At 72.6% G+C, this 56,548-nt stretch carries 55 protein-coding genes (2 of these 55 cut by a window edge); 16 read left to right on the forward strand and 39 right to left on the reverse strand.

Annotated features, from left to right (window positions below; translation table 11 throughout):
* The 6 genes from rimM to ACQEVC_RS00405 form a co-directional block, all read right to left on the reverse strand.
* Positions 1-346 carry the 5' portion of a ribosome maturation factor RimM gene (gene rimM / locus ACQEVC_RS00380; RefSeq protein WP_432872213.1) on the reverse strand. It extends 227 nt beyond the left edge of the window, so only the first 346 of its 573 coding nucleotides appear in the window; it begins with the start codon at positions 344-346; its stop codon lies beyond the left edge, outside the window.
* Between the two features lie 13 nt (positions 347-359).
* Positions 360-620 (reverse strand): RNA-binding protein, encoded by a 261-nt coding sequence (locus tag ACQEVC_RS00385; protein ID WP_199853371.1) that lies wholly within the window; start codon positions 618-620, stop codon positions 360-362.
* The gene (gene rpsP / locus ACQEVC_RS00390; protein WP_432872216.1) at positions 595-1,074 is read right to left on the reverse strand and encodes a 30S ribosomal protein S16; all 480 of its coding nucleotides are present in this window, start codon (positions 1,072-1,074) and stop codon (positions 595-597) included. The genes ACQEVC_RS00385 and rpsP overlap by 26 nt, the downstream gene beginning before the upstream one ends.
* A 342-nt stretch (positions 1,075-1,416) precedes the next feature.
* The gene (locus ACQEVC_RS00395) at positions 1,417-2,283 is read right to left on the reverse strand and encodes a carbohydrate ABC transporter permease (RefSeq protein ID WP_432890914.1); all 867 of its coding nucleotides are present in this window, start codon (positions 2,281-2,283) and stop codon (positions 1,417-1,419) included.
* Positions 2,280-3,188 carry a carbohydrate ABC transporter permease gene (locus ACQEVC_RS00400; protein ID WP_318395384.1) on the reverse strand — a complete coding sequence of 303 codons (909 nt, stop codon included), beginning with the start codon at positions 3,186-3,188 and terminating at the stop codon, positions 2,280-2,282. Before ACQEVC_RS00400 ends, ACQEVC_RS00395 begins: the two co-directional genes overlap by 4 nt.
* A gap of 89 nt (positions 3,189-3,277) precedes the next feature.
* Complete coding sequence (locus tag ACQEVC_RS00405; RefSeq protein ID WP_432872218.1) at positions 3,278-4,585, reverse strand: extracellular solute-binding protein; 1,308 nt, start codon at positions 4,583-4,585, stop codon at positions 3,278-3,280.
* A gap of 139 nt (positions 4,586-4,724) precedes the next feature.
* Here ACQEVC_RS00405 and ACQEVC_RS00410 point away from each other — a divergent pair, with 139 nt between their 5' ends.
* A complete protein-coding gene (locus tag ACQEVC_RS00410) occupies positions 4,725-5,783 on the forward strand; it encodes a LacI family DNA-binding transcriptional regulator (protein ID WP_318395386.1) in 1,059 nt (352 codons plus the stop codon).
* A 167-nt stretch (positions 5,784-5,950) separates the two neighbouring features.
* Here ACQEVC_RS00410 and ACQEVC_RS00415 read toward each other — a convergent pair whose 3' ends face one another.
* From ACQEVC_RS00415 to ffh, 5 genes are all read right to left on the reverse strand, one after another.
* A complete protein-coding gene (locus ACQEVC_RS00415) occupies positions 5,951-6,598 on the reverse strand; it encodes a DUF402 domain-containing protein (RefSeq protein ID WP_432872220.1) in 648 nt (215 codons plus the stop codon).
* 19 nt (positions 6,599-6,617) lie between these two features.
* Entirely contained in the window at positions 6,618-8,024 is a 1,407-nt protein-coding gene (gene proS / locus ACQEVC_RS00420) for a proline--tRNA ligase (protein ID WP_432872222.1), read from the reverse strand.
* A gap of 171 nt (positions 8,025-8,195) precedes the next feature.
* Positions 8,196-9,275 carry an amidohydrolase family protein gene (locus tag ACQEVC_RS00425; RefSeq protein WP_432872224.1) on the reverse strand — a complete coding sequence of 360 codons (1,080 nt, stop codon included), beginning with the start codon at positions 9,273-9,275 and terminating at the stop codon, positions 8,196-8,198.
* Positions 9,276-9,382: 107 nt separating this feature from the next.
* A complete protein-coding gene (locus tag ACQEVC_RS00430; protein ID WP_432872226.1) occupies positions 9,383-9,961 on the reverse strand; it encodes a Uma2 family endonuclease in 579 nt (192 codons plus the stop codon).
* An 87-nt stretch (positions 9,962-10,048) separates the two neighbouring features.
* The gene (gene ffh / locus ACQEVC_RS00435; protein WP_432872228.1) at positions 10,049-11,593 is read right to left on the reverse strand and encodes a signal recognition particle protein; all 1,545 of its coding nucleotides are present in this window, start codon (positions 11,591-11,593) and stop codon (positions 10,049-10,051) included.
* Between the two features lie 133 nt (positions 11,594-11,726).
* Here ffh and ACQEVC_RS00440 point away from each other — a divergent pair, with 133 nt between their 5' ends.
* The gene (locus ACQEVC_RS00440; protein ID WP_432872230.1) at positions 11,727-12,038 is read left to right on the forward strand and encodes a hypothetical protein; all 312 of its coding nucleotides are present in this window, start codon (positions 11,727-11,729) and stop codon (positions 12,036-12,038) included.
* Here ACQEVC_RS00440 and ACQEVC_RS00445 read toward each other — a convergent pair.
* From ACQEVC_RS00445 to ftsY, 9 genes are all read right to left on the reverse strand, one after another.
* Positions 12,011-12,709, reverse strand: a complete 699-nt coding sequence (locus tag ACQEVC_RS00445) for a response regulator transcription factor (RefSeq protein ID WP_432872232.1) — start codon at positions 12,707-12,709, stop codon at positions 12,011-12,013. The two genes, ACQEVC_RS00440 and ACQEVC_RS00445, sit on opposite strands and share 28 nt — an antisense overlap.
* Complete coding sequence (locus tag ACQEVC_RS00450; RefSeq protein ID WP_432872234.1) at positions 12,706-13,908, reverse strand: sensor histidine kinase; 1,203 nt, start codon at positions 13,906-13,908, stop codon at positions 12,706-12,708. Before ACQEVC_RS00450 ends, ACQEVC_RS00445 begins: the two co-directional genes overlap by 4 nt.
* Positions 13,909-13,945: 37 nt before the next feature.
* Complete coding sequence (locus tag ACQEVC_RS00455; RefSeq protein WP_318395394.1) at positions 13,946-14,767, reverse strand: ABC transporter permease; 822 nt, start codon at positions 14,765-14,767, stop codon at positions 13,946-13,948.
* Positions 14,757-15,689, reverse strand: coding sequence for an ABC transporter ATP-binding protein (locus tag ACQEVC_RS00460; protein WP_432872236.1), 933 nt, complete (start codon positions 15,687-15,689; stop codon positions 14,757-14,759). Before ACQEVC_RS00460 ends, ACQEVC_RS00455 begins: the two co-directional genes overlap by 11 nt.
* A 115-nt stretch (positions 15,690-15,804) precedes the next feature.
* On the reverse strand, positions 15,805-18,210 hold the full coding sequence (locus tag ACQEVC_RS00465; RefSeq protein ID WP_432872238.1) for a [protein-PII] uridylyltransferase: 2,406 nt from the start codon (positions 18,208-18,210) through the stop codon (positions 15,805-15,807).
* Positions 18,211-18,225: 15 nt separating this feature from the next.
* Positions 18,226-18,564: a P-II family nitrogen regulator gene (locus ACQEVC_RS00470; protein ID WP_196205300.1), complete on the reverse strand. Its 339-nt coding sequence runs from the start codon at positions 18,562-18,564 to the stop codon at positions 18,226-18,228.
* Positions 18,565-18,588: 24 nt separating this feature from the next.
* Positions 18,589-19,983 carry an ammonium transporter gene (locus tag ACQEVC_RS00475; protein WP_432872240.1) on the reverse strand — a complete coding sequence of 465 codons (1,395 nt, stop codon included), beginning with the start codon at positions 19,981-19,983 and terminating at the stop codon, positions 18,589-18,591.
* A gap of 252 nt (positions 19,984-20,235) precedes the next feature.
* Entirely contained in the window at positions 20,236-21,024 is a 789-nt protein-coding gene (locus ACQEVC_RS00480) for a phosphotransferase (protein ID WP_203858403.1), read from the reverse strand.
* Positions 21,025-21,114: 90 nt separating this feature from the next.
* Positions 21,115-22,314 carry a signal recognition particle-docking protein FtsY gene (ftsY, locus tag ACQEVC_RS00485; protein WP_346256276.1) on the reverse strand — a complete coding sequence of 400 codons (1,200 nt, stop codon included), beginning with the start codon at positions 22,312-22,314 and terminating at the stop codon, positions 21,115-21,117.
* Between the two features lie 160 nt (positions 22,315-22,474).
* Between ftsY and ACQEVC_RS00490 the strand changes: the two genes are divergently transcribed.
* A complete protein-coding gene (locus ACQEVC_RS00490) occupies positions 22,475-24,238 on the forward strand; it encodes an alkaline phosphatase D family protein (protein ID WP_432872243.1) in 1,764 nt (587 codons plus the stop codon).
* Between the two features lie 209 nt (positions 24,239-24,447).
* Here ACQEVC_RS00490 and ACQEVC_RS00495 read toward each other — a convergent pair.
* A protein-coding gene (locus ACQEVC_RS00495; protein ID WP_432872245.1) for an IS3 family transposase occupies positions 24,448-25,652 on the reverse strand; the annotation gives its coding sequence in 2 pieces (ribosomal slippage) (positions 24,448-25,361 and positions 25,361-25,652; 1,206 coding nt in all).
* 137 nt (positions 25,653-25,789) lie between these two features.
* Here ACQEVC_RS00495 and ACQEVC_RS00500 point away from each other — a divergent pair.
* Positions 25,790-26,308, forward strand: a complete 519-nt coding sequence (locus ACQEVC_RS00500; protein WP_432872247.1) for a DinB family protein — start codon at positions 25,790-25,792, stop codon at positions 26,306-26,308.
* A gap of 69 nt (positions 26,309-26,377) precedes the next feature.
* On the opposite strand, the gene ACQEVC_RS00505 is transcribed toward ACQEVC_RS00500, so the two are convergent.
* The 3 genes from ACQEVC_RS00505 to ACQEVC_RS00515 all read right to left on the reverse strand — a co-directional run bounded on the left by ACQEVC_RS00505 (position 26,378) and on the right by ACQEVC_RS00515 (position 31,242).
* Complete coding sequence (locus tag ACQEVC_RS00505) at positions 26,378-27,001, reverse strand: HAD family hydrolase (RefSeq protein ID WP_432872249.1); 624 nt, start codon at positions 26,999-27,001, stop codon at positions 26,378-26,380.
* Positions 27,002-30,580, reverse strand: a complete 3,579-nt coding sequence (gene smc, locus ACQEVC_RS00510; protein ID WP_432872251.1) for a chromosome segregation protein SMC — start codon at positions 30,578-30,580, stop codon at positions 27,002-27,004.
* Between the two features lie 467 nt (positions 30,581-31,047).
* Positions 31,048-31,242: a hypothetical protein gene (locus tag ACQEVC_RS00515; RefSeq protein ID WP_101370286.1), complete on the reverse strand. Its 195-nt coding sequence runs from the start codon at positions 31,240-31,242 to the stop codon at positions 31,048-31,050.
* A 415-nt stretch (positions 31,243-31,657) separates the two neighbouring features.
* Here ACQEVC_RS00515 and ACQEVC_RS00520 point away from each other — a divergent pair, with 415 nt between their 5' ends.
* Together ACQEVC_RS00520 and ACQEVC_RS00525 are read left to right on the forward strand one after the other, a co-directional pair.
* A complete protein-coding gene (locus tag ACQEVC_RS00520) occupies positions 31,658-32,899 on the forward strand; it encodes a CAP domain-containing protein (RefSeq protein WP_432872253.1) in 1,242 nt (413 codons plus the stop codon).
* 319 nt (positions 32,900-33,218) lie between these two features.
* Positions 33,219-34,043, forward strand: coding sequence for an endo alpha-1,4 polygalactosaminidase (locus ACQEVC_RS00525; protein ID WP_432872255.1), 825 nt, complete (start codon positions 33,219-33,221; stop codon positions 34,041-34,043).
* A gap of 5 nt (positions 34,044-34,048) precedes the next feature.
* Here the strand turns inward: ACQEVC_RS00525 and mutM are convergent, their stop codons facing one another.
* From mutM to rsmD, 9 genes are all read right to left on the reverse strand, one after another.
* A complete protein-coding gene (gene mutM / locus ACQEVC_RS00530) occupies positions 34,049-34,912 on the reverse strand; it encodes a bifunctional DNA-formamidopyrimidine glycosylase/DNA-(apurinic or apyrimidinic site) lyase (RefSeq protein ID WP_432872257.1) in 864 nt (287 codons plus the stop codon).
* Positions 34,913-34,948: 36 nt separating this feature from the next.
* Positions 34,949-35,860, reverse strand: coding sequence for a ribonuclease III (gene rnc / locus ACQEVC_RS00535; protein ID WP_432872259.1), 912 nt, complete (start codon positions 35,858-35,860; stop codon positions 34,949-34,951).
* On the reverse strand, positions 35,857-36,006 hold the full coding sequence (locus ACQEVC_RS00540; protein WP_432872261.1) for a hypothetical protein: 150 nt from the start codon (positions 36,004-36,006) through the stop codon (positions 35,857-35,859). Before ACQEVC_RS00540 ends, rnc begins: the two co-directional genes overlap by 4 nt.
* A gap of 69 nt (positions 36,007-36,075) precedes the next feature.
* Positions 36,076-37,053: a phosphate acyltransferase PlsX gene (locus ACQEVC_RS00545; protein WP_432872263.1), complete on the reverse strand. Its 978-nt coding sequence runs from the start codon at positions 37,051-37,053 to the stop codon at positions 36,076-36,078.
* 117 nt (positions 37,054-37,170) lie between these two features.
* Positions 37,171-37,344 carry a 50S ribosomal protein L32 gene (rpmF, locus tag ACQEVC_RS00550; protein ID WP_089254967.1) on the reverse strand — a complete coding sequence of 58 codons (174 nt, stop codon included), beginning with the start codon at positions 37,342-37,344 and terminating at the stop codon, positions 37,171-37,173.
* Between the two features lie 8 nt (positions 37,345-37,352).
* Positions 37,353-37,916, reverse strand: coding sequence for a YceD family protein (locus tag ACQEVC_RS00555; RefSeq protein WP_318395407.1), 564 nt, complete (start codon positions 37,914-37,916; stop codon positions 37,353-37,355).
* A 181-nt stretch (positions 37,917-38,097) separates the two neighbouring features.
* Positions 38,098-38,595, reverse strand: coding sequence for a hypothetical protein (locus tag ACQEVC_RS00560; protein WP_107258419.1), 498 nt, complete (start codon positions 38,593-38,595; stop codon positions 38,098-38,100).
* A 246-nt stretch (positions 38,596-38,841) separates the two neighbouring features.
* Positions 38,842-39,327, reverse strand: a complete 486-nt coding sequence (gene coaD, locus ACQEVC_RS00565; RefSeq protein WP_318395408.1) for a pantetheine-phosphate adenylyltransferase — start codon at positions 39,325-39,327, stop codon at positions 38,842-38,844.
* Positions 39,324-39,905: a 16S rRNA (guanine(966)-N(2))-methyltransferase RsmD gene (gene rsmD / locus ACQEVC_RS00570; RefSeq protein WP_432872266.1), complete on the reverse strand. Its 582-nt coding sequence runs from the start codon at positions 39,903-39,905 to the stop codon at positions 39,324-39,326. Before rsmD ends, coaD begins: the two co-directional genes overlap by 4 nt.
* Before the next feature lie 406 nt (positions 39,906-40,311).
* Between rsmD and ACQEVC_RS00575 the strand changes: the two genes are divergently transcribed.
* Positions 40,312-41,256 carry a cell wall anchor protein gene (locus ACQEVC_RS00575; protein ID WP_432872268.1) on the forward strand — a complete coding sequence of 315 codons (945 nt, stop codon included), beginning with the start codon at positions 40,312-40,314 and terminating at the stop codon, positions 41,254-41,256.
* A 316-nt stretch (positions 41,257-41,572) separates the two neighbouring features.
* Here the strand turns inward: ACQEVC_RS00575 and recG are convergent, their stop codons facing one another.
* Together recG and ACQEVC_RS00585 are read right to left on the reverse strand one after the other, a co-directional pair.
* Positions 41,573-43,840 (reverse strand): ATP-dependent DNA helicase RecG, encoded by a 2,268-nt coding sequence (gene recG, locus ACQEVC_RS00580; RefSeq protein ID WP_432872270.1) that lies wholly within the window; start codon positions 43,838-43,840, stop codon positions 41,573-41,575.
* 109 nt (positions 43,841-43,949) lie between these two features.
* Positions 43,950-45,584, reverse strand: coding sequence for a DAK2 domain-containing protein (locus tag ACQEVC_RS00585; protein ID WP_432872271.1), 1,635 nt, complete (start codon positions 45,582-45,584; stop codon positions 43,950-43,952).
* A 223-nt stretch (positions 45,585-45,807) separates the two neighbouring features.
* On the opposite strand from ACQEVC_RS00585, the gene rpmB reads away from it, so the two are divergent.
* Entirely contained in the window at positions 45,808-45,999 is a 192-nt protein-coding gene (rpmB, locus tag ACQEVC_RS00590; RefSeq protein WP_101370273.1) for a 50S ribosomal protein L28, read from the forward strand.
* A gap of 236 nt (positions 46,000-46,235) precedes the next feature.
* Here the strand turns inward: rpmB and ACQEVC_RS00595 are convergent, their stop codons facing one another.
* Together ACQEVC_RS00595 and ACQEVC_RS00600 are read right to left on the reverse strand one after the other, a co-directional pair.
* On the reverse strand, positions 46,236-46,703 hold the full coding sequence (locus tag ACQEVC_RS00595) for a GNAT family N-acetyltransferase (protein WP_432872273.1): 468 nt from the start codon (positions 46,701-46,703) through the stop codon (positions 46,236-46,238).
* Between the two features lie 100 nt (positions 46,704-46,803).
* Positions 46,804-47,742 carry a thiamine-phosphate kinase gene (locus ACQEVC_RS00600; protein WP_432872275.1) on the reverse strand — a complete coding sequence of 313 codons (939 nt, stop codon included), beginning with the start codon at positions 47,740-47,742 and terminating at the stop codon, positions 46,804-46,806.
* 215 nt (positions 47,743-47,957) lie between these two features.
* Here ACQEVC_RS00600 and ACQEVC_RS00605 point away from each other — a divergent pair, with 215 nt between their 5' ends.
* Positions 47,958-48,191: an Lrp/AsnC ligand binding domain-containing protein gene (locus ACQEVC_RS00605; RefSeq protein ID WP_101370271.1), complete on the forward strand. Its 234-nt coding sequence runs from the start codon at positions 47,958-47,960 to the stop codon at positions 48,189-48,191.
* A gap of 3 nt (positions 48,192-48,194) precedes the next feature.
* Complete coding sequence (locus tag ACQEVC_RS00610) at positions 48,195-48,980, forward strand: DUF3515 family protein (RefSeq protein ID WP_432872277.1); 786 nt, start codon at positions 48,195-48,197, stop codon at positions 48,978-48,980.
* A gap of 73 nt (positions 48,981-49,053) precedes the next feature.
* Here the strand turns inward: ACQEVC_RS00610 and ACQEVC_RS00615 are convergent, their stop codons facing one another.
* A complete protein-coding gene (locus tag ACQEVC_RS00615) occupies positions 49,054-50,148 on the reverse strand; it encodes a D-alanine--D-alanine ligase family protein (protein WP_432872279.1) in 1,095 nt (364 codons plus the stop codon).
* Positions 50,149-50,527: 379 nt separating this feature from the next.
* Between ACQEVC_RS00615 and ACQEVC_RS00620 the strand changes: the two genes are divergently transcribed.
* Both ACQEVC_RS00620 and ACQEVC_RS00625 read left to right on the forward strand, forming a co-directional pair.
* Positions 50,528-51,922, forward strand: coding sequence for an ATP-binding protein (locus ACQEVC_RS00620; RefSeq protein WP_432872281.1), 1,395 nt, complete (start codon positions 50,528-50,530; stop codon positions 51,920-51,922).
* The gene (locus ACQEVC_RS00625; protein WP_432872283.1) at positions 51,922-53,100 is read left to right on the forward strand and encodes a tetratricopeptide repeat protein; all 1,179 of its coding nucleotides are present in this window, start codon (positions 51,922-51,924) and stop codon (positions 53,098-53,100) included. The genes ACQEVC_RS00620 and ACQEVC_RS00625 overlap by 1 nt, the downstream gene beginning before the upstream one ends.
* An 85-nt stretch (positions 53,101-53,185) precedes the next feature.
* Here the strand turns inward: ACQEVC_RS00625 and ACQEVC_RS00630 are convergent, their stop codons facing one another.
* Positions 53,186-53,407, reverse strand: coding sequence for a hypothetical protein (locus ACQEVC_RS00630; RefSeq protein ID WP_346256255.1), 222 nt, complete (start codon positions 53,405-53,407; stop codon positions 53,186-53,188).
* Positions 53,408-53,876: 469 nt separating this feature from the next.
* Between ACQEVC_RS00630 and ACQEVC_RS00635 the strand changes: the two genes are divergently transcribed.
* From ACQEVC_RS00635 to ACQEVC_RS00650, 4 genes are all read left to right on the forward strand, one after another.
* Positions 53,877-54,722, forward strand: a complete 846-nt coding sequence (locus ACQEVC_RS00635) for a helix-turn-helix domain-containing protein (protein WP_432872285.1) — start codon at positions 53,877-53,879, stop codon at positions 54,720-54,722.
* A 1-nt stretch (position 54,723) separates the two neighbouring features.
* Complete coding sequence (locus ACQEVC_RS00640) at positions 54,724-54,948, forward strand: DUF397 domain-containing protein (RefSeq protein WP_346256254.1); 225 nt, start codon at positions 54,724-54,726, stop codon at positions 54,946-54,948.
* 139 nt (positions 54,949-55,087) lie between these two features.
* Entirely contained in the window at positions 55,088-55,678 is a 591-nt protein-coding gene (locus ACQEVC_RS00645) for an HD domain-containing protein (RefSeq protein ID WP_432872287.1), read from the forward strand.
* A gap of 48 nt (positions 55,679-55,726) precedes the next feature.
* On the forward strand, positions 55,727-56,548 hold the 5' portion of the coding sequence (locus ACQEVC_RS00650) for a hypothetical protein (RefSeq protein WP_432872289.1). The gene runs 324 nt beyond the window's last position; 822 of the gene's 1,146 nt are visible here — the first part of the coding sequence; it begins with the start codon at positions 55,727-55,729; its stop codon lies off the right edge, out of view.

Genomic DNA, 56,548 nt, shown 5'->3' on the forward strand with positions numbered 1-56,548 from the left:
CGTCGGGGTCGGCCGGCGGCGGCAGGTCCGCGCTGTCCGCCCAGAGCAGGGTGCCGCGGAGCGCCTCGGCGACGTCGCGGTCGTAGACGCCGTCGAAGGTGACCAGCAGCTTGCCCTGGTGCCACCGAGCGGCCTCGATGGTGAGCCGTTCGGGCACCCGGACCAGCTCGCCGTGCCCGGTGACCGGGGGCGGCGCCGCCGGGCCGGTGCCGGATGCCGCCGCCGGGTCGGTGCGCAACACCGCCCCGACGGCGAACCGTGCCTCGGGATCGTCGGTCCGCACCTCCACGGTCACCTCACCGCGGATGCCGTGCGGACGGCCGATCCGGCCGACGATCAGGAGCATCGGGATCCGCGGATCAGTACGAGTCGACGATGTCGACGCGTACGCCACGGCCGCCGATCGACCCGATCACCTGGCGCAGCGCCTTCGCGGTACGGCCGGAGCGACCGATCACCGTACCCAGGTCCTCGGGGTGCACCCGCACCTCCAGGCGCTTGCCGCGCCGGGAGTCGACCATCCGGACCCGTACGTCGTCCGGGTGGTCGACGATGCCCTTGACCAGGTGTTCGAGCGCCGGCCGGAGCGCCACGTCAGGCCTGCTCGCCGGAGTCCGCACCGGCCTGCTCCTCGGTCTTGGGGGCCTCGGCGGGCGCTTCGGCCGGGGCCTCGGCGGGCGCCGCCTTGGCCGCCTTGGCCGCCTTCTTCGCCGGCTTGGCCGACTCGGTCAGCCCGGCCGCGGCCTTCGCCTCGGCCTCGTAGGCCGCCGTGCGGTCGGCCCGCTCCGGCGCCACCAGCAGCGGCGGCGGGGCCGGCAGGCCCTTGAACTTCTGCCAGTCGCCGGTCTTCTCCAGCAGGCGCTGGACGGCCTCGCTCGGCTGGGCGCCGACAGAGAGCCAGTACTGCACCCGCTCCGACTTGACCTCGATCACCGAAGGGTGTTCCTTCGGCTGGTAGATCCCGACGAACTCGATCGCCCGACCGTCGCGCTTGGTGCGCGAGTCGGCGACGACAATGCGGTACTGCGGGTTGCGGATCTTACCCATCCGCAGGAGCCGGATCTTTACGGCCACAGTGTGTTCGCTCCTGTTGCGATTCTCACCGTCCCGGACACGGGCGGTGCGCGGGTGAGAGCCGACCGGCACAGTGGGGTTTGAGCCGGGGACTGCTCGATGGACTGGCGACACGCCCGGGTTAGAGGGCGCCGGACGTGTGCCGGATACCAGCGACCCATTGTGCCAGACCCGGCCCGGGAACCTCACACCGGTCGGCGAACTCGCCGGCGGGGCGCGCTCCGGGCGATCATGGCTGGTGGCCGCTCCGCTCGCCCGGGGCGTGCCCCGCCGTCCCGACCGCCCCCGTCCGGACCTCGATCAGGCCGCGCCTCCCCCTTCCCGCGCCCGTACCGCTGCGGCTCAGCCCTTGACCGCGCCCTGTAGGCCACCGACGATCTGCTTTTCGGCGAATGTGAAGAAAAGCAGTGCCGGCAGCATCGCCAGCGAGGTGAAGGCGAGAATTCCCGCCGTGTCGGAGGTGTACTGGCTCGAGAAGTTCTGCACGCCCAGTGGCAGGGTGTGCAGATTGACGTCGCCGAGGACGAGTAGCGGCAGGAGGAACGCGTTCCAGCTCGCCACGAACGCGAGGATCCCGACCGTGACGAGCGCGGGCCGCGACAGCGGCAGCACGATCAGCCAGAGGAAACCGAGCCGGCCGGTGCCGTCGATCGCGGCGGCGTCCTCCAACTCGCGCGGGATGGCGGCGAGGAAGGGGCGCAAGATCACGATCGTGAGCGGCAACGCGAAGGCGACCTGCGGGAGGATCACCGCGTAGTACGAGTTGATCAGGTTGAGGTCGCGCAGCATGAGGTAGAGCGGCAGGATCGCCGCCCCGGCCGGGAAGAGCAGGCCGAGCGTGAAGAAGGTGTAGAGCGCCTCGCGGCCCCGGAAGGTGTACCGGGCGAGCACGTACGCGGCGCAGACACCGAGCACCACGACACCGAGCGTCGTACCCAGGGCGATCACCGCGCTGTTGAACGCCTGACCCCAGAAGTCACTCTGGGTCAGTACCCGGACGTAGTTGTCGAAGACCCACGGGTCGGGCAGCCCCGCCGGGTCCGCCACGATCTGCGGGGTGGTGCGGAAACCGCCGACGATCACGTAGACGACCGGGGCGATCGACACGGCCGCGACCGCGAGCGCCAGCGCGTAGGTGAGCGGGTTGCCCCAGGACACCGGGCGGCGCTTGGACGGTGGGGGCAGGACAGCGTTCGCGGCCACGGTCAGTTCGCCCTTCTGGTGATGGCACCCTGGATGTCGCGGCGGAGGAAGAAGCGCTGGAACAGCAGCGCCGCGACGAAGGAGATGACGAAGAGGATCACGGCCACCGCGTTGCCGTAACCCCACAGCCGGGCGAAGAAGCCGTTGTCCACCATGTACGTCGCCATGGTGGCCGACGCGCCGAGCGAGCGCACCGAGGGCACCGAGGTCACCCAGATCACGTCGAAGACCTGCAACGAACCGATCATCGACAGGAACATCCAGATCCGGATCGTCGGGCCGAGCAGCGGAAGCGTGATGTGGCGCTGGATCTGCCACCAGCTCGCGCCGTCGATCGAGGCGGCCTCGGTCAGCTCGTGCGGCACGTTCGACAGGCCGGCGAGCAGAAGGATGATGGCGAAGCCGACGTACTTCCAGGTGAGGACGGCCAGCAGCGTCCAGATGACGACGTCGAGGTCGGCCAGCCACGCCTGGACCAGGCTGCCCAGTCCCAGCGACCGCAGCAGCGCGTCGGCCGTCCCGCCGTCGGTCAGGATCAGCTTCCACATGATGCCGACGGTGACCTCGGCGAGCACGTAGGGCACGAAGACCAGCAGGCGGAACACGGTGCGTCCACGGAAGCGCCGGTTGAGCAGCAGCGCCACGGCGAGCGCGATGGGGCCCTGGATCACCAGCGACCCGACCACGATGATGGCGTTGTTGCGCAGCGCGTCGAGGAAGATCGGGTCCTGGAAGGCGAGGACGTAGTTGTCGAAGCCGACGAACTCGGTGGGCGGCCCGACCCCGCGCCAGCGGAAGAGGCTGTAGTAGACCGCGAAGCCCATCGGCACCAGCACGAACATCACGTAGACGACGACCGCCGGCGTCGTCAGCCCGATGATCTCGTACCACTTACGGCGTTTTTCGGCCACGCGGGAGGACGACCGCCTCCGGGCGGGCCGGACGCCCGCCGGCGGCGCGGACGCGCCGCCGGCGGGGTTCAGGGTTGGGTTGGTGGCGGTCACTTGCGTGCGGCCGCCTTCATGGCGTCGACGACCTGCTGCGGGCTGCCGCTGCCGGCGAAGATGGCGACGATCGCGTCGTTCATCGCGTTGCCGACGGTGCTGCCGAAGGCCGTGTCCAACCAGAGCTGCACGTAGGTCGCGCCGGACGTGGCCTCCAGGATGGACTTCAGGGCGGGGTCCGCGACACCGCTCTCCGCACCCTTGGCGACGGGCAGGCCGGTGCCGGTCTCGGCGTAGCCCTTCTGCACCTCGGGGCTCACGATGTACTTGAGGAACTCGACGCACTCCGCCGGGGCGTTCTTGGCGCAGGCGAACCCGTCACCACCGCCGAGGGCCGCCTTCGGGTCACCCGCCGACCCGGAGATCGCCGGCACGGGGAACCAGCCGAGGAACTTGGCCAGCGCCGCCTTGTCCTCCGCGACGGTCTCCAGGGTGCCCTTGTTCCAGTCACCCATCAGCTCCATCGCGGCCTTGCCGTTGGCGAGCATCCCGTTCGCGCTGGTCGGGTCGTTCTGGCCCGGGGTGGCGATGAAGTTGGGCTGGAACGGGTTGGTGCCGATGAAGGTCTTCAGGTCCTCGCCGGCCTTCACGAAACACGGGTCGTCGAAGACCGCCTCGGTGGAGGCCTTCTTCAGGGTGTCGACCGAGCAGGCACGCAGCGCGAAGTTGTACCACCAGTGCGCGGCGGGCCACTTGTCACCGGCGCCGAGGGCGATCGGGACGACGTTGATCGCCTTGAGCTTGGTGACCGCGTCGTTGAGCTCGTCGAACGTGGTCGGCACGGCGGCGATGCCCGCCCGCTCGAACATGTCCTTGTTGTACCAGATGCCCTCGATGCCCATCCGGTACGGCAGGCCGTACTGCTTGCCTTCCACCGCCCAGATCTCGGCGGCGCTGCCGATGTTGGCCACCTCCGTCTTCACCTGGTCGGTGATGTCCTTGAGGTAGTCGGCCTCCACCTGTTCGCGCATCTCGCCACCGCCCCACGCCTGGAAGATGTCCGGCGGGTCGGTGGTCAGCAGCGCGGCGGGGAGCCGGGTGCGCTGGAGCTGGTTGGTCTCGATCGCCTCGATCTGGATCGTGACGGTCGGATGCAACGCGGAGAAGTCCTTGGCGACCTTCTCCCAGTAAGTCTTACCGGGCCCGTCCTGGGAGGCGTTGTGCCACCAGGTCAGGGTCACCGGGTTCTTGTAGAGCTCTTCCTCAGCGGGCGCTTCGTCGCCGCCGCCGCTACATCCGGCAGCAAGGAGTGCGCTGGTCGTAAGCAGCGCCAGGACGGTGCCCGCGCGGCCTTTCATCGCCATCGAATGTCTCCTCGACTATCAGTCGCGGTACTCACCTGAACGGCGAGTTTTACAGCCGCGTAACTCGGTGTCAACCGTTGTCGATAACGGTTTCGACTCCCCTGTCACGGGGCGCTGGCAGCCCTCTATCATCGTCGGCGTGGCGTTTCCGCAGCGTGTCAAGATGTCGGACGTGGCCCGTACGGCCGGCGTCTCCGTCGCGACGGTATCCAAGGTGGTAAATGGCAGGTACGGAGTGGCGCAGGCGACGGTGGAACGCGTCCAGCAGGTCATCCACCAACTCGGGTACGAGGCCAGCCTAGGGGCACAGAGCCTGCGCAGTCACCGCACGAACGTGCTGGGAATCCTGGTCGCGGAGTTCGAGCCGTTCTCGACCGAGCTGCTCAAGGGGGCGTCCAGGGAGGTCGTCGGCACCGGCTACCAGCTGCTGGCCTACTCCGGCGGCGACGGTGCCAGCGCGGCCATCGGCTGGGAGCGGCGGTCACTGGCCCGGCTGTCCGGAACGCTCATCGACGGGGCCGTGATCGTCACGCCGACCGTGGTCGAGACCAACCAGGGCTTCCACGTCGTCGCCGTCGACCCGCACACCGGCCCGTCCGGCCTGCCCACCGTCGACTCCGACAACTTCGCCGGCGCCGTACTCGCGACCAACTACCTGCTGTCACTCGGCCACCGCCGCATCGGACACATCAGCGGACGCTCCGACCTCGAGTCGGCACGCCTGCGCGAGGCCGGGTTCCGCAAGGCGATGGCCGACGCCGACGTCCCGGTGGACGAGCGGCTGGTACGGGTCGGCGGGTTCCGTACCGAGAGCGCCGCCGGTACGGCCGCGGAGCTGCTCGCCCTCCCCGACCGGCCGACCGCGGTCTTCGCCGGAAACGACCTCTCCGCGATCTCCACCCTCGACGTCGCCCGGAGCATGGGTCTGCGGGTACCCGACGACCTCTCCGTGATCGGCTTCGACAACGTACCGGAGTCGGCGCTGGTCAACCCGCCGCTGACGACGATCATGCAACCGCTGCAACGGATGGGCGCCGAGGCGTTGCGCCTGCTCATCGACCTGATCGGCGGCGTCGAACGGGACACGCACATCCGGCTCCCCACCGAGCTGGTCATCCGGGCGTCCTGCCGGCCCTACGCCCCTGCCCGCGAGCCGAGCCTGCCGCTCTCCGCCCGCGCCACGCCGGCGGCTGGCTGAACTCACCGCGCCGGTCACGGCCCTCCGGTCTCCAGCGCACGGGCCTTCCGGTCTCCAGCGCACGGGCCTTCCGGTCTCCAGCGCACGGGTGGGCGGTTCAGGGCGGTTCAGCGGCACGAGTGGGCGGTTCACGCACGGATGGGCGGCTCAGCGCGCCGGTGGGCGGTTCAGCGCGCGGGTGGGCGGTCCCAGCCGGGCGGCAGGTCCAGCGCGGTCCAGGCCGGATCGGGGACGAAGTCGCACCAGGTGCCGTCGAACGGGAACTGCGCCGCCTCGGCGATCTTGATCACCCGCTCTCCCTCGGCGCGTACCGCCGCCGGGTCCGGGACCCAGTAGTGCTCCGGGACGGCGAGCCGCTCGGCGAACTCCCCCTCGTCCTTCCACTCCCAGGTGTGGTCCGGCCAGACCACCACGTCGAGATCCTGGTCCACCACGTCCACGCCGGCCAGCTCGCCGTCGTCCCAACGGACGCCGTGCTCCTCCAGGTTGACGTACCAGTTGGCAAACCGGTCCGCCGCGTCCCGGAAGAACCAGACCGAGTGGTCCGCACCGGCCGGCAGGAACTTCAGCACCGGCGGTCCGGCCCAGAGGGCGACCCGCAACCGGTAGGTCGAGGCGGCCACCCACTCGGTGAACGGCATCGTCCGCATCCCGCGACCGTCCGCAGTGACCTCGCTGGCCACCTGGGTGCCCTGGGCGACCCAGAGCAACAGGCCACGGTCGTCATCGCTGACCACCCGGGCCGGGCGGACCCAGCCGATCCGGCCCCGCCGCACGTTGCGGTGCACGACGACGCGGCCCGGTGGGAAGCGCATCCCGGTCACATCCGGCCGGTCAGTAGGAGCGGGCGAGGATGGCGGTCAGATCCGGCTCGTCCTCCGAGTCCGGCACCGAGCCGTCGGCCCGGCGCAGGCAGCGGACGGTCACACCCTGGGCGTTCGCCTCCGCCTCCCCCTCGGCACCGACGGCCGACCACGGCACCCGGGCCCAGCCGGTACCGGCCGCCTCGATCGCCTCGGCCAGCGAATCCACCGCGACGGTGTGCAACTCGCGCCGGGCCAGAGCCTCGTCGTAGAGCGCCTTCTGGTCGGCGTCGAGTGCGGCGAGCACCCCGGCGACCACGTCCGGGACCGGGACCGGGGCCTTGGCGCCGGTGGTCCGGCGGACCAGCACCGCGTTGCCGGCGGCCAGGTCGCGGGGACCGAGCTCGATGCGTACCGGATAGCCCTTGAGCTCGGCATCGACGGCCCGGCGGCCGAACGGGGTGTCGACCCGGTCGTCGAGGGCGACCCGCACCCCGGCGTCGCGCAGCGCGTCACAGAGCTTGGCGGCGGCCTCGGCGACCCCGTCGCCGGCCTTCACCACCATCACGTACGCCTGCACGGGCGCCAGCCTCGGCGGCACCCGCAGCCCGTTGTCGTCGCCGTGGCACATGATCAGCCCGCCGAGCATCCGGGTCGAGCTGCCCCAGGAGGTGGTCCAGGCGTGCTCGACGCTGCGCTCGGCAGAGGTGTAGGTGATGTCGAAGGCGCGGGCGAAGTTCTGCCCCAGCTCGTGCGAGGTGCCCATCTGGAGCGCCTTGCCGTCACCCATCATGCCTTCGAGGGTGTAGGTGCGGGTGGCACCGGCGAACCGCTCCCGGGCGGTCTTCAGCCCGGTCAGCACCGGGATGCCGAGTACCCCGACCATGAAATCCTCGTAGACCTCGTGCAGGATCTTCCGGGCGTACGCCCGCGCGTCGGCCTCGTCGGCGTGCGCGGTGTGCCCCTCCTGCCAGAGGAACTCGGTGGTCCGCAGGAAGACCCGGGGGCGCAGCTCCCAGCGCACCACGTTCGCCCACTGGTTGAGCAGCAGCGGCAGGTCGCGGTAGGAGTCGACCCACTTCGCCATGAACTCGCCGATCACCGTCTCGCTGGTCGGCCGGACCACGACCGGCTCGGCGAGCTGCTTGCCGCCCCCGTGGGTGACCACTGCCAGCTCGGGTGAGAAGCCCTCGACGTGCTGCGCCTCCCGGCGCAGGTAGCTCTCCGGGATGAAGAGCGGGAAGTACGCGTTCTCCGCACCGGCGAGCTTGATCCGGGCGTCCATCTCGGCCTGCATGCGCTCCCAGATGGCGTAGCCGGCCGGTCGGATGACCATGGTCCCCCGCACCGGGCCGTTGTCGGCGAGCTGCGCCTTGGCGATCAGGTCCTGGTACCAGCGGGGGAAATCCTCCGCACGGGGAGTGAGCACGCGTGCCATGAGGGCACATCTTAGGCGCCGACCCCCGAGCCGACGCGCCCGGCCCGCTGCCGCCGACCGTCCGCCCGTCACCTGCGCCGGTCGCCGTGAGCCGGCGCACGGTGCGTCACCTGCGCCGATCGCCGTGAGCCGGCGCACGGTGCCAGCGGACCGACCCGGCCAGCCGCGGAGTCAGCGCAGCACTCGGCCGCGCAGCACGATGCGCTCGGGTGCGCGTACCACTCGCAGGTCGGTCCGGGGGTCGGTGGGGTACACCACCAGGTCGGCGAGGCCACCCTCGACCAGGCCGGGGAAGCCGAGCCAGTCCCGGGCCCGCCAGGAGGCGGCGGCCAGCACGTCGACGGTGGACATCCCGGCCTGCTCGTGCAGCAGCAGCATCTCCTCGGCGGCCAGTCCGTGGTCGATCCCGCCGCCCGCGTCGGTGCCGACGTAGATCGGTACCCCGGCCTCGTACGCCGCGCCGACCACCGCCGGGAAGTTGTCCCGGAGCGCGAGCATGTGCTTGGCGTACCCGGGGAACTTCGCGGCGGCCCGCTCGGCGATCTCGCCGAAGGTGGCGATGTTGATCATCGTCGGCACCAGCGCGGTGCCGCGCCGGGCCATCTCGTCGACGAGGTCGAGGCTGACCCCGGTGCCGTGCTCGACCGAGTCGACCCCGGCCCGGACCATCACCTCGACCGCCGCCTCGGAGAAGGTGTGCACCGCGGCCCGGGCGCCGGCCGCGTGCGCGGCGACCACCGCGGCGGCCACCGTCTCCGGCTCCCAGGACGGCGCCAGGTCACCGACATTCCGGTCGATCCAGTCGCCGACCAGCTTGACCCAGCCGTTGCCGGCCCGGGCCTGCTCGGTCACCGCCGCCGGCACGTCGGGCGGCTCGACCTCCACCGCGATGTCCCGCAGATACCGCTTCGGCGGCGCGATGTGCCGCCCGGCGCGGGCCAGTCGCGGCAGGTCCGGCTCGTCCTCCAACTCCGGGTACGGGAACGGCGAGCCGGCGTCCCGGATCGCCAACACCCCGGCGTCCCGGTCGATCCGGGCCAGCTCGCGAGCCTGGTCGAGCGAGGTGATCGGCACCGAGCCGGGAGCGATCCCCGGATGGCAGTGCGCGTCGACCAGACCGGGCAGCACGAAGCCGCGATCGGCCACCGTCACCGCACCGGGGACCGGGGTGAAGGTGACCCGGTCGCCGACCAGCCACAGGTCGCGGACCTCGTCGTCCGGGAGCACGACCCCTCGTACGTGCAGCGCCATGCGCACATTCCTACCCGATCGGGCCGGGGCGACCCGCCGCACCCCGGCCCGCCCCGCCGCAGATCACGCCCCGGCCACCGGCGCCACGGCCCTTGCCGCGCCCGACGTCACGCCTCGGCGCGGCCGCGCAGGCCGGCCCAGCGGGTGGTCAGGGCCGGCAGGTCGACGGTCACCTTCCACGGGCGCTCGGTGCTGAAGACGTCGTCGGTGTGCGCAGCCGGCTCGTACTCCCCGGTCGCCCCGAGTACGAACTCGGTGAGCGTCATCGGCTCGTGCAGCGGGTCGACCACCCAGTAGGTCGGCACCCCGGCGTGGGCGTAGACCCGCGCCTTGTCGTACATGTCCCGGAAGGTGGAGTCGGAGGAGATCACGTCGACCGCGAGGATGGCGTCCTGCACCGGGACCGGGCTGCGGGTGACGTGCTCGGGTCGCAGCGCCACCACGTCGGGCCGGGGCTCGTTGCGCCGGTCGACCCGCATCGACAGGTCGATGCTGACTACATACTCCGGCGGGCAGTTCGCCCGCAGTGCGAGCAGGATTTCGACACAGAGGTCCTGGTGCAGGTGGGTGGGGGACGGCACGATCAACCTTCCGTTGATCAGTTCGTACGGAAGGTCCTTCGGCAGCTCGCCGAGGTCGTCAACCGTCCACTCCTGCCGCTCCGGCAGCATCGGCGCCGCGGTCATGACCACTCCTTCCCGGTGTCGCCGTCACCCTACGCGGTCAGGCTATCGCCCGCTGTCCTCGACAACGGACACCCTGTCTCTCCCGGGTCACTTCTCCTCCGGGCGTTTGCCGAGCTTGTTGAAGTCGAGTTTGGGCAGCTTGAAGCCGGGCGGCAGGCCCTGGCCGCCCTGCAGCGCGTTCGGGTCCAGCCCCGGCGGCAACTGCGGCATGCCGGCCGGGAAGCCGCCGGCCGGACCGCCGACCCGGGGCCGGCCGCCGCCCTTGGTGCCCTTGCGCTTGTTCTTCGGCGACTTGGTCGCCTTGCGCCGGCCGCCGCCGGGCAGGCCCATCATGCCGCCCATCTGCTTCATCATCTTCTGCGCCTCGGTGAAGCGGTTGAGCAACTGGTTGACGTCCATCACCGTGACACCGGAGCCGTTCGCGATCCGGGCCCGCCGCGAACCGTTGATGACCTTCGGGTTGGTCCGCTCGCCAGGGGTCATCGACCGGATGATCGCCGTGACCTTGTCGAAGTGCTTGTCGTCCACCTCGGCCAACTGGTCCTTCATCTGCCCCATCCCGGGCATCATGGCCAGGACGTTGGCGATGGGACCCATCCGGCGTACCGCGATGAGCTGGTCGAGGAAGTCCTCCAGGGTGAACTGCTCGCCGCCCATCAGCTTGGCGGTCATCTTCTCTTTCTGATCGGCGTCGAAGGCCTGCTCGGCCTGCTCGATCAGCGTGAGCACGTCACCCATGCCGAGGATCCGGCTGGCCATCCGGTCCGGGTGGAAGACGTCGAAGTCGGTCAGCTTCTCGCCGGTGGAGGCGAAGAGGATCGGCTGGCCGGTGACCTGCCGTACGGAGAGCGCGGCACCACCGCGCGCGTCACCGTCGAGCTTCGAGAGCACCACGCCGGTGATCCCGACGCCGTCCCGGAACGCCTCGGCGGTGCGTACCGCGTCCTGACCGACCATCGCGTCGATCACGAAGATGACCTCGTCCGGGTCGACCGCGTCCCGGATCGCGGCGGCCTGCGCCATCATCTCGGCGTCGATACCGAGCCGGCCGGCGGTGTCCACGATGACGATGTCCCGGGCAGCCCGCCGGGCGTGCTCGATCGACGCCTTGGCGACCTGTACCGGGTCGCCGACCCCGTTGCCCGGCTCCGGCGCGAAGACCTCGACCCCGGCCCTGCCGCCGAGCACCTGCAACTGGTTGACCGCGTTGGGCCGCTGGAGGTCGGCGGCGACCAGCAGCGGCTGGTGCCCCTGCCCCTTCAGCCAGCCGGCCAGCTTGCCGGCCAGGGTCGTCTTACCCGAGCCCTGGAGGCCGGCGAGCATGATCACCGTCGGGGGCTGCTTGGCGAACTGCAACCGGCGACCCTCGCCGCCGAGCACGGCGACGAGTTCCTCGTGGACGATCTTGATTACCTGCTGGGCCGGGTTGAGCGCCTGGGACACCTCCGCGCCCCGGGCCCGCTCCTTCACGCTGGTGATGAAGGACTTGACCACGGGCAGGGCGACGTCCGCCTCCAGCAGCGCCAGCCGGATCTCCCGGGCGGTGGCGTCGATGTCGGCGTCGGTGAGGCGACCCTTGCCACGCAGCTTGGTGAAGATCCCGGACAGGCGGTCACTCAATGTGTCAAACACGGCGCAGCATCCCGTTTGTCGTATTTACCCGAGCATGGCATGGCCGAGGCACGGGTGCCCGGCCACCGCAAGGGTAGCCGCCCACCTCCTCCGCCGCCTCCGCCCCGCCCCAGCCGGGCTAGGCCGGGCGGTGGTGGCGGCCGGTGGTGGTGGTGCCGGTGGTGGCGGTGGGGTGGCGGTGGCGGTGGCGGTGGGGTGGCGGTGGCGGTGGGGTGGCGGTGGCGGTGGGGTGGCGGTGGCGGTGGTGCCGGTGGTGCCGGTGGTGGTGGCGGTGGTGGTGCCGGTGGTGGCGGTGGTGCCGGTGGCGATGGTGGTGCCGGTGGTGCCGGTGGTTCCGGTGGTGGGCGCACAGGCGGGGCAGCTCGACAGTCTCGCGGCCAAGCTACCCCCGGCCGGCCGGGCACCAGGGTCTCGGCGTCAGGGCTCGACCAGGCCGGACTGGTAGGCGTACACCACCAACTGGGCCCGGTCCCGCGCGCCCAGCTTGACCATGGCCCGGCTGACGTGGGTACGCGCCGTCGCCGGGCTGACCAGCAGCCGGCTGCCGATCTCGTCGTTGCTCAGCCCCTCGCCGACCAGCCCGACCACCTGCCGCTCCCGGTCGGTGAGGGTGTCCAGCCGGGGATGCGGCCGGAGCACCCGGGACGGCCGGGTGGCGAACTCCCGCACCACCCGCCGGGTCACCGACGGGGAGAGCAGCGCCTCGCCGCTGGCGACCAGCCGGATCGCCCGGAGCAACTCGACCGGCTTGGTGTCCTTGGTCAGGAAGCCGCTGGCGCCGTGCCGGAGCGCCTCGAAGACGTACGCGTCGAGCTCGAAGGTGGTCAGCACCACCACCCGGGTACCGGCCAGCTCCGGGTCGGCGACGATCCGCCGGGTCGCCTCGATGCCGTCGATCCCGGGCATCCGGACGTCCATCAGCACCACGTCGGGGCGCTCCCGCCGGGCCACCGCCAGCGCGCCCAGCCCGTCGGCCGCCTCTCCGACCACCCGCAGGTCGGCCTCGCTCTCCACCAGGGCGCGCAATCCCAGCCGAACCAGGTCCTGGTCGTCCGCGATCAACACCCCGATCGGGGTGCTCCGCCCGGTCACCATCCCGTTCTCCTCACCGGTCATCTCTCCTCCCCCGTGATCCGGCGTGCCTGCGCGGGCAGCCCTGCGAAGACCCGGAATCCGCCCCCGGGGCGCGGCCCGACCTCCAGGACGCCGCCGAGCGCCTCGATCCGCTCCCGCATCCCGGTCAGCCCGTGGCCGTCCCCCGACCCCGCCACCGCCGACCCGCCGCGTCCGGTGTCGACCACCTCGACCGTCACCTCCGCCGGCAGGTACCCGATCCGGACGGTCGCGGCGGCGGTGCCGGCGTGCCGCAGCACGTTGGTCAACGACTCCTGCACCACCCGGTACGCGGCCAGGTCGACCGCCACCGGCAACGGCCGGCGCTCCCCGGTGACCTCCAGGGTGACCGTCAGCCCGGTCTGGCGCAGCCGGGCGGTCAGCGCCGCCACCTGGTCCAGCCCGGGCACCGGAGCGCGGTCGACGGCGGCGTCCCGGCGGACGACCGAGAGGGTGACCCGCAACTCGTCCAGCGCCTCCCGGCTGGTCCGGCTGATCGCGGTCAGCGCCGTCTCGGCCTGCTCCGGGCGCTTCGCCAGCAGGTGCAGGGCGATCTCGGCCTGCATGTTGATCGCGGCGAGCCCGTGCCCGACCACGTCGTGCACCTCCTGGGCGATCCGCAGCCGCTCGTCGTCGGCCAGCCGGCGGGCCTGCGCGATCCGGTCCCGGGCGGCGGCCTCCCGGTTGTTCCGCACCGTCACCCCGACCGCGAACGGTACGACGACCCACGCCGAACCGGGCAGCAGGCCGGGCAGTCCCACCGGTTCGCGCAGGGACACGAAGACGTGCACCAGCAGCACAGCCAGGGCAGGGGCGCAACCGAGCACCGCCCGCCGGATCGGCAGGTGCCGGGCGACCGTGTAGACCGCGATGAAGAACGAGATCAGGATCGGCCCGTACGGATACCCGGCCACCAGGTACGCCGTGCTGGCCACGGTGCAGAGCGCCAACGTGACCAGCGGCCAGCGCCGGCGTACGACCAGCGCCAGCGCCGCCGTCACCACCAGTGCGTACGCCGCATTGTCGACCGGCGCGGCGTCCGGGAAGTTCTGCGCCGCGCCGGTCGTGCCGAAGTAGCCGACGACCAGCAGCACGAGCGCGAGCGCGGCGTCGGCCAGCAGGCTGCCCCACCGCCTGTCGGCCGGTCGCACCCCGCCGTCCGCTTCCCGCCCCTGCATCGCCATCTGCGCCGAGGATGTCATGCCGGCTCCCCTCCCAGCAGGCCCCGCCGGTACGGCTTCAGAGGATGTCCCGGCGGTGCAGGTACGCCCCGGCCAGCAGGACGAAACCGAGCAGGTACCCGGCGAGGACGACCGCCGCCTGGCCACCGCCGACGACCGCACCGACACCCGGGGCGTCGGCCGAGGCGCCGAGCGCGGCCGCCAACGCCCCGGCATTCGGCCCGGGCAGCCCCTTCTGGAGTTCCGCCACCCAGTCCAGGATCGGCGCGGCGACGGCGGCCAGCAGGTTCTGCACGGCGAGCAGCCAGACCAGGCCGAGCCCGATCGGCAGCGCCACCCCGCGCAACAGCACCGCCAGCAGTACGCCGAACCCGGCCCAGACCATGCTGATCAGCCAGCCGCCGCCGATCCCGACCGCCAGGTCGCCGACGGCCGGCCAGTGCACCGGCTGCGACTCCGCCACCGCGATCAGCAGGCTGGTCAGCGCGCCGACCCCGAAGAGGGTCAGCACCAGCGCCAGGGTGGCGGCGGCCAGCACCAGCAGCTTGCCCAGATAGACCGACAGCCGGGAGGGCCCCTGGGTGAGCAGGGTCTTCCAGGTGCCCCAGGCGTATTCGGCGCCGACGGTGAGTACCGCCAGGATCAGGCAGATCGCGCCGACGAAGACCGGCAGTCCGCCGATCGAGTTGCCGACCAGCCGCGCCGGCAGCAGCGCGTCGAGCGCCCGGTCGCTGAGCACCCCGGCGGAACCGTCGGCGTAGGCGGCGTACGGGACGAAGTAGGTGAAGACCAGGCTGAGTACGGCCGCGACGGCGAGCAGCAGCCACGTGCCCGGTCGACGGACCATCTTGATCGCTTCCGCTCGGCAGCTAGCCCACATGGTCGGCCCCTCCGGTCAGTTCGAAGAACACCTGCTCCAGGTCGCGTTCCAGCGGCCGCAGTTCGCGTACCGCCACTCCGGCGCCGACCAGCTCGGAGTTGAGCCAGGCCGCCCGGTCCGGGTCGACGGACAGGTCCAACCCGCCGTCGACCACCCGTACCCGGTCGGGGCCGAGCAGTGCCCGTACCCGCTCCTCGGCGCCGCCCAGCGGCTCGGCCAGTACCCGCAGCCCGGCCGCGCCGCGCAGCTCCGCGACGGTGCTCTCGGCGACCAGCCGGCCCCGGGAGACCACCCCGACCCGGTCGCAGACCTGCTGCACCTCGCCGAGCAGGTGGCTGGAGAGCAGTACGGTGCAGCCCGCCTCCGCCAGCCGGCGGACCAGGGCCCGCATGTCGGCCATCCCGGCCGGGTCGAGCCCGTTGGTCGGCTCGTCCAGGATCAGCAGCCGGGGATCCTTCAGCAGGGCGGCGGCGACGCCGAGCCGCTGCTTCATCCCGAGCGAGTAGCCGGCGTACCGGTCGCCGGCCCGGTCGGCGAGGTCGACCAGCTCCAGCACGGTCCGGATCCGGATCGGCGGGATGCCGGTGAGCCGGGCCAGCACCCGCAGGTTGTCCCAGCCGGAGAGGTAGGGATAGCAGGCCGGCCCCTCGATCAGCGCGCCGACCCGGTCCAGTTGGCCGGGGGCGCCGGGCGGCCGGCCGAAGAGCCGGACGGTCCCGGCGGTGGGCCGGACGAGGCCGAGCAGCATCCGCAGGGTACTGGTCTTGCCTGCGCCGTTCGGGCCGAGGAACCCGTACACCTCGCCGCTGCGTACGGTGAGGTCGAGCGAGTCGACGGCGACGAGGTCGCCGTACCGCTTGGTCAGGCCGCGGGTCTGCACCGGGTGCGGCGGCCCGGCCGGGCTGGGTGGCATTTCCGTCATGCCCTCGACGATCCCGCCCGGCGGGCCCGGCGGCGTCGCCCGGCGGGCGACCTCCGGGCTACGCCCGCTGACGTAGTCGGACCCATCCGACCGTGTCGCCGGCCGGCGCGACGGTTCAGCCGGCGGCGGCCAGCACGGCGGCCTCGACCCGGTCCCGCTCGGCCTCGTCGGGCCAGCTTCCGACCAGGTAGAAGGCGTCGACCACGTCGCCGCCGAGGGTGGAGATCCGGGCCGCCCGCACCTGGGCGCCGGCCTCGTCCAGCGCGCTGGTGACCCGGTAGAGCAGCCCGCCGGCGTCGGCGGCCCGCAGCTCCAGCACCACGGCGTCGGTGGCGGCGGCCCGGTGCCAGACCACCCGGGGTGGCGAGCCGCCGCCCCGGGCCGCCAGGGCACGGCCGCGCAGCCGCTGGGTCACCGAGACGTCGCCGGTGACCGCCCGGCGCAGGTCGGCGGCGAGCGCGACCGGGTCCGGCGGGGTGCCGTAGCGGGGCTGGACCAGGAACTCGACCAGGGCGGTCTCCTCGACCATGCTGGCGTCGGCGGCGAGCACCTCCAGCCGGTGCAGGGCCAGACATCCGGCGACCGCGGCGAGCAGGCCCCGCCGGTCCGCCGCGGCCACCGCCACCCGGTCCCCCTCCAGGTGTACGGCCGGCAGCGGCCCCGCCACCAGCGCCGGATCCGGGGTCGGCGGCTCGGGGAGTCGGCCGGTGTCGAGCCGGGTGTGCACCCGGCGGACCAGTTCGGCGATCAGCCGGGCCTTCCAGTCCGACCAGGCGGCCGGTCCGGTCGCCAAGGCATCGGCCCGGGCCAGCGCGTGCAGCAGGTTCAGGGTGCCGGTGTCCTGCACCGCCTCGGCCACCCCGGCGATGGTGACCGGGTCGGCGAGGTCCCGCCGGGTCGCCACCTCGGGCAGCAGCAGGTGCAGCCGGACCAGCTTCCCGATCAGGTCGACCTCGGCCGGCGGCAGCCCGATCCGGGCGGCGATCCGGGCCGCGATCGGCGCCCCGACCGAGCTGTGATCCCCACCCAACCCCTTCCCGACGTCGTGCAGGAAGGCGGCGAGCAGCAGCAGGTCGGGCCGATCCACCTCGCGGGCGTACCCGGTCGCCTCGGCGGCGGCCTGCACCAGGTGCCGGTCGAGCGTGTAGCGGTGCACCGGATTGTGCTGCGGCAGGCTGCGCATCCGGGGCCACTCCGGCAGCCAGCCGTCGACCAGGCCGTACCGGTCACAGGTCTCCCAGGTGGCGACCAGCCCGGGACCGGCACCGAGCAGGGTGATCAGCGCGGCCCGGGCGGCCGGCGGCCAGGGCGTCGGCAGCGGCGGGCAGTACGCGGCCAGCCACTCGCAGGTGGCCCGGGCGATCGGCAGCCGGACGCTGGCCGCGGCGGCGGCGACCCGCAGCGACAGGCTCGGGTCCGGGCGGGCCCCGATCGCCGTCCGGGCGAGCACCAGCTCGCCGTCCTGCTCCACCACGTCCCGGGCGACCGGGCGGCGCAGCGGTCGGCCGTCGGCGCCCCGTCGCCGGCCCGAGCGGAGCCGGTCGGCGGCCCGCCAGGCGTCGTCCAGGGCATGGCTGATGGTCCGGGCATCCCCGGCGACCTGGCGCAGCAGTACGTCGCCCAGCTCGGCGACGCCGTCGGCCGGACCGTTGCCGTCGAGCGGAACCGGACCCCCGCCGTCGGGTGGAAGCTGTCGGGGGGCGGGGTCGAGGGTGCCGCGCCGGAGCTGACGCAGCCCGAGCAGGCCGGCCACCGCGGCCCGCTCCTGGGCGAGCAGCCGGTCGACGCGGCGGCCGACCGAGGTGTGCAGGGCGTCCCGGGTGTCCAGCATCCGCAGGTGCGCGGCCCGGACCGCCGGGCGCAGCGTGTCGCTGATCCCGGCGAAGGCGATGGCCCGGAGCAGCGCGACGTCCCGCAGGCCGCCGGCCGCCTCCTTCAGGTCGCCTTCCAGCAGGAACGCCAGCTCGCCGTGGGCCTGCCAGCGGGTCGCGGTGACCTCGCGCAGCGCCGGCAGCGCGCGTACGGCGGTCCGCCGCCACTGGTCGGCGGCGGCGCCGACCAGCCGGGCGGAGAGTTCCCGGTCTCCCGCGACGTGCCGGGCGTCCAGCAGGCCGAGCGCGACCTTGACGTCGTCGTGTGCGACGGAGAGCGCCTCGGGGATGGTCCGCACCGAGTGGTCCAGGCCGAGCCGGGCGTCCCAGATCGGATACCAGAGCGCGGCGGCCAGCTCGTCCATGCCGGGCATCCCGGAGTGCAGCAGCACCAGGTCCAGGTCCCCGCAGGGCGCGCACTGCCTGCGGCCGAGCCCGCCGACCGCGACCAGGGCGACCCCGTCGGCCAAGGTCGGGTCGGCCGCGTCCCGCTGGCCGGTGGTCTCCCGCAGCCCCGCCGCGAGCAGCCCGGCCAGCCACGCGTCGAACGCCGCCGCACGCTGTTCGCGTGCGGCGGCGCCGACGCCGGGGATGACCAGGGGCCTCGGGTCGACCTGACCGGCGGTCAGCGGCGCGGGTCCCGTGGTCATCGTGGCGATCTCCTCCTAGAGCGCGTCGAGGCCGCGCTCGCCGGTACGGACCCGGATGACGTCCTCGACGCCGGTCACCCAGACCTTTCCGTCACCGATCTTGCCGGTACGGGCGGCGGTGACCACCGCGTCGACCACCTTGTCGACGTCGATCTCGTCGGTCAGTACCTCGACCCTGATCTTCGGCAGGAACTCGACGGTGTACTCGGCACCCCGGTACACCTCGGTGTGGCCCTTCTGCCGTCCGTACCCCTGGACCTCGCTGACGGTCAGGCCGGCCACGCCCAGGGCGTGCAGCGCCTCCTTGACCGCGTCCAGCTGGTACGGCTTGATGACCGCAGTCACCAGCTTCATATCCAACCCCTCCATCGGAGAAACTTAACCGGCGACCTTCTCGCTGACCGGAGCGGCGGGCTCCTCCGCCGCCGTGCTGCTGTTCGGGGTGCCGATTCCGGCCATGGCGAACGCGCCGCCGCTGCCGGAAGCCGTGGAGAGGTCGTACCCGCTCTCCGCGTGCTCCGCGAGGTCGATGCTGTCGACCTCGGCCTCCTGGGAGACCCGGAAGCCGATGGTCTTCTCGATCGCGAAGGCCAGCAGCCAGGCGATGCCGAAGGACCAGATGGTGACGACCAGACCGGCCAGGGCCTGCCGGCCGAGCTGGGTCGCGCCGCCGCCGTAGAAGAGGCCGTCGGAGGCGCCCACCACGTCGGTGATCGCGCCGTTGACGCTGTTGGTGGCGAAGAGGCCGAGCCAGAGCGAGCCGATCCAGCCGCCGACGAAGTGCACGCCGACCACGTCGAGCGAGTCGTCGTAGCCGAGCTTGTACTTCAGGCTGACCGCGAGCGCGCAGACCGCACCGGCGACCAGGCCGAGGATCACCGCCGCCCAGGGCGCGATGAAGCCACAGGCCGGGGTGATCGCGACCAGGCCGGCGATCGCGCCGGAGGAGGCGCCGACCAGGGTCGGCTTGCCGCCCTTGATCCACTCGACGACGATCCAGCCGAGCACCGCGGCGGCGGTGGCGAGCTGGGTGTTGATGAAGGCCAGACCGGCGACCGAGTCGACGGTCAGCTCCGAGCCGGCGTTGAAGCCGAACCAGCCGAACCAGAGCAGTCCGGCGCCGAGGGCCACCAGCGGGATGTTGTGCGGCTTCATGACCTCCCTGGGCCAGCCGAGCCGCTTGCCGAGCACCAGCACCACACCGAGCGCGGCCGCACCGGCGTTGATGTGCACCGCGGTGCCACCGGCGAAGTCGAGCGCGTGGATGTCGGCGCCGATGAAGCCGCCGCCCCACACCCAGTGCGCGACCGGGAAGTAGACCAGGGTCGCCCAGCCGAACGCGAAGAGCAGCCAGCCGGCGAACTTGGCCCGGTCGGAGATGGCACCGCTGATCAGCGCGACGGTGATCACCGCGAAGACCATCTGGAACGCCATGAAGACGTAGAGCGGGACGCCGATGCCGCTGGGGTTCTCGGCCGTCGCGCCCCACAGGTCCGTCTCGGCCAGGAAGGTCTTGGTGCCGAGGTACTGGGAGATGTCACCCCAGAAGCCGTTCACGTCCGAGCCGAACGCCACGCTGAAACCGTAGAACCACCACAGAACAGAGATGAGCCCGATCGCGGAGAAGCTCATCATCATCATGTTGAGCACGCCCTTGGACCGGTTCAGGCCGCCGTAGAACAGCGCCAGACCGGGCGTCATGAGCAACACGAGCGCCGTCGACACCAGCAGCCATACGGTGTTGCCGGAGTCGATCGTCGGTGCTTCAGGCACGCTGGCCTCCTAAAGTTTGGTTACCCTCCTTCCCGGCCCACCGAGGCAGCATCGCCCGTACGCCGGTTGCGCGGAAGCTTCCTGGCTGGAGGTTTCACGCGTGGTGCCCACTTGGTTTCCACGGCGTCACGGGTTGTTTCCAACATGTGAAGAAGCCCGCACTATCGATGGAACGGACGGGGGCATACCAGCCGAATAGCCCGCCATGGATGTACAGACAGCGACACCCGGCTGCCGGAACGCGTAATCGGACTACCGGAGCGCGTACTCCAGGGTGTGCCGTTCGTAGTCGAGCAACCGCAGATCGCGCATCGGGCGCCGGAGGTGACCCTTGTGCACGATCCGGACGAACGCCGGGTCACCGGCCGCGGCCATCCGGCGGATCCCCTCGACGTGGTCCACGATCCGCTTCCGGATGGTCCGGACCAGCCGGTGCCGGTCCCGGGGGATCAGCCCGTACGCGTCGGCGAAGAGCCGCAGCCGGCGCGGCCGGTTGGGCCGCTGCCAGCCGAGGGTGTAGGAGTCCCGGTCGGAGAAGAGCGGCACCCAGGTCCAGGCCGCGTACGCCACGTCGTAGATCCGGGCGCCCGGCGAGGCGAGGTCGAAGTCGATCAGGGCCAGGGTGCCGTCCGGCCGCCAGATCACGTTGTGCGGGGCGGCGTCGTGGTGGCAGATCACCTCGGTGTCCGGCGGCGGCGGCCCGAACGACCGCCAGACCGCGTTCGGCGGCGGCTGGAAACCGTATTGCGCGTCGTGGAACATCCGCAGCATGGTGGCGACGGTGGCCAGCGCCTCGTCGGTGACCCAGTGCGGGGCGAGCGGGTACTCCCCGCACTCCCCCTCCAGGTACGACAGCACCTCGCGGTTGCGCGAGTCCATCCCGAGGGCCCGGGGCGAGCCGGTGAAGCCGACGTATTCCAGGTGCCGGAGCAGGGCGTGCACCGAAGGGGTCCACGGGCCGGCGTTGCGCCGCACCGTGTCGCCCACCCGCACGACGGTGCTGACGTTCCCGCCGTGCAGCGGGATCTCCTGCGAAGTCACGTACGTCTCTCCTGAAGGAGCGGCGCTGGAACAGCGTCACCAGGCCCGCGCCCGGGGACGGGGCGGGGTTAACGAAACAGTCCCCCGAGATTACGCGTCCACGCCAAGCGGCTCGGTGCCGAGGAGCGCGTCGACGAACTGCGCCGGATCGAAGGGCGCGAGATCGTCCGGCCCCTCGCCCAGCCCCACCAGCTTGACCGGGATGCCGAGCTTGCGCTGCACCGCGATCACGATGCCCCCCTTGGCGGTGCCGTCGAGCTTGGTCAGTACCACGCCGGTCACGTCCACCACCTCGGTGAAGACCCGGGCCTGCTCCAGGCCGTTCTGCCCGGTGGTGGCGTCCAGCACCAGCAGGGTCTCGTCCACCGGACCGTGCCGGGAGACCACCCGCTTGATCTTGCCCAGCTCGTCCATCAGGCCGACCTTGTTCTGCAACCGGCCGGCGGTGTCGATCAGCACGGTGTCGACGGACGCCTCGATGCCGCGCTGCACCGCGTCGAAGGCGACGCTGGCCGGGTCGGCCCCCTCCGGGCCCCGGACCACCTCGGCGCCGACCCGGCCGGCCCAGGTGGTGAGCTGCTCGGCGGCGGCCGCCCGGAACGTGTCGGCGGCGCCGAGCAGCACCGTACGGCCGTCCGCGATCAGCACCCGGGCCACCTTGCCGCAGGTGGTGGTCTTGCCTGCGCCGTTGACCCCGACCACCAGCAGCACCGCCGGGGTGCCGCCGTCCCGGGTCGCCCGCAGCGACCGGTCCAGCGTCGGGTCCAGTACGCCCACCAGCTCGGCGGCGAGCAGCGCCCGCAGCTCGGTCGCGGTACGGGTACCGAGTACGGCGGTCCGCTCCCGCAGCCGGTCGACGATCTCGCGGGTCGCCTCCACCCCGACGTCCGCGCCGATCAGGCTGTCCTCGATCTCCTCCCAGACCTCCTCGTCGAGATGGTCCCGGGCGAGCAGGCTGAGCAGACCCTTGCCGAAGACGTTCTGCGACCGGGAGAGCCGGGCCCGCAGCCGGACCATCCGGCCGGCGGTCGGCTCCGGCCGCTCCACCACCACCGGCGCCTCGACCTCGGTCGGTGCCGGCGGCGCCTCGACGGGCGGGGTCAGCACGTCCGTCGGCGGTGCCGCCGTGGGGCTGGGCGGCACCGGCGGCACCGGTGGGGCTGGCGGGATCGGCGGCAGCGGCGGGGCGGCCCGGCCGCCCCGGCGGGTCACCACCAGACCGACCGCCAGGCCCACCAGCAGGAGCACCAGCACGGCGGCCACGACCACCATGACGAGGAGGTTGTCCATACGGGCGATCCTGTCAGACGCCGGACGGCTTGGCGCAGCCGCCGCACCTGTGCCGGGGTGTTACAGCCGAGTAGGCTCGCCGCGAAGCTCCGGTAAGCACTGCGGGCAACCGGGTAGGAAAACCTGTCCACCACCCCCTCACCTCGCTCGGAGGTCGTCCATGCCCACCGCCCGGCTCCTGATCGGCCCGGTCCTGCGCCGGGTGGTCGGCTCCAGCGCGACCGTCTGGGTGGAGACCAGCGGGCCGGCCCTGGTCCGGGTCGAGACGCCGGACGGCGCGGGTGGCGAGGCGCCCACCTTCACCGCCTTCGACCACCACTACGCGCTGGTCGTGGTGACCGGGCTGACCCCGGGTACGGCCGCGCCCTACCACGTCTTCCTGGACGGCGAGCAGGTCTGGCCGGAGCCCGGGGGGAAGTTCCCGCCGAGCGTGATCCGGACCCGCCCGGCCGGCGACCTCGGGGCGCGGCTGGTCTTCGGCTCCTGCCGGGAGACCACCCAGCACGCCACCGCCCGGAAACTGCCGCCGGACGCGCTGGACGCGTACTCCCGGCGGTTGATGGCCTCGGTCGGCGCCGGGCGGCCGGGCGAGCGCGGCGGGCCCGCGGACGCCGCCGACGGCTGGCCGGACCTGCTGGTGCTGCTCGGCGACCAGGTCTACGCCGACCAGACCTCTCCGACGGTACGCAAGCTGCTGCGCCGCCGGCGCGACCGGAGTGCCGGTGCCCCGGCCGACCAGGTGGTGAGCTTCGACGAGTACACCAAGCTCTATCTGGAGTCGTGGCGGGATCCGGAGATCCGCTGGCTGCTCTCGACCGTACCGAGCGTGATGATCTTCGACGACCACGAGATCATCGACGACTGGAACACCTCGGCGCCGTGGCGGACCGAGACGCACCGCCAGCCCTGGTGGCCGGAACGGATCTCCAGCGGGCTCGCGTCGTACTGGGTCTACCAGCACCTGGGCAACCTCGAACCGGACGAGATCGCCGCCGACCCGGTCTATGCCAAGGTCGTCGCCGCCGAGGACGCGACCTCGGTGCTGCGCGAGTTCGGCGCGCGGGTCGACGCCGAGGCGACCGGCTACGACGCCGCGCTGGGCCGGGGCGAGTCGCCGGCCGAGGCCGCCCCGCCCGGCCGCTACCAGTGGAGCTACTCGCTCGACGTCGGCCGTACCCGGCTGGTGGTGCTGGACAACCGGTGCAGCCGGGTACTCGACCGGACACACCGGGCGATGCTGCCGCCGGCCGAATGGTCCTGGTTCACCGACCAGGTGCACGGCGGGTACGACCACCTGGTGGTCGGGTCGTCGCTGCCCTGGCTGCTGCCGCCCGGCATCCACCACCTGGAGTCCTGGAACGAGCGGCTGGCCGACTCGGACCGGCCCCGGGTGGCGGCGTTCGCCGAACGGTTGCGCCGGGCGTTCGACCTGGAGCACTGGGCGGCGTTCCGCCGGTCGTTCGACGCGCTCGCCCAGGTCTTCGTCCGGCTCGGCAGCGGGTCCGCCGGAGAGCCGGGCGACCGGGTCGGTGCTGGGCCGGCGTACCCGGCACCGGCGTCGATCAGCGTGCTCTCCGGCGACGTGCACCACTCGTACGTGGCCCGGGCCCGGTTCCCCGGCGGGCCGACCGCCACTCCGGTGCACCAGTTGACCTGCTCGCCGATCCACAACCAGATCCCGGTGCCGATGCGGCCGCTGCTCCGGCTCGGCTGGTGGCGCGGCCCGTCGGTGCTGGCCCGGGCGCTGGCCCGGGCGGCGGGGGTCCGGCGGCCGCCGGTGCGCTGGCGCAAGCTGGACGGGCCCTACTTCGGCAACGCGGTCAGCACACTCCGGCACGAGAGCCGCTCCGCCGAGGTGACCATCGAGGGCACCGCGCCGGACGGCACCCTGCGCACCGTCGCCCGGCGCACCCTCACCCGCTGACCGCCGCACCCCGACGAGTCCCGGTAGCGCTGACCGCCGACGAGTCGATCACAAGAGCTACCACAAACCACCCAAAACCAACTACTCCTCACCCCACACGAGAACGCGACCCGTGATTCTTGGCGAATTGTGGTTCGCTGCATGCCATAACTCGCCAAGAATCTTGACCCATAAGACCGGGGCTTGACCCCTGATCTTGGACACGGGGGTTATGCGGCTGGGGCCAGCATATCGATTGTGGCTGCGGTGTTTTCGTAGGCGATCGGGGATCGGTGTCCGAGGCGGGAGTGCCGTCGGACGGTGTTGTAGCGGTGGAGCCAGCGGAACGAGGCGAGGCGGGCTTCGTGCTCGTTGGTAAAGGCGCGGCGGCCTTGCAGGGTCTCGCGTTTGAAGGTGGCGTTGAACGATTCGGCGGCAGCGTTGTCGGCCGAGCTGCCGACCGCGCTCATCGACTGCCGGACGCCGGCCGCGGCGCAGGCGGCGGCGAAGGCCCGAGACGTGTATTGCCCACCGTGGTCGGTGTGCAGAATCGCTCCGTCGAGGCTTGCCCGGGTGCGCTGGGCGGCGTTGAGGGCGTCGAGGACCAACTCCGTGCGCATATGGTCGGCGATCGCCCACCCGACCAGGCGGCGCGAATGCAGATCGATGACGGTGGCCAGATAGAGAAATCCGCGGTCACCGACCGGCAGATAGGTGATGTCGCCGACGTAGCGGCGATTCGCCGCCGGAGCGGTGAAATCCCGACCGATCAGATCCGGGGCCTTCGCCGCGGCCGGATCCGCGATCGTGGTCCGGGTGCGCCGGCGCAGCCGAAGTCCTCGTACGCCGAAGCGGCGCATCACCCGGGCTACCCGCTTGCGGTTGACCCGCATGCCCCTGTCACGGAGTTCGGCGGTGATCCGCGGCGCTCCGTAGGTGCCGTCGAACGCGGCATGCACGGTCTTGATCTGTCCGGCAAGCGCGCGGTCGGCGGCGTCGCGAGCGGCACGGTCGGCCTCGGTCGACCGCCAGTAGTAGAAACTCGACCGGGCCACACCCAGGACCTGGCACAACCGCTTCACGCCGTAGCGCTGCTGGTGATCGGCGACGAACTGGAAGCGGTTCACCAGCGCGTCTCCCCGGCGAAATACCGGGCCGCCTTGCGCAGAATATCCCGCTCTTCCTCAAGCTCGCGGACCCGCCGTCGCAGTTCGGCATTCTCATCCTCGACCGAAGCCGGCTTCCGCCCCGACGCCGACACCCCCGGCGGCCGGCCGGTCTCGCGCTGCTGATCGTCGGCACGCACCCAGCTACGCAATGTCTCCCGGTTGACCCCGAGGTCATCAGCGATCTGCGCGATCGTCGCGCCCGGCCGAGACCGGTACAACGCCACCGCATCCGCCTTGAACTGGGCCGGGTAGTGCTTGTTCACCATCGTGTTCCAGGACTCCTGTCCACCAGGACCATCACGATCCCAGTCTCAAGTGTCCAAGATCAGGGAGCAACTCCCACCGTGGGGCTGAGCCACGGGTGGCGGGCCGGCGGGGCGGGTGATCATGCGATCATGTGCCGATGACCTGGACCGCCCCCGCCATCGACCGGCACCGCGCACCCGTGGTCGCGGACGAGCGCACCATGCTCGACGGCTGGCTCGACTTCCACCGGCAGACCCTGCTCACCAAGTGTGCCGGGCTGACCGCCGACCAGCTCCGCACCGCCAGCGTCGAACCCTCCGGGCTGACCCTGCTCGGCCTGATCCGGCACTGCGCCGACAACGAGCGGTACTGGTTCCGCCAGCAGTTCGCCCGGCTCGACGTACCGTGGCTCTACTACACCCCGGAACAGCCCGACCGCGACCTCGAAGGCATCGCCGACGCGGACCCGGCGACCGACCTCGCCACCCTCCGAGACGAGATCGAACTTGCCCGCCAGGCCGTCGCCGGCCGTGACCTGGACGACACCTTCCCCGGCAACCGTGGCAGGGACATCAGCCTGCGCTGGGTCTACCTGCACATGATCGAGGAGTACGCCCGGCACAACGGCCACGCCGACCTGATCCGGGAACGCCTCGACGGCACCACCGGCGAGTAGTCGGCCGACGCGGTCGGCTGGCGCAGCGGCCCGCCGAGGGCGCGGCCAGCTTCTCGGCCCACCCGCAGGTCAGCGGGCCAGTGCGGCGCGCAGGTAAGGCAGGTCCGCCGGCCCGCTCCACCGGTACGCCGACAGCCCGGCCACCCGCGCTCCCCGCACCGACCGGTCCGAGTCGTCGACGAAGAGCACCTGGGCCGGCGGGGCGCCGACGGCCAGGCAGGCCTGCTGGAAGTACTCCTTGGACGGCTTCGGCACGCCCAGCTTCGAGGAGTTGACCACCACGTCCACCTCGTCGGTCAGGCCGAGCAGCGCCAGATCGGAGTCGAGCAGGTCGGTGGCGTTGGTGGCCAGCCCGACCCGGATCCCGGCGGCGCGCACCTCCCGGACGAAGCCGAGCACGTCCGGGTCCACCGTGCCCCGGTCGGCCTGCCACTCCTGCACCGCCGCCCGCGCCCGGTCCGGCCCACCGGCCGGCTCGGCGAGCGCGTCGGCGATCCCGGCCAGCCAGTCGGCGTGGCTGAGCTGCCCGGTGACCGCCGGTTGCAGCAGCGACCACCGCATCGCGGTGTCGTAGAGCGCGCCGGCTGGCAGCCCGTACCGGCGCTCGACGGCGGCGGTGCTCTCCGGGTCCCACCGGCGCAACACCCCGTCCAGATCCACCAGTAGTGCGCTCGGGCGTTCCCGCCGGGCCATTCAGTCCTCCTCGTTGCTGAGCCGCTGGCTGATCACCTGGGTCACGCCGCTGCGCATGGTCACGCCGTACAAGGCGTCGGCCACCTCCATCGTGCGCTTCTGGTGGGTGACGACGATGAGCTGGCTCTTCTCCCGCAACTGGGCCATCAGGGTGATCAGCCGGCCCAGGTTGACGTCGTCGAGCGCCGCCTCGACCTCGTCCATGATGTAGAACGGGCTGGGCCGGGCCCGGAAGATCGCCACCAGCATGGCGACGGCGGTCAGCGAGCGCTCGCCACCGGAGAGCAGCGACAGCCGCTTGATCTTCTTGCCCGGCGGGCGGGCCTCGACCTCGACGCCGGTGGTGAGCAGGTCCTCCGGGTCGGTGAGCACCAACCGCCCCTCACCGCCGGGGAAGAGCACCGTGAAGACCTGCTCGAACTCCCGGGCGGTGTCGTGGTAGGCGCTGGCGAAGACCTCCAGGATCCGGTCGTCCACGTCCTTGACCACGGTGAGCAGGTCCCTGCGGGTCGCCTTGAGGTCTTCGAGCTGCTCGGAGAGGAACTTGTAGCGCTCCTCCAGGGCGGCGAACTCCTCCAGGGCCAGCGGGTTGACCTTGCCGAGCAGGGCCAGCTCGCGTTCCGCCTTCGCGGCCCGCTTCTCCTGCACCGGCCGCTCGAACGGCAGCGGTTCCGGCGCCGGCCGGTCGTCCCGCTCGGCGGCGGCGATCTCGGCCTGACTGGGCGGTACCGGCTGCTGCGGGCCGTACTCGGCGACCAGCGTCTCCACGTCCAGCCCGAAGTCCTCGGCCGCCTTCGCCTCCAACTGCTCGATCCGCAGCCGTTGTTCGGCCCGGGCCACCTCGTCCCGGTGCACCGCGCTGGTCAGCCGCTCCAGGTCGGCGCCGAGCCGCTTGGCCGCGCCGCGTACCTCCTGGAGTTCGGCCTCCCGGGCGGACCGGGCCGCCGCGACCTCGTCCCGGGTCTGCTCGGCCGCGGCCAGCGACACCGCGAGCCGGGTCAGCGCCTCCCGGGCGCCGAACTCGACGGCCCGGGCGATGCCGGCGCCCCGGGCCCGGGCGGCCCGTCGGGCGGCCGCCCGCTCCCGGGCGGCCCGCTCGGCGGCGGCCTGCCGGGCCAGCGAGTCGGCGCGGCCGGCGATCGAGGCGACCCGCTCCTCGGCGGTACGCACCGCCAGCCGGACCTCCATCTCGTTCTGCCGGGCCTGCGGCAGGTACGCCGCCAGCTCGTCCCGCTCCTCGCTGGACGGGTCGGCGTCGATCGGGGTGGCCTCGGCGAGCCGGAGCCGCTCCTCCAGCTCGGCCAGGCCGGCGAGGTCCCGCTCCCGGGCCTGCTCGGCGCGGCCCCGCGACTCGGCGAGCCGGTCCATCTCGGCCTTGGCGGACCGGGCGGCGGCGCCCAGCTCGGCCAGCCGGCGGGCGGCGGCGTTGCGCTGCCCCTCCGCGTCCCGCTTCACCGCCGCGGCGGCGGCCACCTCCTGCTTGCGCTCGGCCACCTCCTCGCGGGCCTCGCCGAGCTGTTCGCGCAGCTCGGCGATGGTCTGCTCGGCGGTGAGCCGGTTGGCCCGAGCCTCCTCGACCGCGGCCTGCACCTCCAGGAAGCTCGGCGCCTTGGCCGAGCCGCCGGCCGCCGCGTAGCCGCCGACCACGTCACCGTCGGCGGTCACCGCCCGCAGTTCCGGATTGCCGGCCACCAGCTTGGTCGCGGCCTCGAGCGTGTCGACCAGTACGACGTCGCGCAGCGCCCGGTGCACCGCCGGGCGTACCTCGTCGGGGCAGCCGACCAGGTCGGGTGCCCAGTGCGTACCGTCCGGCAGGGCGGGGCGGAGCGAGTCCGGGGAGCCGATCATGCCCGGCCCGGCGTGGCCGCCGACCAGCAGCTCGGCCCGGCCGGCGTCCTGGATCTTCAGCCACCGCATCGCCTCGGCCGCCTCGTCCACCCCGGCGACCGCGACCGCGTCGGCCAGCGAGCCGAGCGCGGCGGCCAGCGCCGCCTCGTGCCCGGGCGCGACGGTCAGCAGCCCCGCCAGGCTGCCGAGCAGCCCCGGCACCTGGTCGGCGCGGGCCAGCAGCGCCCCGGCGCCGTCCTTGCGGCGCAGCCCCATCGCCAGCGCCTCTTCCCGGGCCTTCCAGGTCGCCGCGTCCTTCTCCGCCGCCCGTTCGGCGTCGGAGAGGGTACGCACCCGGGCCGCCGCCTCCTCCTGCGCGGCGACCGCCTCGGCGTGCCGGGCGTCCAGCTCGGCGTTGTCCCGGTCCGCCTCCGAGGACTGCTCGGCAACGGCGTCCAACTCGTTCTGGGTCTGCTCCGCCCGCAGTTGCGCGTCGGCGTGCGCGGCGGCGAGCCGTTCGATCTCCTCGGCCGCCGACCCGGTACGCGCCCGCGCCGAGTTGACCTGCCCGGTCAGCTTGGCCAGCCCCTCGCGCCGGTCGGCGACCGCCTTCGCGGCGGCCACCAGCGCGCGTTCCGCCTCGGCGAGCTGGCGTTCGAGCTGCTGGCGGTTCTCCACCGCCTCGGCCAGCCGGATCTGGTCCTCGGTCAGCGCGGCACGCAGCTCCTCCTCGTGCGCGCGGACCTCCTCGGCCTCGGCTTCCAGGCGGTCCGGGTCCCGGCCGGGGCGCTCGTCGTCCGGGGTGGTGCTCAGGTGCCGCAGCCGCTCCCGGGCCAACTGCTCGGTGGAGCGGAACCGCTCGGTGAGCGCGGAGAGCCGGTACCAGGTGTCCTGGGCCCGGGCGAGCAGCGGGGCGTCGGAGGCGAGCGCCTCCTCCAGCTCGGCGAGCCGGGACTGCACCTCGGCGTGTTCGCGTTCGACCTGCTCGCGCCGCTGCCGCAGGGCGGCCTCGTCGGCGATCTCCTTGTCCAGCGTCGAGCGGAGCGTGGCGAGGTCGTCGGCGAGCAGCCGCAGCCGGGCGTCCCGCAGGTCGGCCTGGATCCCCTGCGCCCGGCGGGCCACCTCGGCCTGCCGGCCCAGCGGCTTGAGCTGGCGACGCAGCTCGGCGGTGAGGTCGGTCAGCCGGTTCAGGTTGACCTGCATCGCGTCGAGTTTGCGCAGGGCCTTCTCCTTGCGCTTGCGATGCTTGAGTACGCCCGCCGCCTCCTCGATGAAGGCCCGCCGGTCCTCCGGCTTCGCGTGCAGTACGGCGTCGAGCTGGCCCTGCCCGACGATGACGTGCATCTCCCGGCCGATGCCGGAGTCGGAGAGGAGTTCCTGGATGTCGAGGAGCCGGCAGGAGTCGCCGTTGATCTCGTATTCGCTCTCGCCGGAGCGGAACATCCGGCGGGTGATCGACACCTCGGTGTAGTCGATCGGCAGCGCGCCGTCGGTGTTGTCGATCGTCAGGGTGACCTCGGCCCGCCCCAGCGGCGCCCGACCGGCGGTGCCGGCGAAGATCACGTCCTCCATCTTGCCGCCGCGCAGCGCCTTCGCGCTGTGCTCACCGAGCACCCAGGCGATCGCGTCGACGACGTTCGACTTGCCCGAGCCGTTCGGACCCACCACGCAGGTGATCCCCGGCTCCAGCTTGAAGGTCGTGCTGGAGGCGAAGGACTTGAAGCCCTTCACCGTCAGGCTCTTGAGATACACGTTCCCGATCCTCGTCCGGCGCGACCGCCGGGCAGACTCAGCGCTTCCCGGTTCGTCCCGCTCCCGGTCCGACACCGCCCCGACCGGGTCGTCAGCCGCTCGGCCGCGCCCGAACTCGGCGGAGAGTTTGCCCCCGGCGGTGGGAGCCTGGTCAACCCGCAGGGTAACCCGGAGGCGGTCGTCCTGCTCGACGCGGCACGCCCCGACCAGCGTATCGGATCGGCAGAGACCACCCTCGGGGCAGCGCAGCGGCCACCCGGTCTACTCCGGCTCGCGGCACCGGCGCCGGGTTGGGACACGACCGGGCCGCCGTACTGCCGCCGGACGGAGACGGGACCGGCGACGGGCGCACGTGGGAGCAGGCGTACCCGGGAAACAGAACTGCGCGCCGCCACAGGTGTGTCGGCGCGCTTTTTCTGGTGCGATTCAGTTGTCAGGCGGGGCGCCGGTTGCCCGACGCCCGGAGCTCAGGTCAGTGCGGGCTCGGCCAGCCGCAGCAGGTCGTCTGCCTCGGCGACCGCCGCCGCGAGCCGATCGTTCTCGGCACGCAACCGCGTCGTCTCGAACTCCAGTGCCTGAACCCTGGCACGCAGTCGGGTGACCTCGTCGAGGAGGCGCCGGTCGGGCGCCGCACCAACGTGGCCGTAGAGGGCCTTCGCCATATCGTCTCCTTGTAATGCGCTGCCGGAAAGGCCGGCCAACGCGCGCCCAACTCGTACGCGACTACCCGCCCGCAGGCATACGCGGGCATGGTCGGGCGCGACTGGCGACACTTACATAGTGTGCCGATGTCCCGGCTGAGTCAAGTTCACCGGGACATAGGCCACCTGTGCCATCAACCACTCGATCGCCGAGGGCTTGCCGCGCGGGCACGAACCAGGTCGCTGTCCGGACCACCGGAGTCTATCCGCCGTCGATGTCCGGATCGGCGTCGCCCCTGGCCAACCGCACAATCCCGCCGGCGGGTCCCCCCTTATATCTTCCTTAGCCACGTTGCCCCTGGCTGACGGGCCCGCGTAGCGTCCGCACGGTCAGCGACCAGGCAATACCGAGGTCCGGAAGCAATGGAGGCACGGCGTGCAGGGGTGGAACGAGCAGACCGACTGGGAGGACGGCGGGGACTGGCCCGGCCGACCCGACAACGGTGCTGCCTACCCGGCCGTCCGCGCCGGTCATCCGGATGATCTGTCCCGCTCGTCCCGACATCCCGGCACGGCGGACCCGCACCACCGTCCCGACCCGGACCGGTCGGACCAGCGCACCGAGCCCGCCTGGTCGGTCAACCGTCCCGACCCGGGCTTGCCGGACCGGCATCCGGACCTGGACCTGCCGGACCAGCGTCCCGATCCGGACTGGTCGGATGAGCCCGACCACCACCGGCAGTACCCCGACGGCGGCTGGCAGGACGAGCCCGCCAGGACCGGACGGCGGACCGGAGCAGGCTGGTCGGACGAGCCGACCGACCTCGGCGCGTTCGCGCTGGGCCGGGACCCCGGCGGCGTCCCGGCCCGCCGGGTACCGTCCGGCGACCGCCGGACGGACGCCGGCCCTTCCGACCGGAGCGGATCCGGCCGGCACCGCCGGCCCACTCCGCTACGTGGCCCGGTCGGCCTGGGCATCGCGGTGACCGCGCTGCTCGGCCTCTTCGGCGTCGGTGCGGCCCTGCTGCCGCCGAGCCTCGCCGACGCGCCGGCCGGCAGCCGTGAGGGCCAGCCGGCCGTCGAGGCGGCCGGCCCCGAGCAGGCCACGGATCCGGCGACGCCGGAGCCGAGCGGGACCGCCGAGCAGACCGCCACCCCGACGCCGACCACGACCGCCACCCGGCCGGCCCCGAAGCCCAAGGCCACCACCACCGCGCCGAAGTCGCCGCGGACGAGCAGCCCGGCAGCGCGGCGTACGCCGGCCCGGTCGGGATCCGGGGGCAGCGCGGCGGGGAGCAGCCAGGAGGCGCAGGTACTCGCGATCGTCAACCGGGAGCGCGCCGCCAACGGGTGCGCCGCCGTGGTGGTCAACAGCGACCTGGCCGAGGCGGCCCGGCTGCACAGCCAGGACCAGGGCGAGCACACCAACATGTCGCACACCGGCAGCGACGGCAGCGACTTCGTGGAACGGGCCCGGCGGGCCGGCTACGACCGGCCGATCGGTGAGAACGTCGCCATGGGCTACGAGAACGCCGCCGCCGTGATGGACGGCTGGATGAACAGCTCCGGACACCGGGCCAACATCCTCAACTGCGACGCCAGGGCGATGGGAGTCGGGGTGGCCACCGGGGCCGACGGCCGGCTCTACTGGACCCAGGTGTTCGGCGCGGTCGCCTGACCCTCTCGCCCGGGGTCGGTTGCCCCCTTGCCCGGATCGGCGGCCCCTCTCGCCCGGGTCGGTCGGATGGCCCCCTCGCCCGGATCGGCGGATCCTCTCGCCCGGATCGGTTGCCGCCCTCGGCCGGATCGGCTGACCGGTTTCTTTGGGGCGCCGTTCCCGCCCGCGCTGTTCGGCCCGGTCGCCTGGCTGGCCCGTCCGGCCCGGCCGACTGAACTGCGGCTCCGGCGGCACCTCCCCGGCCGCCGTGCCCGACGTACCGGCTGACTCGTTGGCCGGTACGAGGGGGTGCGCAGCCGTGCTCAGCGCTGCTGGATGAATGTCCGGGATACGCCGGGCGGCCGGGCTGGTCCTCGCGGTCGCGCTGCTGCTGCCGACCCAGGGGTGTCGCCTCCTGCCGGACCGTTCCGCTCCGGTGCCACCGTGGCCGGGCGGCCCGACGCCGAGCTGGCAGTGGCAGGTCAGCGGTCAACTCGATCCGACCGTCGACGCCGAGGTGTACGTGCTCGACGGCTTCCTGATATCGCTGGAGACCGCCCGACGGCTACGGGCGGACGGGCGGCGTCTGGTCTGCCACGTCGAGGCCGGGATCTACCAGGAGTCCCGCCCCGACGCGGCACGGTTTCCGGCCGGCGTACTCGGTGCGCCGGCCCGGGTGCCCGGCCAGCCGTCGGGTACGCCGCGCGGCCGGTGGCTGGACATCCGGCAGTGGTCGGTGCTCGAACCGGTACTCGCCGACCGGTTCCGGCTCTGCCGGGGCAAGAGGTTCGTCGCGGTACTGCCGGTCGGGATGGACGGCTACACGCACCGGTCCGGCTTTCCGCTGACCTTCGACGACCAGCTCGCCTTCAACCGGCGCGTCGCCGAGCTGGCCCGGCAGGCGCAACTCGCCCCCGGGCTCGCGGGCGACATCGACCAGGTGCTGGCGCTGGAGCCGTACTTCGACTTCGCGGTCAACGAGGAGTGCGTCCGGCGTACCGAGTGCGCCCGGCTGGTGCCGTTCACCCAGGCCGGGAAGCCGGTGTTCCACGTCGAGTACCAGGGGTCGACCGCAGACTTCTGCACCACCTCGGTCGGCTACGGCCTCGCCTCGATCCGCAAGGACCGGGACCTCGGGGTACGCCGGGACGTCTGCCCGCCCTGACCGCCTCAGCGGGTCGGCCGCGCCGCCGTGCGGGGGCGGGGCTGGCAGCGGGGACAACTGAACGACGACCGGTTCATGAACGCCTCGCGGCGGATCGGCGTGCCGCAGCGCCGGCAGGGCAGGCCCTCCCGGCCGTACACGTTCAGTTCCCGGTCGAAGTAGCCGCTCTCGCCGTTGACGTTGACGTAGAGCGCGTCGAAGCTGGTGCCGCCCTCTTTGATCGCCTCGCCGAGCACGTCCCGGACGTGGCCGAGCAGTCGGGTGACCGCCGGCCCGGTGAGCGTTTCCGTCGGCCGGGCACCGTGCAGCCGGGCCCGCCACAGTGCCTCGTCGGCATAGATGTTGCCGACCCCGGAGATCAGGGTCTGGTCCAGCAGCGCCCGCTTGACCTCGGTACGCCGCCGCCGGGTCGCGGCCACGAAGTCGGTGTCGGAGAACTCCGGGTCCATCGGGTCCCGGGCGATGTGCGCGATCTCGGCCGGCAGGGTCGCGCCGCCCTCCGAGACCGCCAGGCCGCCGAAGGTGCGCTGGTCGACGAAGCGCAGGTCGGTACCGCCGTCGTCGAAGGTGAACCGGATCCGCAGATGGGTCTCGTCGACTGCCTCGGTCGGCCGGACCAGCAGTTGCCCGGACATGCCGAGGTGTCCGACGATCGCGTCACCACTGTCCAGTGGCAGCCACAGGTATTTGCCGCGACGGCGGGCGTCCAGGATCGTCCGTCCGGCGAGTACCGCGGCGAAGTGCTCGGCGCCGGGCAGGTGCCGGCGTACGGCGCGCGGATGGCGTACCTCGACGGCCGCGATCCGCCGACTCGTCACCCAGCGGGACAGCCCTTCCCGGACCGTCTCCACCTCGGGCAGCTCAGGCATGTACCACCTTCGTTCGGTTCGGACGGCGACCTTCGTTCAGTTCGGGACGGCGTCGCCGGCCGTACCCAGGTTGCCACGGTCGGCGTCGACCAGCCCGCCGGAGGCCGCGACGACCGGCCGTCCGGCGGCCGGTTCGGCGACCGGACCGGTGCCGTCGGATGCCGGTCCGCTGCCGTCCGGTGCCGGCTCGGCGGCGGCCGGCTCGGCGGCGGCCGGCTCGGCGGCGGCCGGCTCGTTCTGCTGCTCGGAGAGGGTCCGCCAGGCGGCCTCGGCGGCCCGCTGCTCGGCCTCCTTCTTGCTCCGGCCGTCGGCACCGCCGTATTTCCGGCCGGCCACCACCACCCAGGCGGTGAAGGTCTTGGCGTGGTCGGGCCCGGCCTCGTCGATCCGGTACTCCGGTACGCCCAGCCCGAGCGCGGCGGTCAACTCCTGGAGGCTGGTCTTCCAGTCCAGCGCGGCCCCCCGGCCGGCCGACTCCGCCATCAGCGGGTCGAAGAGCCGGTGGATCACGATGGCGACGGTGTCCAGGCCGTACTGGAGGTAGATCGCGCCGAGCAGCGCCTCCAGGGTGTCGGCGAGGATGCTCGCCTTGTCCCGCCCGCCGGTGCTCTCCTCGCCCTTGCCCAGCAGCAGGTACGGCCCGAGTCCGTCCGGGCCGAGCCGCCGGGCGACGTCGGCCAGCGCCCGCATGTTGACCACGCTGGCCCGCAGCTTCGCCAACTGCCCCTCGGGCAGGTCCGGATGGTTGTGGAACAACGCGGTGGTGATCACCACACCCAGCACCGAGTCGCCGAGGAACTCCAGCCGCTCGTTGGTCGGCAGGCCACCGTTCTCGTACGCGAACGACCGGTGTGTGAGGGCCCGCTCCAGCAGGTCCGGGTCCAGGGCGACCCCGAACGCCGCCTCCAGGTGCGTGGTCGGCGGTCGCCGCCGCTTGTCCTTGGTCATGCCGTCTCCTCGCTTCGCCGGCCGCCGCCCCGACCCGGGCAGTTGGGCTGGCCGATTCGCTCGTTGCGCTCGCCCACGCCATCTCCGCCGCCCCTGTGGTGGACGTGCCGGGACCGGGCGCCGAGCTGGCTGGTGTGTTCACTCATGCCGGCACTCCGCTTCGCCGCCACGAGGCCTATCCGCACCGAGCTGGCTGATTCGCTCGCTGCGCTCGCTCATGCCGTCACCCCGGTGCCGGTGGCCCGACCGGCCTCGATGGACTCGGCGAGCAGCGCGGAGACCGCCGGGATGGTCCGGCGGCGGTGCAGGTGGGCGGCGAGCGCGATGCCCGACGCGACGTCGTCGTCCCGGGCCGCACCGTGGCAGACCACCACGGCACCCGCCACCCCGAGCAGGGTGGCGGCGCGTGGCGGGCCGCCGCCGGCAGGCGGGCCGCCGGCCATCGCGTACGCGCCCTCGATCCCCTTCAGCAGGACGTTTCCGGTGAACCCGTCGGTGACGACGACGTCGGCCCGGTTGCCGAGCGCCACGTCGTACCCCTCGACCAGGCCCACGTAGCGGGCGCCGGCCGGCAGATCCTGCTCGGCCAGCGCCGGGTCGGCGGCCCGGCGGATCCGGTCGCCCTTGCCCGGCTCGGTACCGATCGAGAGCAGCCCGACCCGGGGCCGTGACACCCCGTGGGTGACCGCCGCGTAGGCCGCACCGAGTACGGCGTGCCGGGCCAGGGTGCCCGGTCGGGCCTCCAGGGAGCCGCCGACGTCGAGGAGTACCACCGGGCCGTCCAGGGCGGGCAGGGTGGCGACCAGTGCCGGTCGGCGTACGCCGGGCCAGCGGCCGAAGCCGAGCACGGCGGCGGTGACGGTCGCGCCGGTCGCGCCGGCCGAGACCACCGCGTCGGCCGCGCCCTCGACCACGGCCGCCACCGCGGCCTGGATGGTGTTGTCGGAGCGGACGATCGCGGCCGGATCCCCGTTCATCGCGACCACGTCGCGGGCCGGCCGCACGGCGACCCGGTCCCGCTCGGCCGGACGGAGCACGGCGATCAGCCCGTCGGCCACCTCGACGGGGCCGACGAGCAGAAGACGCAGGTCGGGATCAGCGCGGAACGCCCGCAGAGCGCCGTCAACCACGACGGCGGGAGCTTCGTCCCCGCCGAGGAGGTCGACGGCGATCCGCACGGTGCCCGGCTCCACGGGTACGCCGGCCGTCCAAGGTCGGTCGGCGTCGGCGGGAGCCGGTGCACCGGGCAGTCGCCAGGGCGGGTGCGCCGTCCGACCGGAGGTCGGTGGCGTCACTCGGTGTCCAGGAGGTCAGACCTCGATGACCTGGCGGCCGTTGTAGGTGCCGCAGACGCTGCAGGCCGCGTGCGGCAGCTTCGGCGACTTGCACTGCGGGCAGGCCACGGTCGCGACCGCCGTGGTCTTCCACTGCGCCCGGCGGGACCGGGTGTTGCTGCGCGACATCTTGCGCTTGGGGACGGCCACGGTTCTTCCTACTCCTCTTGACGGGTCAGTTGCGACAGGCCCGCCCAGCGCGGGTCGACCTGCTGGTGGCTGTGCTCAGCCGGCAGTTCGTCCCAATGCACCCCGCACTCGGGGCACAGTCCTGGGCAGTCCTCCCGGCACACCGGGTTGGTCGGCAGTGCGAGCACCACCGCGTCCCGCAGTGCCGGTTCCAGGTCGATCAGGTCGCCCTGCATCCGGCCCACCTCGTCCTCGTCGGTCGTCTCGTCCGTGGTGCTGTGCTCGTAGGCGTACAGCTCCTGGATCGGGACGACCAGCGAGTCCGTGATCGGGCGCAGGCAGCGGCCGCACTCCCCCTCGATCGGACCGGTGACGGTCCCCGAGACGAGTACGCCCTCGGACACCGACTCGAGCCTCAGGTCGAGGCTCAGGTCCGCGCCCTCCGGCACGCCGATCAGCTCCACGCCGAGGTCCGCCGGTGCCGCCGCCGTCCGACTGACCGTACGCAACACTCCAGGTCGGCGCGGCAGCTCCCTCGTGTCGAGGACCAGCGGCGACCTGGGGTTGAGATGGGTCGGCAGATGCTTGGGCATAGTCAGACTCCGGCCTGTGTGAGGCCGACGAAACAGGTTACCTGAGCAGGCGGCTTAGCGTCGAACCGGGGCGAGCCGGCCGGGCCTCGACGGACACCGGTCCACCCCGGGCGGCGACCCGGATCGCCGCCCGTCGGAACGGTCGGCGACCCGGACAGCGCGCTCAGACCGGACAGTACGCTCAGAACGGCAGCGGGCGCTCGTTCTCCTCCCCCACGAACGTGCCGATCTCGCGCAGCGCGTGCATCTTGTCCCGCCCGCGCTCGATGGAGGCGAGCGCCCGGGTCAGGAACTGCTCGAAGTTGGCCAGCGCGGTGTCGACGTAGTCGTCGACCTCCTCGCGGAGCCGCTGGGCCTCGGCCCGGGCCTCCGCGATGATCCGGGCGCCCTCGTGCTCGGCGGAGACGGTGATCTCGTTGACCGAGACCAGCCGGGCGTGCTCCGCCTCGCCCTCGCTGATGATCCGGTCCGCCTCCCGCTTGCCGGCGTCCATGATCTTGTCGCGCTCTTCCAGCAGCGCCGCCGCCCGGCGCAGTTCGACAGGCAGCTCGACGCGCAGTTCCTCAAGGGCACCGATCATCTCGGCGCGGTCGACCATGGCGTTGTTGCGGGACATCGGGACGGATCGCGCCGTCTCCACCATGCCGATGATCTCGTCTATGCGATCGAGCGGGTCCACCGGTACCTCACTCCCGTCGTTGCTTCGGTCGACATACATGATGGGGTGTCGGACCGGGTTACTGCTCAACCAATGATGCGGTGCGACCCGTACCCGACCGGCGATCGACCCGGGACCGGCGCGTCGCAGGGGCACGGACCTGGGCCGGAGTGGCGGCTGTCACCGATTTCGGTGGTCCGGCCGGCGCCGGCCGGCGTCCGGGACCGGCGCGGGCCGACCGGAGCCGGTCGGTCAGGAGCCGGTCGGTCAGGAGCCGGGGCGGACCAGCCGCTCCCGCAGCCGCTCGCGGACCACGTCCGGTACGTGCGGCGAGACGTCCCCGCCCCACTTCGCCACGTCCTTGACCAGACTCGACGACAGGAAGGAGTGCAGCGGGCTGGTGGGCATGAAGAGGGTCTCGACGCCGGCCAGCCCGATGTTCATCTGGGCCATCTGCAACTCGTAGTCGAAGTCGCTGACCGCACGCAGCCCGCGTACCACGACGCCGGCCTGCTGGGTCCGGCAGAAGTCGACCAGCAGTCCCTGGAACGACTCCACCCGGACGTTGCCGTAGGAGCCGGTCACCTCGCGGAGCATCTCGATCCGCTCGTCGACGGTGAACAGCCCGCGCTTGGACTCGTTGATCAGCACGCCGACGATCACCTCGTCGAAGAGTCGGCTCGCCCGACCGATGATGTCGAGGTGACCGTTGGTGACCGGATCGAAGGAGCCGGGACAGACCGCACGTCTCACGATCGGCGACCGTACCAAAGAGTGGTCTCGCCGTAACGGCGACTGCGCTGCGCAGTGATCCCCTGCACCCAGTCGACCGGTCCGGTCCGGCTGGACCGCTCGATCACCAGCAGGGCGTCCGGGGCCAGCCAGCCCTGGTCGCGCAGTGCGGCCTGCACCGCCGTCAGCTCCGAGTCCGGTACCGCGTACGGCGGGTCGGCGAAGACGACGTCGTACGGGCCACCCTCGGGCGGCGCGCCGAGCACCTGACCGACCTTGCCGGTGACCAGCCGGGCGGTGCCGGCCACCGGGCTGGCCGGGGTCGAGCGCAGCGCGGCGAGGTTCTCCCGGATGGTCCGGGCGGCCCGGGGATCGGACTCGACCAGCAACACCTGGACGGCACCCCGGGACAGCGCCTCCAGACCCACCGCGCCGGAGCCGGCGTAGAGGTCGGCGAAGCGGGCACCGGCCAGCTCGGTACTCGCCTCGATCGCGCTGAACAACGCCTCCCGGACCCGGTCGCTGGTCGGCCGGGTACGCCCGCCGGGCGGCGCGGAGATCCGGCGCCCGCCGAGTACGCCCGCCACGATCCGGGTCATCCCGACGCCTCCCGCATGGACGTCTCCTGCATGGCAGCGACGCTACGCGACCCGCCGGCCGTGCCGGTTCGCCACGGGCGGCAACACACTTCCGATGAACGGCAACGGCAACGTACTTCCGATGAACGGCAAGGGACAAACGGGTAGGCCAGGTACACCGAGGGAAATAGGTTCACTACCCCCCGTTCATCAATCATCTCGAATTGACAACATCATCGTTAGAGAACCCTGAAGGGTGTTCCTGTACCACGCCAATCGCTAAGGTCGTGCGCTGTGCCGGCTGCGTCTTGCCGGCGCCTACGACGTCGGGGAGGCGGTTCTCGCAGGTCGAGCGCCACCCCATGGCGCCCCCGCTCGCCAACCCACCCGCGTCGTACCATGACGCCCTCATCTCTCAGGAGTACGCGTGATCCGTCCTAAGCTGTCGCTCCGGCGATCGGCTGCCGTTCTCGGGGCCGCCTTCCTCGGCCTCGGCGCGGCAGTCGCGATTGCGGCGCCGGCCAGCGCCCACCACCCCGAGATCTACGGCAACTACTGCGTGGTCAAGGGGAGCAACAACTACGAGTTCAAGTGGACGGTCGGCAACAGCGAGAACATCAAGGCTGAGGTCACCGAGGTCAAGCCCGGCCCGGTCGGTGACATCCGGGTCGGTGCCGAGATGAACCCGAGGGGCGGCGCGCCGCTCACCGGGACCGAGACCCGCACCGCAGCCAACAAGCAGCAGCTCAACAAGAACCTGACGGTCGAGGCCAAGTGGCGCCGGGACGGTCGGATCATCAAGGAGCAGCGTACGGTCGCGGCCAAGGACAAGGGCAAGTGCGACACCCCGCCCACCACGCCGCCGACCACCCCGCCGACGACTCCGCCGATCACCCCGACCCCGGAGCCGACGCCGTCCACGACGCCGACCCCGGAGCCGACGCCGTCGACCACCCCCACCCCGGAGCCGACCCCGTCGACCACTCCGGAGCCGGTCGAGCCGGTGGGCACCTACGAGTCCACCTGTGACGAGCTGATCATCACGCTGGAGAACACCACGGACGCGGAGATCAGCGTCGTCCTGACCCCGAACGAGGGCGAGGCCAAGACCCTGACGGTGGCCGCGGGCGAGACCGGCAGCGTGAAGTTCCCGGCCGAGGAGGGCCTCGTCGTCACCCCCAGTGGTGAGGGCCTGACGGGCAAGCCGATCGAGTACGAGCAGCCGGAGAACTGCGGTGGCGGCGGCGGTGGCGAACTGCCGCTGACCGGTGCCGCTGCCGGTGGCATCGCGGCTGGCGCCGTGCTGCTGCTCGCCGCCGGTGTGGTGCTCTACATCGTGGCCCGCCGCCGTCGGGTGACCTTCACCGCCTGATCGGTAGCGACCGCACCAACTGAACCAACCGCCTGAGGGCGCGTCGACCGGAAACGGTCGGCGCGCCCTCAGCGTCAAACAACCCACCCGGTTACCTCTGAACGAGGTCAGCAGCGCGAGCCGGGCCGGCTGACAGGGCCCTTTTGGACCGGCCGCCTGGCGTGCCTTCGTCGGCGAGCTGACTCGGCGGCCGTAGGGCCACGACCGAGACGACAACAAGGGGTCTGGCGACACCGACCACACGGCGCGGCGGGGTGCTTTCGGTCGTACGCCTCGACTGGCATCGGTCGCCCTGACGGATCGAGTCCGCCGACCGTCAGCCCTTCTCCAGGTATTCCGCGCGTTCCTCGTCGACGAGTGCGGCCACCGAGGCGGCCAGGGCCGGGTGCCGGTCCAGCTCCGGATCCTCCTCGACCAGGGCGATCGCCTCGACCCGGGCATTGCGGATCAGCTCGGCGTCCTTGAGCAGCGACAGCAGCCGCAGGTGCGAACGCCGCCCGGACTGGGTCGCCCCGAGTACGTCCCCCTCCCGCCGCTGCTCCAGGTCGAGTTCGGCCAGCCGGAAACCGTCGGTGGTGGAGGCGACCGCGTCCAGCCGCTCCCGGGCCGGCGACTCCTCGACGGCCTCGGTGACCAGCAGGCAGAGTCCGGCGGCGGAACCACGGCCGACCCGGCCCCGCAACTGGTGCAGTTGGGAGACCCCGAACCGGTCCGCGTCGAGCACGATCATCACGGTCGCGTTCGGCACGTCGACCCCGACCTCGATCACGGTGGTCGCCACCAGCACGTCCAGCTCGCCGGCCGCGAAGGTCCGCATCACCGAGTCCTTCTCGTCGGCCGGCAGCCGGCCGTGCAGTACGCCGATCCGCAGCCCGTGCAGTGGGCCCTCGGCAAGCAGTGGAGCCACCTCGGCCACCGCCAACGGGGGACGCCGACCGTCCTCGCCGACCGCCCCGACCTCCTCGGCGGTCGCCGCCTGGTCGCCGATGCGCGGGCAGACGACGTACGCCTGGTGGCCGGCGGCGACCTCCTCGCGCAGCCGGCGCCAGGCCCGGTCCAGATAGGCGGGCTTCTCCGCCGCCGGTACGACGTGCGAGGCGATCGGCGAACGGCCGCGCGGCAACTGGGAGAGGGTGGAGATCTCCAGGTCGCCGTAGACGGTCATCGCCACGGTGCGCGGGATCGGCGTCGCCGTCATCACCAGAACGTGCGGCGGCTGCTCGGCCTTGGCCCGCAGCGCGTCCCGCTGCTCGACACCGAACCGGTGCTGCTCGTCCACCACCACCAGACCGAGGTCGGCGAAGTCGACGCCCTCGTAGAGCAGCGCATGGGTGCCGATCACGATGCCGGTCTCCCCGGCCGCCACGGTCTCCAGGGCGCGCCGCCGGGCCGCCGCGCCGAGCGAACCGGTGACCAGGGCCAGTCGGGTACCGTCCGGATCGCCGTCCAGCTCGCCGGCCCGACCGAGCGGGCCGAGCAGGTCGAGCATGCCCCGGTAGTGCTGCGCGGCGAGTACCTCTGTCGGGGCCAGCAGCGCGGCCTGGCCGCCCGCGTCGACCACTTGGAGCATCGCGCGCAGCGCGCAGACCGTCTTGCCGGAGCCGACCTCGCCCTGCAGCAGCCGGTGCATCGGGTGCGCGGTACCCAGGTCCGCCGCGACCTCCTCGCCGACCGCGCGCTGCCCGGCGGTCAGCTCGTACGGCAGCCGGGCGTCGAACGCGGTCAACAGCCCGCCCTCGCGGCGCGGCCGGGGCTTGGCGGGCCAGGCCGCCGCCCGGTGCTTGCGCTGCACCAGGGTCAGTTGCAGGGCGAACGCCTCGTCCCACTTCAACCGGTGCCGGGCCCGGTACAGCTCCTCCTTGCTCGCCGGCCGGTGGATCTCGCGCAGCGCGGTGGCCAGCCCGACCAGGTTGCGGGTGGCCCGCAGCGTCGCCGGCAGCGGGTCCTCCGGCGGCGTGACGGTGTCCAGCACCACCCGGACGCACCGGGCGATCACCCAGGTCGGCACCGCCGCCGCGGCCGGGTAGACCGGGATCAGCGCCCCGGCGAACTCCTCGATCTCCTCACCCACCTCGCCGCCGGTGCCGGGCTCGCCGTCGCCGTCGCCGTCGCCGAGCAGGACGTACTCCGGGCCGTTGAGCTGGCGCTTGCCCCGGAATTCGGTGACCTTGCCGGCGAACATCCCCCACCGGCCGGGCTTGAGGTCCCGCTCTCGCCACGCCTGGTTGCCGAAGAAGGTGAGCGTCAGTACGCCGCCGGAGCCGTCCCCGATGGTCACCTCCAGCAGGTTTCCCCGGCGCTGGCGCATCGGCCGCACCGCCGTACGCTGCACCTGGCCAAGCACCGTGACCTGCTCCCCCACCTCCAGGGAGCGGATGTCGGTGTGCTCGCCCCGCTCGTCGTAGCGACGCGGGAAGTGGTAGAGCAGGTCACCGGCGGTGTGCAGGTCGAGATGGCCGGCGAGCGCCTTCGCCGTCTTCTCGCCGACCAGCTTGCGCAGCGGCGCCTCCAGGTCGACCAAGGTCGATTCGGTGCCGGCCAAGGTCGATTCGGTGCCGGCCGAGGTCGGTCGGTTCGCTGTCATCGGTCCCCCACGAACGCTCTCATCCGGCTCTCCACCACCACCGTCACCCGACTCCCTCGGCACGCTCGGCCGGCTTCCCCGACACCCTCGGCCGGCTTCCCCGGCAGCGTCATTCGACTCCCACCAGCAAGGGATAGAACGGCTGGCCGCCGGAGTAGTGGTGCACCTCGACGAAGGGCCAGCGCCGGGCCAGGTGGGCCCGGAGGACCTCGGCCAGCTCCTCCGGGGCGTCGGCGCCGAGCAGCAGGGTGACCAGCTCACCGCCGCCGCCGAGCAACCGGTCGAGCAGCGCCGTGCAGGTCTGCACCAGGTCCCCGCCGATCAGGTGCACCTCGCCGTCCACCAGCCCGAGCACGTCGCCCGGCTGGCAGCGGCCGGCCACCGTCAGCGCCTCCCGAGAGGCGTGGCAGACCTCGGCGTACCGGCAGGCACCGGCTGCCTCGGCCATCGCGATCACGTCGTCGGCGAACCGCCGGGCCGGATCCCGGACCGCGAGTGCGGCCAACGCCTGCACCGGGGAGCGGGTCGGCACCACGCTCACCGATATCCCGAACGGCTGCGCCTCCTCGGCCGCCACCCTGGCCACCGCCTGGGTGTTCGGGTCGTTCGGCAGCACCACCACCCGGGACGCGCCGGTCGACCGGACCGCCCCGAGCAGCTCCCCGGCGGACGGGTTGCCGTCCACCACGGTCACCCCCTCGGCGGCGAAGATCGCGGCCAGCCCGGGACCGGAGGCGACCACCACCGCCGCCCGCTCCGGCGTGTCCGCCGGGGCCGGCTCCGGCGGGCCCGGCTCCGGGAGCTGGTCCTCGAAGCGGGTGACCGAGATCTGGTACGGCCGGCCGGCCACCACACCGGCCTCGATCGCCGCCCCGACGTCGTTGACGTGTACGTGCACGTTCCAGGTCGACGTGCCGGTGGCGTCCGCCTCGTCGCCGACCACCACCAGCGAGTCGCCCAGCCGGACGAGTTCGGCCCGGAGCCGGCGTACCGCCGCCCGGTCGGCGTCGAGCAGGAACTGCACCTCGTAGGCGTACTCCGTGGAGCCGGTCTCCCGGGCGGCCGCCAGCGGCCGGCGCGGCGGTGCCGGTGCGGGTTCCGGCCGCTCCGGTGCGGCACCGGTGACCACCTCCACCAGCGCGTCCAACAGGACGCAGAGGCCACGCCCGCCCGCGTCCACCACACCGGCCCGGGCCAACGCCGGCAACTGCTCCGGGGTACGCGCCAGCGCCTCGGCGGCGGCGGTCGCGGCGGCCCGGACCACCGCCGGAAGATCGTCGGTGTCGGCCCGTTCGGCGGCCGCCGCCGCGGCGGTGACGACGCTGAGCACGGTCCCCTCCACCGGCTCGGCCACCGCCGAGTACGCCGCCGCGCCGGCCGCCCGCAGTGCCCGGGCGAGCGCCCGGCCCCGGACCTCCGGGGTGTCGCCGAGCGCATCGGCCAGGCCGCGCAGGATCTGCGAGACGATCACTCCCGAGTTGCCCCGGGCGCCGAGCAACGCACCCCGGGCCAGCAGCCGCAGGACCCGGGCGGGTGCCGGCTGTCCGCCGACGCCCGGATCGTCCCGTTCGAGCCGGACCGCCTGCTCGGCGGAGGTCATCGTGAGCACCAGGTTGGTGCCGGTGTCGCCGTCCGGAACCGGATAGACGTTGAGCTGGTTGATCTCCTCCTGGTGCCGCTTGAGCGCGGCCAACCCACCGGCACACCACCGGTGCAGGGCCGCGGCGTCGAGGGTCTCCAGCACGGCGAGAAGCCTACTGGCGTACCCTGACGCCCCGCTGACACTGCCGCGCGACTCCGGCCACCGCTTCCGACCGGGAAATCCGGCGGCGGAGCGACGCGGCGGCCGGTGAGCCGGGACCGGCGGAGCCGATTCGCCCGGCGACCCGACCATCGGGTACCCTGGCCAGGTTGCCCGGCCAGCACCCTGCCGGCGACCTGACAACGATCAATCCCAGGAGTATCCCGTGGCTAGCGTGTGCGACATCTGTGGCAAGGGGCCTGGCTTCGGCCACAACGTGTCCCACTCGCACCGGCGGACCAACCGTCGCTGGAACCCGAACATCCAGTCGGTGCGTACCCCGGCGGGTGGCGGCACGACCCGCAAGCTCAAGGTCTGCACCTCGTGCATCAAGGCCGGCAAGGTCGCCCGCGCCTGAGCCTGGGCAACCGTAAGCTCGAATAGCCGCCGGAGCATCGCTCCGGCGGCTATTGCTGTCCGCACCGGCCCGCCACCACCGGATCCGCCAGCCAGCCGCGCCACGCCGCCCGGCGCGGGCCGCCGGTGACGGGTCCCGAGGTGGCCGGTGCCGACCGGCCGGCGGGATCAGAGAGCAGCCGGCGGTCAGAGGAACCAGCGGGATCAGAGAGCAGCCGGTCAGAGGAACCAGCGGGATCAGAGAGAGCGGCCGAACGAGAGCACCCCAGGCTCGTCCCGGTAGTAGCCGAAGTCCGGAATCCGCTCGTAGCCGCTGCCCTTGTAGAGCGCGATCGCCTCCGGCTGCCGGTCGCCGCACTCCAGGATCAACCGGCGGCGTCCGTGTTCCCGGGCCGAGTCCTCGACCGCCGACAGCATCCGTCGGGCGACACCGCGACCGCGAGCCACCGGGGAGACGTACATCCGCTTGAGTTCGGCGACGTCGCCGCTGCCGCCGTGGGTACGCCACCCGGCGCAGCCGACCGGCACCTCTTCCAGGTACGCCACCAGGAACGCCCCGGCGGGAGGCTCGAACTCGCTCACCGCCACGGGGGTCTCGTCGCCCCCGCCGCCGTACCGCTGTGCCAGGTCGGCCAGCGCGGAGCCGACCAACTGCTGTGCGACCGGGGAATCGTAGGGGACGACGCGGATGTCCAGCTCACTCACCCGGTGAAGGGTACGACCCGGGCCCACGCCTTACCGATCGGGCCCCGGCTGCAGCCGCCGATCCGGGAACCGGCGCACCGGACGGCTCGACCCGCGCCGGTCAGCGGAAGTGGTCCCAGCCGCCCGATCCCTTGTAGGCCCGCCCGTCCACGGTCACCCCGGCACCGTGTACCACGTGACCGATCAGCCGGAAGCCGCCCGGCAACGGCAGGTCCTCCGGGAACGTCGCCACCAGCGCGTGGTCGTCGCCACCGCCGAGGACCCAGGCCAGCGGATCCACCCCGAGCGCGTGCGCGGCGTCCCGCATCTGCTCAGGCACCTCGAACGCGCTGCCGAGCAGGTCGATGCCGACCCGGCTGGCCGTCGCCACATGACCGAGGTCGGCGAGGAGCCCGTCCGAGACGTCGATCATGGCGGTGGCGCCGAACCGGGCCGCCGACGGCCCCGCCCCGTACGGCACCTCGGGCCGCCGGTACGCCTCGACCAGTACCTTCGGGGTACGGAACCCGCGGGACAGCACGGTGTAGCCGGCAGCGGCGTAGCCCAGCCGGCCGGCGAGTGCGACGACGTCGCCGGCCCGTGCGCCGCTGCGCACCACCGGGGGCTGCCCGCCCAGGTCACCGAGGGCGGTCACCGCGATGGTCAGGGTGGGACTGGCCGACATGTCCCCGCCGACCACGCTCGCCCCGACCCGGGCCGCCTCCGCCGCCAGGCCGTCGGCCAACTCCTCCGCCCACTGCGCCTCCAGGTCCGGCGGCATGCAGAGCGCGACGAGCAGCGCGGTCGGCACCGCGCCCATCGCCGCCACGTCGGCCAGGTTCGCCGCGGCGGCCCGATGGCCGATGTCCACCGCGCTCGCCCAGTCCCGGCGGAAGTGCCGCCCCTCGACCAGTACGTCAGTGGAGGCGACCACCCGGCCGTCGGGGGCGTGCACCACCGCCGCGTCGTCGCCCGGCCCGAGCAGCGTGGCGTGCCCGGCGCCCAGCCGGGCGGTGACCCGGGCGATGAGGCCGAACTCGCCGGCCCTCGCGACGCTCACACCGACCTCCGGGCACGCTCGGCAGCCGTCCCGGCCGGGCCCGTGGCTGGTCGCGGCCGCCGGTTTCCGGGTACCTCCGGATCCGGCGACGCGCCCGCACCGGGCCGGCCGATTCGATCGCTCATCGTGTCTCCTCCGACCACCGATCGGGATCCGACCTGCTCCGTACGGTATTTTCACGGTCTAGCCGCTCGGCGGCGGACGGGAGGCGGGTCGTGGTCCAGGCGTACATCCTCATCCAGACAGAGGTCGGAAGGGCGCGTGACGTGGCCGCGCACATCTCGGATATTCCTGGAGTCGTCCGCGTCGACGCCGTCACCGGCCCGTACGACGTGGTCGTGCTCACCGAGGCACACACCGTCGACGAACTGGGCAAGATGATCGTCAGCAAGGTGCAGCTGGTGCCCGGCATCACCCGCACGCTGACCTGCTCCGTGGTCCGGTTGTAAGTGGTGCGGAGCACGAAGTCCGGCCAGCCGGACGGGCACCAGACCCAGCCGGAAGCAGCCACCTCACAGCCGGAGGCAGCCGCCTCACAGCCGGAGGCAGCCGCCTCACAGCCGGAGGCAGCCGCCTCACAGCCGGAGGCAGCCGCCTCACAGCCGGAGGCAGCCGAGTCAGGGTCGGCGGCGGCGGCGACCGGTCGTCCGGCGGGCTCGCCGACCGGGGCCGGACCGGACCGGACCACCCGGCAGGCGGCGCTCTGGGCCACGGTGGTCGCCCTACCGCTGACCGCCCTCGTCGCGATGCTGGTCTTCGGCCAGCTCAGCCCGGACCCGGTCGAGAAGCCCGCCGCGACGCCGACCTCGGCCGCACCGCAGGCGACCACGCCGGTGCAGATGGCCGCCCCGGCCCTGGCCGAACGGCCGGCCACGGTCTGCCGGGCCCTGCTGTCCCGGTTGCCGGCCACCCTCCGCGACCTCGGCCAACGCCCGGTCACCGCCGGCCCGGAGCAGAACGCCGCGTACGGTGACCCGGCCATCACCCTCGCCTGCGGGGTGGCCCGACCGGCCGTTCCGGCGGTCGCCGACCTCTGGATGGTCAACAAGGTCTGCTGGCTCACCGAACACCGCGACGGCGGCCTGGTACTGACCACCGTGGACCGTGAGGTGCCGGTCCGGCTCAGCGTGCCGGCCGGGCAGGAGCAGACGGTGCAGTGGGCGGCACCGGTGTCGGAGTCCCTGGTCGCCTCGGTGCCGTCGGTGCCGAACGTGCCGACCGGCTGCGCCGAGGGCTGACCGCCACCGCACCGACGCCGCGCCGTCTCCGGTCCGGCCGACCTACCCCGGACGGGCAGCGAACAGACGTTTGTCAATGCAGACCGGTGCCTCGACGCAGCGCGGTCCGGATCAGCCGGTTGACCAGTTTGGGGTACTCCAACCCGGTCGCCGCCCACATCTGCGGGAACATCGAGGTGGGTGTGAAGCCCGGCATGGTGTTGATCTCGTTGAGATAGACGTCCAGTTCCGGTGTGACGAAGAAGTCGACCCGGGCCAGACCGGCGCAGTCCAGCGCGGTGAACGTGCGGCAGGCGTACTCCTGCACCTGCCGGGTCACCCGGTCCGGCAGCTCGGCCGGGATGTCGTAGTCGCTGGCGTCGAGGTACTTCGCCTCGAAGTCGTAGAAGTCGTGCTCGGCCACCCGGATCTCGGCCAGCAGCGACGCCTCCGGGCCGCCACCCGCCTCGGCCTCCAGCACCCCGCACTCGATCTCCCGCCCGATGATCGCGGCCTCGATCAGCACCTTCGGGTCGACCTGCCGGGCCAGCGCGACGGCGTCGTCGAGATCCGCCCAGTCGGAGACCTTGCTGATCCCGACCGACGAACCCGCCCGGGACGGCTTGACGAAGACCGGCAGCCCGAGCCGCTCCTTGTCCTCCTCGGTCAGGCTGACCCCGCTGCGCAGCACCACGTAGGGCCCCACCGGGATGCCCTCGGCGACCGCCAGCTTCTTGGTGAACTCCTTGTCCATCGCCGCCGCCGAGGCGAAGACGTTCGCACCGACGTACGGGATGCCGGCCATCTCCAGCAGCCCCTGGATGGTGCCGTCCTCGCCGTACGCGCCGTGCAGCGCCGGGAAGACCACGTCGACTCCGGCGAGTGCCTGGGGCCCCTGGGCCGGGTCCAGCACCATCAGACCGTCGCCGGTCGGGTCGGCCGGCAACACCACGGTGGATCCGGCGGCGGCGGTGATCTCCGGCAGCCGCCGGTCGGTGATCGCGAACTGGGCCGGGTCACCGTCGGTCAGCACCCACTGGCCCGCCCGGGTGATGCCCACCGGGACCACGTCGTACTCGTCCGGGTCGAGGGCGGCGAGGATGCTGCCCGCGCTGACACAGGAGATCGCGTGCTCCGTACTCCGGCCGCCGAAGACGACGGCCACGCGGGTCTTGCCTGGGGTGGTCACTCCGGTCACCTTTCGTTCGCGTCACCGCTGGTCGCTCGCGTCACCGCTGGCCGGCGTCGTCGCTGGCCGAACTCGGCACCGCTGGCCGAACGCGGCACCGCTGGCCGGCGTCGTCGCTGGTCCTTCGCGTCACCCGACGGTGCCCGCCCGGCCGGAGACCCTGCGGTGCTGCCGTCGCTCCTCGTGCGCTCACCGGGTGACCCTACTCTGCGTGGCCTACTCCTGGGTCCACACCCCTTTTCAGGGCCGGGAAACCTCTACGCAGTGAGCGCGCCGAGCACAACGGGTAACCGGTGACGTACGGCGCCCGAGGGGCCCTGGAGACCGGAGTTGCGGGTGTGTCGCCGCCGTGACCGCCGCCGTCTAGGCTGCTCGTCTTGTGAGTTCCGATTCGGTCATCGACAGCCTGACCTCGGCGGTGAACGCGAGCCCGCAGGACGTTCCGCTGCGGCTGCACCTCGCCGGGCTGCTCCTCGACGCCGGACGCCCCGCCGAGGCGATCGCGCACGTCGGGCAGGCGCTCGCCAGCAACCCGGCCGACCCGCAGGCACAGGCCCTGATGCAGCGGGCCCTGGGCGGCGGCGCACCCGCACCCGTCTCCGGTACGCCGATTCCCGGAACGCCCACACCGGGTCCGGCGACCGGCCCGGACGCCGCCGCCGAAGCGGCGGCCGGCACCGGAGCCGCACCGAAGCCACCGCCACCGACCCGGTCCCCCGGACCGGGCCAGCCGGGCGGACCGGGCCAGCCGGGCGGACCGGGCCAGCCGGGCGGACCGGGCCAGCCGGGCGACGACCCGCTCGCCGCCTACGAGCAGGAACTCGCCGACGTGGTGCCACCGCGCTTCTCGCCGGCCGGAGACCAGCCCGAGCCGGTGACCGGGGACGCCGACCGGATGTTCGACATCGAGGTCTCCACCGTCCGGCTCGGCGACGTCGGCGGGATGACCGAGGTCAAGGAACGGCTGGAACTGGCCTTCCTCGGCCCGCTGCGCAACCCGGAACTGCGCAAGCTGTACGGCAAGAGCCTGCGCGGCGGCCTCATGCTGTACGGCCCGCCCGGTTGCGGCAAGACGTTCCTGGCCAAGGCGATCGCCGGCGAGATGGGCGCCAAGTTCATCTCGCTCTCCATCGTGGACGTGCTGGACATGTGGATCGGCAACTCCGAGCGCAACCTGCACGAGCTGTTCCAGACGGCCCGGCGCAGCGCGCCGTGCGTACTCTTCCTCGACGAGGTCGACGCGCTCGGGCACAAGCGATCCAAGGTCACCTCCAGCGGAATGCGGACGATCGGCAACCAACTGCTCGCCGAGCTCGACGGCGTGGAGGGCAACAACGAGGGCGTCTTCGTGCTGGCCGCCACCAACACGCCCTGGGACGTGGACCCCGCGCTGCGCCGGCCCGGTCGCCTCGACCGGGTGGTCCTGGTACTCCCGCCGGACGCTCCGGCCCGGACCTCGATCCTGGAGTACCACCTGCGGGACCGGCCGATCGCCAACATCGACGTACGCCGGATCGTCGCCGCCACCGAGGACTTCTCCGGCGCCGACCTGGCGCACCTGTGCGAGTCCGCCGCCGAGTACGCGATGGCCGACTCGATCCGGCGCGGCGAGGTACGGATGATCGAGCAGCGCGACTTCGACCGGGCGCTGAAGGACGTGCGCCCGTCCACCAAGCCCTGGTTCGCCACCGCCCGGAACGTGGCGATGTTCGCCAACGAGGGCGGCACGTACGACGACCTGGTCGGCTATCTGAAGCGGCGGAAGCTGCTCTGATGACCGCCGGTGCCACCGAGGCCGGTGCCGGAAACGGGCCGCCCGCCGGAGCCGACCCGGGCACGGACGCCAGGAAGTCGCTCCTGGAACGGGCGTTGCAGCTCGCCGAGGTCGGCCGGGTGAAGGCGGCGTACCCGCTGATCAGCGAGGCACTCCGGGCCGATCCGGGCGACGGCTACGCCCTACAGGTGCTCGGCTACTGCTACCAGCGGGAGAGCCGCTGGGGGGACATGCTGACCGTGCTCGACATGGCGGCCCGGGCCAATCCGGGCAGCCCGCAGGTGCAGCGCAACCGCTCCCTGGCGCTGCGCCAACTGGGCCGGATCTCCGAGGCGCTCGCCGCCGCCGAGCTGGCCCGCTCTCTCGATCCGGACGACGCCCGCAGCGAGCTCGCCCGGGCCGAGGCGCTGCTGCGCGGCAGCGGTACCCGGACCGTGCTCGCCGCGCTGGCCGCGACCCGGCGGGCCAGGGAACTCGACCCGGAGAGTGTCTGGGCGCACGTCACCGAGGGCAAGGTGCAGCGCCGGATGGCCGAGTTCGGTCGGGCCCGGGCGGCGTACCTGGAGGCGCTGCGGCTCGCCCCCGACGACCCGCAGGCGCTGTACGGGCTGGCCACACTGGACAGTGACCGGGGCCGGGCGGTACGCGCCTCGCCGGCCATGGCCGGGGTGCTCCGGACGGTACCCACCGATCCGGTCGCAATCCGGGCCGGCACCCGCAATGCCCGCCGGGCGCTCTGGCTGCTGACCGATCTCGGCTGCGTCGTACTCCTGCTCGTCGCCTTCGTGGTGGGGACGTTGCAGGAGGCGATCGGGTCCCGGCCGCTCGCGGCGGCCAGCGGGGTGCTGGTGGCGCTGGCCGGCGCGGCTGCCGTCCTCGCGCTGCTGCGCTGGCGGTTCAACCGGCTCTCCGCGCCGATCCGCGCGCTGGTGCTGGCCAACCGCTACCGGTTCACCTTCGTCACCGCGCCGCTGCGGCTCGCCGCGCTGCTGCTCGGCATGCTGCTCTTCACGCTCGGCCCGTATCCGCCGGTCGCGGTCGTGGCCGTCGGCACGACGGCGACGGTCGTGCCGCTGCTGACGCTGATCGTCCGGTGGCGCAGCCGAGCCGCGGTCGAGGTGGGTCTGCTGGTCCGTCGCTGCTGGTTCCGGTTCCGCCGCCTCCTCTCGGGCGGCTGACCGATCACTTGTGGCGGCTGACCGCTCGCCTCGGGCGCCTGGACCGGCGACCCGACCGGCGGTCGGCCGACCGGCGGTCGGCGGCTCAGCCGGCCAGGGATCGCCGTCGGCCGACCGCGAGTACCTTGACCCGCTGCCGTCCCGCCCGCACCATGCCGAGCGCCGCGAAGGCGGTGGCGATCCGGTCGGCGGCCTCCCGGCTGGTGGCGCCGACCACCTGGCGGCGCCGTTCGGGCTCGATCCGCTCGTCCCGGCCCTCCTTGGTCAGCGGCCGCACGTCGGTGAGCACCACGAGGTACCGGGTCACCGTGACCGCCCCGGCCACCACCGCGGGTAGCTTCCCCGCCCGCGATCACTCCGAAGTCCGTGCCGGTCAGAGGCCACGGCGAGCCGCCTCCGGCTCGGCCGTCGTGCCGGCCAGCCCACCCCACCGGTCCCGGCACACGTAGGCCAGGTCGGCGTGGATCCACGCGCCCTCGTTGTCCCGCAACACGGGTCGCGCGCACCAGCGGCATCGGGAAACCCGAGGCCAGCACGGGGTCGCGGTCATCTGTCACCTCCAGGTCCGCTTGCTGGCGGGAGGGACACGGCGATCGGGTACGGGAAGGTCCGATCGCCGTGCGCCTCATTCCCCTTCGGTCACCCACAGCCACCGTCGACACGACCACCGGCGGTGAGGACGTGATGACAGATTGCCAGTTGTGAACGCGTGAATGCAACTCTCACGTAGCTTCTCTCATGCACGCATTCCCGGTTCCATGTGACAGGATCGATGCATGGCTCCGAAGTCGTTCCGTGCCCGCCGCCTCGGCATCGCCCTGCGCCATGCCCGCGAGGCGGCCGGGCTCACCCTCGAACAGGCCGCTGACGAGATCAACAGCACTCGCAGCACGCTCTCCCGGTACGAGAACGCGCAGACGATGGTCAGCCCGGCCTCGGTACGCGCGCTGCTCACCCTCTACAAGCGGCCGGAGAGCGAACTGGAGGACATGGTGGCGCTCGCCAAGGAGGCCCGGAAGCAGGGTTGGTGGGTTCCCTACTCGTACATCCTGGACCGCCGCACGATCGACTTCATCGCGGTCGAGGCCGAGGCCACCGCGATCGCCAACTTCGAGCCCTCGGTCGTGCCGGGCCTGCTCCAGACCACGGAGTACATCCGGGCGATCATGCGCGGCGGCCCGCACACCCTCGGCGACGAGGAGGTGGAGCAGCGGGTGCAGATCCGGATCGGCCGGCAGGAGCGGCTGAAGGAGTCCGACCCGCCGATCTACGACGCCATCGTCGACGAGGGCGCCCTGCTTCGGCCGGTCGGCGGAGAGGCCGTGATGGCGGCGCAGCTGAAGAGCCTGCTCAAGATGTCCGAGCTGCCGAACGTGACCGTCCAGGTCATCCCGCTCAAGGCGGGCTACCACCGCGGTACCCGTGGTTCGCTGCACATCCTCGAGTTCGCCGACCCGGAGGATCCGATCCTCGCCTCGGTGGAGACCGTCGCCGGACAACTGATCCTCGACCGGCCGGACGAGCTGCGCACCTGCACGAAGATCATGGAACACCTGCGGGCCGTCGCGCTGAGTCCCGCGGAAAGCCGCGACAACATCAACCGCCTCCTGAAAGGACTGTGACATGTCACCGGAGACGACCGACCTGCTCGGCCGGGCACCCTGGCGCAAGAGCAGCCACAGCGGAGACCAGGGCGCCTGCGTCGAGTTCGCCCTGCTCGCCGGGGCCGCCGACGACGTCGTGGCCGTACGCGACTCCAAGGACACCACCGGCCCGGTGCTGGTCTTCGCACCGGCCGCCTGGACCGCATTCACCACCGCGCTGCCCACCTCCCCCGTTCTCCCCTGACCTCCGGGGGAGGTCGGCGGTCACCGAGCTGCGTCCCCCCGGCAAGGCTCGGCCCGCCCAGCTCCGGTGCCCCACGCCCCCTGTTCCGCCGGTCCGGGTCGGCGGTCAGGGGGCGTGGCGGTGGCTACCCTTGATCGGCGTGACCGCCACCGCACTGCACCGCGCCCTCACCGACCCCGGCACGCCGCCGCTGCGGCCGCTCCCGCCGGAGGCCGCCGAGCTGCTGCTCAGGTCGAACGCCCCGGCCCGGCTGGCCGCACACCTGCGGGCGGTGCACGACGTCGCGGCCCAGTTGCTCGACTGGCTCGGCCAGCACCGTCCCGAGCTCGCCGTCGACCACCGGGCGGTGCTCTTCGGCGCGGCCACCCACGACATCGGCAAGACCCGCCATCCCGAGGAGCTCTCCGGGCCCGGCTCGCGGCACGAGCCCGCCGGCCGCGAACTCCTGATCGGGTACGGCGTCCCGCCGGCCCTGGCCCGGTTCGCCGCCAGCCACGCCCGCTGGGACTCACCGGACGCGACGATCGAGGAGTTGCTGGTCAGCCTCGCCGACAAGGTTTGGAAGGGCCGACGCGAAGCCGACCTCGAAACCCGGATCGTGGACCGACTGGCGACGGCCGGCGGGCAGCAGCGCTGGGCCGCGTTCCTGGCCCTCGACGACGTACTGACCGGGATCGCCGAGGAGGCCGACGCGCGCCTCGACTTCCAGTCCCGCTATCCCGTCGACTGACTGTGAGCCCACCGGCCGGCGGGCGCTGCCCGCGGCGACGCGATCATCATGGTGGCGGTCTTCGCGGTCTTCGCGACCCTGTCGATCCTGGAGTACAAGCAGCTCGGGGTCGGCCTCGCCGCCGCGATCCTGATCGACGCCACCGTCATCCGCGGACTCGTGCTCCCCGCCCTGATGCGGCTGCTCGACGAGGCGAACTGGTGGGCGCCGCGCTGGCTGCGGGGAACCGGCGGTCGCCGGTCGACCCGGCGGAGGTACCGACGATGGAGCAGACGGTGCTGGGACCGCGACGCTGATCCCGGCTACGGTGATCTCCTGACCGAAGCGAAGCTCGACGACTGGCGTGAGCGGCTCGGGCCGATGCTTGCGGGACTCCAGGATTTCGTCGTCGGACCCGACAAGCCCCTCGATCATTCCGTCGGGTCCCTGCGCGACCTCGAACACACCCTGCTCGCCGAGACACCGGGCGGGCAGCCGCCTGGCGAGGGAATGGCCGTAGCAGCCGGCGGCTACGTTGGGGAAGTATTGCTCACCGTCGGCGGAGGCGCCTGGACCTGGGACCCGGACTCCGACCTCCCCGTCGCCGGCCTCGGCGTCGGCGAAACGGCCGAGCCCATGCGGCTCGTCCTCGACGCCCTTGTAGAACGCACCGGGACGGTGTGGTCGGCTGAGTACGAACGTATCCGGGCACTAGCCGCCGCACGCCGGAACGAGGATCCCGGCTGGGAACCGCGCCGCACCGATCGGCCGGCGCTACACACCGAGACCTCGGATGCCGCATCGACCGATCCATGGCTCACGCACTGGCTGACCATCCGTGAGGAAGGCTTCCCCGAGTGGTCCGCCGCCACCGGCCGGGCCGACGAGCTG

This window comes from Plantactinospora sp. CA-294935, assembly GCF_050936445.1.
GTDB lineage: Bacteria > Actinomycetota > Actinomycetes > Mycobacteriales > Micromonosporaceae > Plantactinospora.

What these genes read in the sequence shown, in the direction of transcription:
- ACQEVC_RS00405 (WP_432872218.1), bottom strand. Translation starts at nt 4,585, where the DNA reads ATGGCGATGAAAGGCCGCGCGGGCACCGTCCTGGCGCTGCTTACGACC.
- ACQEVC_RS00415 (WP_432872220.1), bottom strand. Translation starts at nt 6,598, where the DNA reads ATGCGCTTCCCACCGGGCCGCGTCGTCGTGCACCGCAACGTGCGGCGG.
- proS (WP_432872222.1), bottom strand. Translation starts at nt 8,024, where the DNA reads ATGGCACGCGTGCTCACTCCCCGTGCGGAGGATTTCCCCCGCTGGTAC.
- ACQEVC_RS00425 (WP_432872224.1), bottom strand. Translation starts at nt 9,275, where the DNA reads ATGGCGCTGCACGTACGAGGGGTCGTGCTCCCGGACGACGAGGTCCGC.
- ACQEVC_RS00430 (WP_432872226.1), bottom strand. Translation starts at nt 9,961, where the DNA reads ATGACCGCGGCGCCGATGCTGCCGGAGCGGCAGGAGTGGACGGTTGAC.
- ACQEVC_RS00445 (WP_432872232.1), bottom strand. Translation starts at nt 12,709, where the DNA reads ATGACCGGTGAGGAGAACGGGATGGTGACCGGGCGGAGCACCCCGATC.
- ACQEVC_RS00450 (WP_432872234.1), bottom strand. Translation starts at nt 13,908, where the DNA reads ATGACATCCTCGGCGCAGATGGCGATGCAGGGGCGGGAAGCGGACGGC.
- ACQEVC_RS00455 (WP_318395394.1), bottom strand. Translation starts at nt 14,767, where the DNA reads ATGTGGGCTAGCTGCCGAGCGGAAGCGATCAAGATGGTCCGTCGACCG.
- ACQEVC_RS00460 (WP_432872236.1), bottom strand. Translation starts at nt 15,689, where the DNA reads ATGACGGAAATGCCACCCAGCCCGGCCGGGCCGCCGCACCCGGTGCAG.
- ACQEVC_RS00465 (WP_432872238.1), bottom strand. Translation starts at nt 18,210, where the DNA reads ATGACCACGGGACCCGCGCCGCTGACCGCCGGTCAGGTCGACCCGAGG.
- ACQEVC_RS00470 (WP_196205300.1), bottom strand. Translation starts at nt 18,564, where the DNA reads ATGAAGCTGGTGACTGCGGTCATCAAGCCGTACCAGCTGGACGCGGTC.
- ftsY (WP_346256276.1), bottom strand. Translation starts at nt 22,314, where the DNA reads ATGGACAACCTCCTCGTCATGGTGGTCGTGGCCGCCGTGCTGGTGCTC.
- ACQEVC_RS00490 (WP_432872243.1), top strand. Translation starts at nt 22,475, where the DNA reads ATGCCCACCGCCCGGCTCCTGATCGGCCCGGTCCTGCGCCGGGTGGTC.
- ACQEVC_RS00500 (WP_432872247.1), top strand. Translation starts at nt 25,790, where the DNA reads ATGACCTGGACCGCCCCCGCCATCGACCGGCACCGCGCACCCGTGGTC.
- ACQEVC_RS00505 (WP_432872249.1), bottom strand. Translation starts at nt 27,001, where the DNA reads ATGGCCCGGCGGGAACGCCCGAGCGCACTACTGGTGGATCTGGACGGG.
- ACQEVC_RS00515 (WP_101370286.1), bottom strand. Translation starts at nt 31,242, where the DNA reads ATGGCGAAGGCCCTCTACGGCCACGTTGGTGCGGCGCCCGACCGGCGC.
- ACQEVC_RS00525 (WP_432872255.1), top strand. Translation starts at nt 33,219, where the DNA reads ATGTCCGGGATACGCCGGGCGGCCGGGCTGGTCCTCGCGGTCGCGCTG.
- mutM (WP_432872257.1), bottom strand. Translation starts at nt 34,912, where the DNA reads ATGCCTGAGCTGCCCGAGGTGGAGACGGTCCGGGAAGGGCTGTCCCGC.
- rnc (WP_432872259.1), bottom strand. Translation starts at nt 35,860, where the DNA reads ATGACCAAGGACAAGCGGCGGCGACCGCCGACCACGCACCTGGAGGCG.
- ACQEVC_RS00540 (WP_432872261.1), bottom strand. Translation starts at nt 36,006, where the DNA reads ATGAGTGAACACACCAGCCAGCTCGGCGCCCGGTCCCGGCACGTCCAC.
- ACQEVC_RS00555 (WP_318395407.1), bottom strand. Translation starts at nt 37,916, where the DNA reads ATGCCCAAGCATCTGCCGACCCATCTCAACCCCAGGTCGCCGCTGGTC.
- rsmD (WP_432872266.1), bottom strand. Translation starts at nt 39,905, where the DNA reads ATGACCCGGATCGTGGCGGGCGTACTCGGCGGGCGCCGGATCTCCGCG.
- recG (WP_432872270.1), bottom strand. Translation starts at nt 43,840, where the DNA reads ATGACAGCGAACCGACCGACCTCGGCCGGCACCGAATCGACCTTGGCC.
- ACQEVC_RS00625 (WP_432872283.1), top strand. Translation starts at nt 51,922, where the DNA reads ATGACCGCCGGTGCCACCGAGGCCGGTGCCGGAAACGGGCCGCCCGCC.
- ACQEVC_RS00635 (WP_432872285.1), top strand. Translation starts at nt 53,877, where the DNA reads ATGGCTCCGAAGTCGTTCCGTGCCCGCCGCCTCGGCATCGCCCTGCGC.
- ACQEVC_RS00640 (WP_346256254.1), top strand. Translation starts at nt 54,724, where the DNA reads ATGTCACCGGAGACGACCGACCTGCTCGGCCGGGCACCCTGGCGCAAG.